This is a genomic window from Variovorax sp. 10N432, assembly GCF_056394465.1.
Map to the genome: position 1 here is coordinate 1 of NZ_JBFTHX010000048.1, position 42299 is coordinate 42299.

44 protein-coding genes and 1 pseudogene are annotated in these 42299 nt (G+C 62.2%); 30 read left to right on the forward strand and 15 right to left on the reverse strand.

Going from position 1 to position 42299, the window contains the following annotated elements:
• Window positions 1–298: 298 nt before the first annotated feature.
• From AC1DF3_RS32230 to AC1DF3_RS32240, 3 genes are all read right to left on the reverse strand, one after another.
• Window positions 299–955 (reverse strand): RES family NAD+ phosphorylase, encoded by a 657-nt coding sequence (locus tag AC1DF3_RS32230; protein ID WP_478142128.1) that lies wholly within the window; start codon window positions 953–955, stop codon window positions 299–301.
• Window positions 948–1643: a hypothetical protein gene (locus tag AC1DF3_RS32235; protein ID WP_478142129.1), complete on the reverse strand. Its 696-nt coding sequence runs from the start codon at window positions 1641–1643 to the stop codon at window positions 948–950. The genes AC1DF3_RS32230 and AC1DF3_RS32235 overlap by 8 nt, the downstream gene beginning before the upstream one ends.
• A 290-nt stretch (window positions 1644–1933) precedes the next feature.
• The gene (locus tag AC1DF3_RS32240; protein ID WP_478142130.1) at window positions 1934–3259 is read right to left on the reverse strand and encodes a RepB family plasmid replication initiator protein; all 1326 of its coding nucleotides are present in this window, start codon (window positions 3257–3259) and stop codon (window positions 1934–1936) included.
• 522 nt (window positions 3260–3781) lie between these two features.
• Here AC1DF3_RS32240 and AC1DF3_RS32245 point away from each other — a divergent pair.
• The 6 genes from AC1DF3_RS32245 to AC1DF3_RS32270 all read left to right on the forward strand — a co-directional run bounded on the left by AC1DF3_RS32245 (window position 3782) and on the right by AC1DF3_RS32270 (window position 9626).
• Window positions 3782–4972 (forward strand): ParA family protein, encoded by a 1191-nt coding sequence (locus tag AC1DF3_RS32245; RefSeq protein ID WP_478142131.1) that lies wholly within the window; start codon window positions 3782–3784, stop codon window positions 4970–4972.
• A 137-nt stretch (window positions 4973–5109) separates the two neighbouring features.
• Window positions 5110–6123 (forward strand): ParB/RepB/Spo0J family partition protein, encoded by a 1014-nt coding sequence (locus tag AC1DF3_RS32250; protein ID WP_478142132.1) that lies wholly within the window; start codon window positions 5110–5112, stop codon window positions 6121–6123.
• A 645-nt stretch (window positions 6124–6768) separates the two neighbouring features.
• Entirely contained in the window at window positions 6769–7005 is a 237-nt protein-coding gene (locus AC1DF3_RS32255; RefSeq protein WP_478142133.1) for a hypothetical protein, read from the forward strand.
• An 11-nt stretch (window positions 7006–7016) separates the two neighbouring features.
• Window positions 7017–8981 carry a phage integrase family protein gene (locus AC1DF3_RS32260; protein WP_478142134.1) on the forward strand — a complete coding sequence of 655 codons (1965 nt, stop codon included), beginning with the start codon at window positions 7017–7019 and terminating at the stop codon, window positions 8979–8981.
• A gap of 91 nt (window positions 8982–9072) precedes the next feature.
• Window positions 9073–9354, forward strand: coding sequence for a CopG family ribbon-helix-helix protein (locus AC1DF3_RS32265; RefSeq protein WP_478142135.1), 282 nt, complete (start codon window positions 9073–9075; stop codon window positions 9352–9354).
• Window positions 9351–9626, forward strand: a complete 276-nt coding sequence (locus AC1DF3_RS32270; protein WP_478142136.1) for a type II toxin-antitoxin system RelE/ParE family toxin — start codon at window positions 9351–9353, stop codon at window positions 9624–9626. The genes AC1DF3_RS32265 and AC1DF3_RS32270 overlap by 4 nt, the downstream gene beginning before the upstream one ends.
• Here the strand turns inward: AC1DF3_RS32270 and AC1DF3_RS32275 are convergent.
• Window positions 9579–10121 (reverse strand): hypothetical protein, encoded by a 543-nt coding sequence (locus AC1DF3_RS32275; protein ID WP_478142171.1) that lies wholly within the window; start codon window positions 10119–10121, stop codon window positions 9579–9581. The genes AC1DF3_RS32270 and AC1DF3_RS32275 overlap by 48 nt on opposite strands.
• Here AC1DF3_RS32275 and AC1DF3_RS32280 point away from each other — a divergent pair.
• From AC1DF3_RS32280 to AC1DF3_RS32310, 7 genes are all read left to right on the forward strand, one after another.
• Complete coding sequence (locus AC1DF3_RS32280) at window positions 10041–10229, forward strand: LysR family transcriptional regulator (protein ID WP_478142170.1); 189 nt, start codon at window positions 10041–10043, stop codon at window positions 10227–10229. The two genes, AC1DF3_RS32275 and AC1DF3_RS32280, sit on opposite strands and share 81 nt — an antisense overlap.
• Window positions 10230–10504: 275 nt before the next feature.
• Entirely contained in the window at window positions 10505–10999 is a 495-nt protein-coding gene (locus tag AC1DF3_RS32285; RefSeq protein ID WP_478142137.1) for a hypothetical protein, read from the forward strand.
• Window positions 11000–11155: 156 nt separating this feature from the next.
• Window positions 11156–11599 (forward strand): Hsp20/alpha crystallin family protein, encoded by a 444-nt coding sequence (locus AC1DF3_RS32290; protein WP_478142138.1) that lies wholly within the window; start codon window positions 11156–11158, stop codon window positions 11597–11599.
• Window positions 11600–11613: 14 nt separating this feature from the next.
• Window positions 11614–12012 carry an Hsp20/alpha crystallin family protein gene (locus AC1DF3_RS32295; protein WP_478142139.1) on the forward strand — a complete coding sequence of 133 codons (399 nt, stop codon included), beginning with the start codon at window positions 11614–11616 and terminating at the stop codon, window positions 12010–12012.
• Between the two features lie 97 nt (window positions 12013–12109).
• A complete protein-coding gene (locus tag AC1DF3_RS32300) occupies window positions 12110–12403 on the forward strand; it encodes a hypothetical protein (RefSeq protein ID WP_478142140.1) in 294 nt (97 codons plus the stop codon).
• A gap of 115 nt (window positions 12404–12518) precedes the next feature.
• Window positions 12519–12716 carry a hypothetical protein gene (locus AC1DF3_RS32305; RefSeq protein ID WP_478142141.1) on the forward strand — a complete coding sequence of 66 codons (198 nt, stop codon included), beginning with the start codon at window positions 12519–12521 and terminating at the stop codon, window positions 12714–12716.
• Between the two features lie 44 nt (window positions 12717–12760).
• Entirely contained in the window at window positions 12761–12958 is a 198-nt protein-coding gene (locus AC1DF3_RS32310) for a hypothetical protein (RefSeq protein WP_478142142.1), read from the forward strand.
• A gap of 989 nt (window positions 12959–13947) precedes the next feature.
• Here AC1DF3_RS32310 and AC1DF3_RS32315 read toward each other — a convergent pair.
• Complete coding sequence (locus AC1DF3_RS32315) at window positions 13948–14580, reverse strand: TetR/AcrR family transcriptional regulator (protein ID WP_478142143.1); 633 nt, start codon at window positions 14578–14580, stop codon at window positions 13948–13950.
• Between the two features lie 222 nt (window positions 14581–14802).
• On the opposite strand from AC1DF3_RS32315, the gene AC1DF3_RS32320 reads away from it, so the two are divergent.
• Window positions 14803–16464, forward strand: a complete 1662-nt coding sequence (locus AC1DF3_RS32320; protein WP_478142144.1) for a tannase/feruloyl esterase family alpha/beta hydrolase — start codon at window positions 14803–14805, stop codon at window positions 16462–16464.
• A 29-nt stretch (window positions 16465–16493) separates the two neighbouring features.
• On the opposite strand, the gene AC1DF3_RS32325 is transcribed toward AC1DF3_RS32320, so the two are convergent.
• Window positions 16494–17441, reverse strand: a complete 948-nt coding sequence (locus tag AC1DF3_RS32325; protein ID WP_478142145.1) for a LysR family transcriptional regulator — start codon at window positions 17439–17441, stop codon at window positions 16494–16496.
• A 160-nt stretch (window positions 17442–17601) separates the two neighbouring features.
• Here AC1DF3_RS32325 and AC1DF3_RS32330 point away from each other — a divergent pair, with 160 nt between their 5' ends.
• From AC1DF3_RS32330 to AC1DF3_RS32340, 3 genes are all read left to right on the forward strand, one after another.
• A complete protein-coding gene (locus tag AC1DF3_RS32330; protein WP_478142146.1) occupies window positions 17602–19065 on the forward strand; it encodes an NAD-dependent succinate-semialdehyde dehydrogenase in 1464 nt (487 codons plus the stop codon).
• 107 nt (window positions 19066–19172) lie between these two features.
• The gene (locus AC1DF3_RS32335) at window positions 19173–20690 is read left to right on the forward strand and encodes a CoA-acylating methylmalonate-semialdehyde dehydrogenase (protein WP_478142147.1); all 1518 of its coding nucleotides are present in this window, start codon (window positions 19173–19175) and stop codon (window positions 20688–20690) included.
• Window positions 20691–20697: 7 nt separating this feature from the next.
• Window positions 20698–21669: a PDR/VanB family oxidoreductase gene (locus AC1DF3_RS32340; RefSeq protein WP_478142148.1), complete on the forward strand. Its 972-nt coding sequence runs from the start codon at window positions 20698–20700 to the stop codon at window positions 21667–21669.
• A 15-nt stretch (window positions 21670–21684) separates the two neighbouring features.
• On the opposite strand, the gene AC1DF3_RS32345 is transcribed toward AC1DF3_RS32340, so the two are convergent.
• The 3 genes from AC1DF3_RS32345 to AC1DF3_RS32355 form a co-directional block, all read right to left on the reverse strand.
• Window positions 21685–22278 (reverse strand): flavin reductase family protein, encoded by a 594-nt coding sequence (locus AC1DF3_RS32345; protein ID WP_478142149.1) that lies wholly within the window; start codon window positions 22276–22278, stop codon window positions 21685–21687.
• A 123-nt stretch (window positions 22279–22401) separates the two neighbouring features.
• Window positions 22402–23409: a Bug family tripartite tricarboxylate transporter substrate binding protein gene (locus tag AC1DF3_RS32350; RefSeq protein WP_478142150.1), complete on the reverse strand. Its 1008-nt coding sequence runs from the start codon at window positions 23407–23409 to the stop codon at window positions 22402–22404.
• A gap of 71 nt (window positions 23410–23480) precedes the next feature.
• A complete protein-coding gene (locus AC1DF3_RS32355) occupies window positions 23481–24077 on the reverse strand; it encodes a 3-hydroxyanthranilate 3,4-dioxygenase (RefSeq protein ID WP_478142151.1) in 597 nt (198 codons plus the stop codon).
• A 12-nt stretch (window positions 24078–24089) separates the two neighbouring features.
• On the opposite strand from AC1DF3_RS32355, the gene AC1DF3_RS32360 reads away from it, so the two are divergent.
• The gene (locus AC1DF3_RS32360) at window positions 24090–25007 is read left to right on the forward strand and encodes a LysR family transcriptional regulator (protein ID WP_478142152.1); all 918 of its coding nucleotides are present in this window, start codon (window positions 24090–24092) and stop codon (window positions 25005–25007) included.
• Between the two features lie 8 nt (window positions 25008–25015).
• On the opposite strand, the gene AC1DF3_RS32365 is transcribed toward AC1DF3_RS32360, so the two are convergent.
• The 3 genes from AC1DF3_RS32365 to AC1DF3_RS32375 form a co-directional block, all read right to left on the reverse strand.
• Complete coding sequence (locus AC1DF3_RS32365) at window positions 25016–25819, reverse strand: aspartate dehydrogenase (RefSeq protein WP_478142153.1); 804 nt, start codon at window positions 25817–25819, stop codon at window positions 25016–25018.
• Between the two features lie 135 nt (window positions 25820–25954).
• Complete coding sequence (locus AC1DF3_RS32370; protein ID WP_478142154.1) at window positions 25955–26908, reverse strand: dihydrodipicolinate synthase family protein; 954 nt, start codon at window positions 26906–26908, stop codon at window positions 25955–25957.
• A gap of 493 nt (window positions 26909–27401) precedes the next feature.
• Window positions 27402–28079, reverse strand: coding sequence for a GntR family transcriptional regulator (locus AC1DF3_RS32375; RefSeq protein ID WP_478142155.1), 678 nt, complete (start codon window positions 28077–28079; stop codon window positions 27402–27404).
• Window positions 28080–28317: 238 nt separating this feature from the next.
• On the opposite strand from AC1DF3_RS32375, the gene AC1DF3_RS32380 reads away from it, so the two are divergent.
• From AC1DF3_RS32380 to AC1DF3_RS32435, 12 genes and pseudogenes are all read left to right on the forward strand, one after another.
• Window positions 28318–29640, forward strand: a complete 1323-nt coding sequence (locus tag AC1DF3_RS32380) for an aromatic ring-hydroxylating dioxygenase subunit alpha (RefSeq protein WP_478142156.1) — start codon at window positions 28318–28320, stop codon at window positions 29638–29640.
• A gap of 1 nt (window position 29641) precedes the next feature.
• Entirely contained in the window at window positions 29642–30115 is a 474-nt protein-coding gene (locus tag AC1DF3_RS32385; protein ID WP_478142157.1) for an aromatic-ring-hydroxylating dioxygenase subunit beta, read from the forward strand.
• A 7-nt stretch (window positions 30116–30122) separates the two neighbouring features.
• Window positions 30123–30650 carry a V4R domain-containing protein gene (locus AC1DF3_RS32390; RefSeq protein WP_478142158.1) on the forward strand — a complete coding sequence of 176 codons (528 nt, stop codon included), beginning with the start codon at window positions 30123–30125 and terminating at the stop codon, window positions 30648–30650.
• A gap of 7 nt (window positions 30651–30657) precedes the next feature.
• Window positions 30658–32277: an AMP-binding protein gene (locus AC1DF3_RS32395; RefSeq protein WP_478142159.1), complete on the forward strand. Its 1620-nt coding sequence runs from the start codon at window positions 30658–30660 to the stop codon at window positions 32275–32277.
• Entirely contained in the window at window positions 32274–33446 is a 1173-nt protein-coding gene (locus AC1DF3_RS32400; RefSeq protein WP_478142160.1) for a thiolase family protein, read from the forward strand. The genes AC1DF3_RS32395 and AC1DF3_RS32400 overlap by 4 nt, the downstream gene beginning before the upstream one ends.
• Window positions 33443–34714 (forward strand): SDR family NAD(P)-dependent oxidoreductase, encoded by a 1272-nt coding sequence (locus AC1DF3_RS32405; RefSeq protein ID WP_478142161.1) that lies wholly within the window; start codon window positions 33443–33445, stop codon window positions 34712–34714. The genes AC1DF3_RS32400 and AC1DF3_RS32405 overlap by 4 nt, the downstream gene beginning before the upstream one ends.
• On the forward strand, window positions 34714–35505 hold the full coding sequence (locus tag AC1DF3_RS32410) for a cyclase family protein (protein ID WP_478142162.1): 792 nt from the start codon (window positions 34714–34716) through the stop codon (window positions 35503–35505). The genes AC1DF3_RS32405 and AC1DF3_RS32410 overlap by 1 nt, the downstream gene beginning before the upstream one ends.
• Before the next feature lie 38 nt (window positions 35506–35543).
• Entirely contained in the window at window positions 35544–36326 is a 783-nt protein-coding gene (locus AC1DF3_RS32415; protein ID WP_478142163.1) for a cyclase family protein, read from the forward strand.
• A 39-nt stretch (window positions 36327–36365) separates the two neighbouring features.
• Complete coding sequence (locus AC1DF3_RS32420) at window positions 36366–38552, forward strand: thiamine pyrophosphate-dependent enzyme (RefSeq protein ID WP_478142164.1); 2187 nt, start codon at window positions 36366–36368, stop codon at window positions 38550–38552.
• Window positions 38542–40086, forward strand: a complete 1545-nt coding sequence (locus AC1DF3_RS32425) for an indolepyruvate oxidoreductase subunit beta family protein (protein WP_478142165.1) — start codon at window positions 38542–38544, stop codon at window positions 40084–40086. Before AC1DF3_RS32420 ends, AC1DF3_RS32425 begins: the two co-directional genes overlap by 11 nt.
• A gap of 12 nt (window positions 40087–40098) precedes the next feature.
• Window positions 40099–40533, forward strand: a complete 435-nt coding sequence (locus AC1DF3_RS32430; RefSeq protein WP_478142166.1) for an acyl-CoA thioesterase — start codon at window positions 40099–40101, stop codon at window positions 40531–40533.
• Window positions 40534–40627: 94 nt separating this feature from the next.
• A pseudogene (locus AC1DF3_RS32435) lies at window positions 40628–41014 on the forward strand (transposase); the annotation flags it as partial.
• A 170-nt stretch (window positions 41015–41184) separates the two neighbouring features.
• Here the strand turns inward: AC1DF3_RS32435 and AC1DF3_RS32440 are convergent.
• The 3 genes from AC1DF3_RS32440 to AC1DF3_RS32450 all read right to left on the reverse strand — a co-directional run.
• Window positions 41185–41433: a hypothetical protein gene (locus AC1DF3_RS32440; protein WP_478142167.1), complete on the reverse strand. Its 249-nt coding sequence runs from the start codon at window positions 41431–41433 to the stop codon at window positions 41185–41187.
• A 7-nt stretch (window positions 41434–41440) separates the two neighbouring features.
• Entirely contained in the window at window positions 41441–42022 is a 582-nt protein-coding gene (locus AC1DF3_RS32445) for a plasmid pRiA4b ORF-3 family protein (RefSeq protein ID WP_478142168.1), read from the reverse strand.
• Between the two features lie 2 nt (window positions 42023–42024).
• Window positions 42025–42299: transposase domain-containing protein (locus AC1DF3_RS32450; RefSeq protein WP_478142169.1), on the reverse strand; the 275-nt coding region annotated here is incomplete at its 5' end.

The following is a 42299-nucleotide window of genomic DNA, read 5'->3' on the forward strand; positions in this document are numbered from 1 at the left end:
GCCGCCCACTGCGACGGGTACTGGTCCTTGTACTGGTCCTTGGCGTCAAAGACCATGCGCACCGCGCGCTCCATGACCTCAGGGGAAAACTTCGGTGACTTTCTCATCTTGGCTCCATTCTCAATCGAAGGAGCCTCCTCAAAATCCGGGGCGGTTCAACTGCGTGCGCGAACCGACTGTTGCATGAAACGGGACACGCTCACGCTCCCGCTGCTCTGGTCGAAAGTCTTCATTTTTGACCTACCGGACGCAACGTGGTGCCTGCTGGTTTGGCAAGAGCACATGAACGTGACAGGCCCTATTTGAGCGCCACTCCCGCACCCATTTCGTCAAGTAGGTCGATGATCTCCTGCTCGTAGGCTTGGAGCGGCTTTGAATCGCCATCATCAACGATGCCGCCGGTGATCCGATCACCGAAAAGCACGACGACCTCGGCGCGGTTGTCGCGCTTGGACATCCAGTGCAGCCCTTGCACATCGGGCATGTTCTCCCAGATCCACTGGGCCCACCCTTGCGTGCGCGCGTAGTCGCTCTCATCGCCATCAAAAAGGTCGCTGACGGTAAGGCCCACCGCCTTGAGTCCGGTGGCCGTCAGATTGACCAAGCTCAACGGCGGTGTGCGCACGCGACTCAGGAACAGGTGGTTCGCGTAGTCTCGCTCGAGGTCGTGCAGGTAACCGGTGGAGGGAGTGGGCACGTTGTGCAGCACAACCTCCGCGATCGCGGCATTCACGTTGCTCGCGGCGTAGAGGGTCGCGATGGGAGCGCCGGTCGCGGGATCGATCAAGGGGCTGAAGCGCGCCCAGCCCTTGCCCGAATCGTTGAAGGCGGCCGGCGCGTACTTGCCGGTCGCCGCGTCGAAAGGGTGGACGCGGTACCAGACCCGTGCCTTGTGCGGCAGGGGGCGAAAGGGATGCGCGGGTGGAGGTACGGGTAGCGCGGCGCGACTAGCCATGCACCGCACCCATGCGATGCTGCTCGGCCGCCTTGACCACGGCCATCGGGTCGCGCGCAAGCACCTCGCGCGGTCGTCGGCCCTTGAGGGCGGGATTGGTCGACTCGAACCAGGAGGCCAGTCGGAGCGGCGAATAGCCCTCCAGCACTGCGAGCACCTTCTTGACCTCGGGGACGGGCTTCCAGGATTCGGTGAAGACGTAGGCAGGAAACATCTTCTTGCCGCGATGGTCGATGGCGAACACCTGTCGGCCTTGCAACCAGCGGCTCGCAGCCGCATGGGGATTGGCGGCCTCGGGATCGAGCTCGCGACCGATCTCGGCCGCCGAGAGCCAGTCCGTCCCTTTCATGATGGCCTCGAGGGCGCGCATCTCGAGGTCGGTCCGACTGACCGAACGCCGGCGCGGCTCGTAGGTATCGGCCAACTCCTGAAGCGACTCCTGCTCCACCTTGTTGATCGCAAGCCGCACCTGCGCCAGAACGACGGAGCTCGCCCTACGGTCCTTCGGGCCCTGGGCGCCTCGCACTGCTTCGTCCATGATCAAGCTCGTCGCCACGCGGACGCTGTCCAGCATGCTGGCGATGGTTTCGACATCCATCGCCACCCCACCCGAGCCGCCCTTCCCGGCCTCGTCCAGCAGCCGTCTGCGGGGCGGAAATCGTTGAAAGAACTGTGACGCGAGACCCATGAGCCGATTCTAACCATCATGTTTCTCATGTACAACCGGCTCCATCAGCTCATGTTCGGATTCTGGCGACTGGTATGCGGCTTCCGGGCAGCAAGCGTACGGTCCGTGCGACGGGTCGCGCTGCAGCTTCGCTTAGGCCGCTCGGACGAATCCGAAGAACCGCACCGTCGACAGGGGGCTCGACGCGAAACGCTGTGGTAACGCCCTGCCCCTCCTATCAACCCCGTCGACGCAGGAGCCAGGCTCACGTCTCGCGGTGTGGAAGCAAAGCGTGCCCTTGCGGCGTCAACCTAGTCCGCCACGAGCAACTGATCAGCAGTAGGCTGATCCCAGTCCGCCCCGAGTGTCTGAGCCGCATAGAAGTCGACCATCAGGTGGCGGACGATTTGATGACGCCAGCCACTTTGCTTCAGCCTCTTCAGGATGCTTGGGTGCGTGTCTGTGCGGATCAGCTCCTGCGCGAATGCGTCCTGGAGATCCGCCTGGGCCTGCTCGCTGAGGTGCTCCAATTGAGCCGCAACGGTGCGACGACGAACTTCGATCCAGTTGCGACGCTCACGTTCGTCCTGCGCCTCGACCGCGCGCAGCGGCGGCGGAGGGGGGGCGGACTCGGATGCGATGGCTTTCTCCTGGCGAGTGGCTGGCTTGAGTTCGCCCTGGCTAACACCTGTATTGGCGAGGACCGTCTTCAAAAAGCGATGCGGGTCTCGCAACGGCTCCGGAAAGGCCGACTGCATTCGGCGCTCCACTGCTTCCAAGGCGTGGGTGACCAAATCCTCTCCGTATTCATCCAAAAGGCGCTCGAACTTGGCTTGATCGATGTCGATTGCAGCTGCGCGCCCAACCAAGGCAAGATTGACCGGCCTGGTAGAAGCCAGATCGCGCGCTGTGTGGCGTCGCTTCTCTTTGACGGTGAACTGCAGCTCATTCACGAAACGCCCTTGCTTGTGTTCAAGCAGGTCAACTTCGATGTCCGAGACCGCGTTGATCTCAGCGATGGCAGGACGGAGCGTGTCGCGCTTGAAGAACCGATAGTCCAGCTTTTGCAGATCGTCGTCCGGCCGCCCCAGCAGAACGGGCGCCCACCAGCGCCATGGCTTGCGCCCGGTCTGCCCCACCGCCTTGTACCTGGCGCACGACTCGTAGAGGGCGACTGCCGCGATCGTCCGAAGTTCTGAGATCACGCTCAAGTTGAGCCGCGCAAAGATATTCGGGTTGAGCAACTCACCACGGACGTTGGGCGCATAGCTCCACTCCACCCAAGTCTGGCCCCGCACAGTCTCGAGTGACGCGTGCGCAAGCATGCTGCAGCCGTCCCACCGTTCACCCTCTCCTGCTGTCGGGGATTGCCACTCCACCGTCGTAGCCATGAGGGCGCGCAGGTGTCCCTTGATGATCGACAAGTTGCGGGAATTGAAGTCAATGCCCGCAACCACGTCTGCCAGCGTCGCTCTGTAGGTATCCTGGCCCTCGACGGCTTGATCCTGAGCCAGGTGAAGCAGTACGTTCCACGTCTTGCGTCCCAGAACGGTGACCTTGCCAGACGTGGGCACGAGCGACAGCGTCTCGACCGGCTTGCGCACGATCGAAGGCTGCTGTGGGCGGGCAAATGTCATGGCAATAACTCTACACGAAGTCGCTTCATGTGAAATGCCAATCACAGTTCGAGGTCGTGCCGGAAATGACCAAAAAGGCTCACGTGAAGGACATGAGCATGACCAAATCAGCTCACATATGGCGCCATGCCATGGCGATGTGACGGTCCGGCCACCGAAGTTTTCATTCTCTGCGAAAGGCTTCTCTGCGGCCTCAAGAGAGGAACGACACCCCCTTGAAACCGGAGTGGATATGGTCACCCAATGAGGCTCCGAACAAGCCCAGATCCACGCCGCAGATGACCAATGGGGCTCCGGGACGGCACATTGCGGCTCCGCCTTTTGCGCTAAGTTGTTGTCGTCATTGAGAAAATCCGCGCCAAAGGAATTAGAGGGATTTAGAGGGTTCAGAAACTCCATCGCTTCGCGGAGTTCGATTGGTCAACTTCAACGAAAACGCAGACGAATTTCGTTTAGTTCGACGGATGTTGTACGATCCGATCGACTTGCGCAAACACGCGCGGAATTTGAAAGTTGAACCATATGGAACTCGCTGCACAGTTCTCACTACCTCCTGTCGTAAGCCTGGACGACATCGTCAAGCAAGCCGAGATGGCCACGGGAATGATGTCCAATATTCGATCAACGATGCTGGCCCCGCGGACGGCGAAGGAGGAGCCCACCTTCAGCGCTGAGGATTTGGCGATTCTGTGCGGACAGACAGGTGGTCGAGGGTGGGTCAACCACCAGATGACGGTCCGTTCTGATCTCCCCTCCGGCACCTTGAGCCAGTCCGGTCGCAAGCGTCATTTCGGATTGGCCGAGGCGCGTGCCTGGGTGCGCGAGTTTCGTCGAGACTATCTGCGACCTGCTGGTGCAGAAGCGGTGACCATCACCGTCGCCAACTTCAAGGGGGGCACCACAAAGACCACAACGGCCATGACCCTGGCCCAGGGCCTGTCAATGCTGGGACACAAGGTCTTGGTGATTGATACCGACCCGCAGGCTTCCCTCACGACGCTGTTCGGGATCTTGCCGGATGTAGAAGTGCAGGACCACGAGACTGTGATGGCGCTGGTCGATGGAACCCAGAGCGGCGTAGGCCCACTCATTCGAAAGACCTATTGGGATGGCCTGGACTTGGTCCCCTCTTCCACTTCGCTCTTCGCAGCAGAGTTCATGCTCCCTTCGAAACAGAGCAAGAACCCGAAGTTCGAGTTCTGGAGTGTGCTCGATCTGGGCATCGACGATGTCCGCGCCGACTATGACGTGATCGTCATTGACAGTCCCCCGGCCCTTTCGTACGTGACCATCAATTCGCTGTTCGCAGCAAACGGCATCATCATTCCGTTGCCGCCTGAAACGCTTGATTTCGCCAGCTCGGCACAATTCTGGGACTTGTTCAGCAGCCTGACTACAGATCTTTTGAAGGAACGCGGCTCGACCAAGACGTTTGATTTCATCGATGTCCTGCTGTCGCGTGTTTCCAAGTCGGTCACCACGGACGTTGTTCGGCAGTGGATCAGCAACACCTATCAGGAGAAGGTTCTGCCGCTCGAAATTCCGCGTACCGCGACAACGTCGATGAAGTCGGCAGAGTTCGGGACCGTCTACGATTCGGATCCTGACGAGAGCAAAGACCGTACGTACAAGCGAGCCCGCGAAGCGTACGACCAGTTCGTGGAGCATATTGAGCGTCAACTGATGCACGCCTGGAGGCGACAGCTAGGGTGAGTGTTGGATGAACCAACACCCCTGAACTGCTGAGTGTTGGATGAACCAACACCTTGAAAGTCTTCCGTGTGTTGGTTTGTCCAACACCTCAAAATTTCTGGTGTTGGATGAACCAACACCAAGCCTAGGAGCAACAAATGTCTAGAAAAGACTTTCTGAGCAGAGCACTGCAAGTGCCAAAGTTCGAGGGCGGTCCGGTGGCTGCGCCGACCCAGGCGCCCGCCGTTGCGCCTCTCACGCAACCAGCCCCCGTTCAAAAGTCCTCCACCACGGCACCGAGCGCGATGCTCAATTTCATGCGCGAACAGTCCGATGCGCACAAGGATCTGGAAGAAGCTCGCGGGCGTCTGGCGGAATTCGATGACGCAGTAGTCGCACGCCACATCGACGCGAAGCAGATCGAACCGAGCCCGTTCGCCAATCGCAATGACGCCTCGTATCTCTCACCCGCGTTCGCCACCTTGAAGGAAGAAATCTCGAGCGCCGGCGGGAACGTGCAACCGATCAAGGTTCGCCGTACGGGTGAGGGCCGGCTGCAGATCGTCTTCGGTCACCGTCGACATCGCGCGTGTCTGGACCTTGGGCTGCCCGTTTTGGCGCTGGTTGTGGACGAGTTGGACGACCAAACGCTTTTCATCGAGATGGAACGCGAGAACCGCGGCAGGGCCGATTTGTCTGCATGGGAGCAGGGCATGCACTATCAGCGCGCGCTGGATTCTGGTCTCTTCCCATCGCTTCGGCAGCTAGCTGCGAGATTGGGGGTAGATCTCTCCCAGGTCTCGAGGGCGATCGTGATGGCCAAGCTGCCAGAGGATGTTGTCCGCGCCTTCGCTTCTCCACTTGACCTGCAATTCCGTTGGGCCAATGTGCTCAGGGACGCCGTGCAGAAGGATCCTGAAAAGGTCCTGCAACGCGCGCGAGAAATTGCGGCGCTGCCTAAGCGGCCGGCCGCTGCGGAGGTTCTACGCCTTCTCACTACCGACGCGCCAAAGCATGGTCCGGTGGGGCGTGAATGGACGGACAGTGCTGGGAAGACCGCTGCCAAGCTCGAATTCGATGGCAAGGGCAGGGTGAGAGTCACGTTTGCAAAGCCAATGTCCGAGTCTGCGCTCAAGAAGCTGGCAGGCGCTATCGATGGAATCCTTGGCTAGGGTAGGGGGCTAAGGAGCCTGCGTTGGGCGGAGCCATGGACTCTATCGAACGAACGCCCTCTCAGCCCCTTGGCAACCTGGGAGCGGGCTTTGGCCCATGCCAAAAAGCCCAAGCTAACCCTTTTGGATGTGAGTGCTGGCTATCAATCAAGCTTTATCATTTCAAGGAAATGAGGTGCTGAGCAACTGAAAAGCGGTGCGCTAGAACACACGAATCCCTTCGTGGTGCCATTGAGTTGGTTCTTGCTTTGGGGAGGGAACCACCTTCGGGTGGTTTTTCATTTGGTGCGCGTACAGGCGATACGACGATCTGCATCGACGAATACAACCTGGATTGCTCCAGGTTGTAGGGCAGCCTTTGAGGGGCTCGATATTGTTCTCCTGCAAGTTGGAGCGGAGTAGAGCAGCCTCAGCGCGGTTCGAACACGCGCCCGTCTTATCCGAAGTCGGGAAAACTCCAACAAAATCAACAAGTTGGAAAGATCTCCTCCCGAAACCCTGTTGGGAACATCGAAAAATCGCATTGATGATAATTAGATTTATCATGATGATCTCCAGGTGCCTGTCGCGCCTCGGTTTCCCGGAGAAGGGCGGCCGCATCGCCCGGCGCTCCATCCAATGTCCAGCTTTTAATCGGCAGTCCTGATGACCGAGAGAACTTTTGCCACCCCGGAACTCGGGCACTTCGAGGACGAAGAACTCAAGCGCCTGGCCGCGTCGTGGCGCGCCCAGGCCCTCAGAGGACATAAGGAAGCCTACGGGGTCGCCCATGCACTCGAGGTCGAACTGCGCCGCCAGCGGGCGCACCGGCCGCCGGAACCCGCGGCGCCACCGCCGCCTTGGTGGAAAGTGTGGGCACCCCGGCGACCGACGCTCACCTGAAGGCGCGCCCGTTGAAAAAGTCTCCCACGCCCCGAAAGCTCCACAGCGGCCACTTCGCCTTCATGCGGGCCCTGGCCCAGGGGCTCGATGAGCGTGCGAGCTGGGACCGGTACCTGCGGTCTGAAAGCGAGCATTCGGACCTGCGGACCGTGCGCCGGACCATCGCCTGGATCCGGGACGAATTTGCGGCCGCCGCCAAGCGGGAAAACAAGCCGGGCACCGCCCGGCTGATCCTGCTGGATCCGCAACGCTTCACGGCGGCGCCCAAGCAGCCGACGTTGGCCGAGTTCGCGCTCGCGCAGGGCATGGAGGACTTCTCCGAAGCCGAGCAGCTCGAGGCCTACGAAGAGGCCTACCCGCCTCGTGCCAGGAAAGGCGGGGGCGCAAGCGAAGCCGGGGGAGGGCAGGGCGCCTTGTCCGCCACCCGCCGGGGCCGTGTCATCGAGCGGCAGCTGGAAGCGCTGCGCTGGCTCCAGGGACTGGTCGCGCAGGATCCTCGGCCGGGCGACCGCGTGGGCGCATGGCTGAATCCGCTGGTCGCTGTGCGCCTCGAGCGGGCCGGCTTGTTGACCTTGTTCGATCTGGTGGAACGCATCAATGGCACCGGGGCGCGCTGGTGGGTTCAAGTCCCAGGCGTCGGCGAGCTCAAGGCCGCCCGCATCGTCGAATGGCTTCACGCCCACGAGGCGGTGCTGGGTCTGCGGGTCGGCGCGCACGCGGCGCAGCGGCGTTCTGCGTTGACCCTGGATTCCCTGACCCAGGTGATGCCGGCGGCGACGGCGCTCCGGCCGTTCGAGAAATTCCTGGTGCCGGCGGAACTCGATGGCTCCGCCGGGCAGTTCCGTGCCCCCGCGAAAAAATGTCTCCTTGTGGCTCGCAACGATTACGCGGCCATCAGTGCCTGGTTGGCGTCCAAGGGAAAGGGGACCGGGGATGGCGAGCTGTCAGCGACGCAGCGCGCCTATCGCAAGGAGGCGGAGCGACTCCTGTTGTGGGCGGTGCTGGAGAGGAATAAAGCGGTGTCATCGTTGGGGGTGGAGGACGTGGCGGCGTTTGAGAAATTTCTTGGCCATCCGCCATCGGCCTGGTGCGGGCCCCGGCACCGCCAGCGGTGGTCGCCGCAATGGCGACCATTTGAAGGACCGCTTTCACCGGCGGCCATTCGGCATTCGCTCGGCATCCTCAAAAGCCTGTTTGCCTTCTGGATGAGCCAGGGCTACGTGACGGGGAACCCGTTCGCGGGGGTTGCTTTGCCGAACCTGCCGCAGCGGCCTCTGGGGTCTGGCCGGACCTTGACCCTGGCCCAATGGGACCACATCGACACGTTGCTGGAACATCATGTCGACACGGAGCCTCGCCGTCGACTTCGCCGCGGCATGCGCTGGCTGTACGCGACCGGGCTGCGCCTGGCCGAAATCACCCGTGTGAAGTGCGAAGACCTCGAGGAGGTCGAGTACCGGAAGGCCGACGGATCGATCACGACTGACTGGATGCTGTCGGTGGTGGGGAAGGGCGGGCGAACCCGGCAAGTGCCGGTCCCACATGAACTCGTCGAAGAACTGGGAGAGGAGTTGGCCCGTCACGGGCTCGAGCGCAGGGTTAGCGCGGCGAGCAATAGAGACGTCCCAATATTGGCCCGCTTTGACGGCGCGCGAGTTCGACCTGCCGCCTGGTCGGCCTCAGGGCTTTACCAGGCGATCAAGGCATTTCTTGCGCAGGCGGCCGACAACCTCGAAGGGGAGGACGGCTCGCGACTGAAAAAGGCCAGCACGCAGTGGTTTCGCCATGCCCATGGCTTGCATGCGCTGCAGGGCAGGGAACGGCGGAACCCGGTGCCTATCCAGCTGGTGCAGAACAATCTGGGGCATGCAGGGGTGGGAACAAAAGCGATGTGTCGCGCGGCGCAACGAGAGGATGAAGGCGGTGCGGGGGGAGGTAAAGCCGAGTTCCAGACAATTCGGAGAGGACCGGCTTGAGGCTTGGCGGCTGACGCTTGACGATTGAAATTGAATCAGTTAGATTGGATTTCAATCGACATTGCCCCGCTGATCCCCAGGACCGTTGACCATGGCACAAACCACCGAAACTCGCGTACTCACTGCGCATGTCCCGCTGCAACTGGCAGAGAAAGTCGACCAATGGGCCCTTCGCCTGGAACGTTCGAAGGGATGGATCGTCAAGCAGGCGCTGACCGCCTGGATCGACCAGGAACAGGAGCGCAGCCGTCTGACGCAAGAAGCCCTGGTGGACGTGGATGCTGGCCGAGTGATTGATCACCAGGCGGTCCAGGCTTGGGCGGACAGCCTGGCCACCGACGCGGTGCTGCCGGTGCCCATCGCTCGCCGATGAAAGTCCAGTGGACGACCAAGGCGCTTTCCGACCTGGTCAGGCTCCATGAGTTCCTGGCCTTCGTGAACAAGCCGGCCGCCGCACGCGCGATTCAGCAGCTCACAGCGGCGCCGAACAAGTTGGTGCTCAACCCGCGCATGGGTGAACGCCTGGAAGAGTTCGAACCGCGCGAGGTGCGGCGGATTCTGGTGGGCCGCTATGAAGTCCGCTACGAGATCCAGGAGTCAACCATCTATGTGCTGCGGTTGTGGCACACGCGCGAGGACCGATAAGGCGGGCGACATTGGTCTTGATACAAGGCCCGCATTGCGGTCAGCCGCGCACTCGTCAAGTATTCGAAGGTAGTTCGCAATGCCACCGGCATAGGCAAGGATGCCCTTTGCTTTGCCTGGCAGGTTGGCACCGACATACCAGCTCTTGGAATCGGCGAGCACCGATGAGCGCACCGCACCCTTGACTGTCTCGGCCCACCCATCCTGGGCTTGCTCGCTGGCATGCACTCGTTTAAGACCCGTCGAGCGCATGTATTGGAACAAGCCGGCGATCCAGTCGGCCTGGGCCTCGTTCGACATGACAACGTTCACGAGGACCGAGGGACTACCGCCCCGGCGGCCACCCAAAATCCCCCCACTGAGGCTTTTGCAGCGGACGCCGAGCTCGGAAGCGCAAGCCGGGCGGCCGCGGCGATCGGACTCGCGCAGCCGGCAGGGACGCAACTCATTGCAGATCTCGAGCGATTGCTCGAATGCACGCTGTTCCATCGGCATGCGGGCGACATGCGGATGACGGATGTCGGGCGGGAGCTCCTGCCTTTCGTCCGGCGCGCACTGGCCTCGCTGCAGGGGGGGCGCAGTTCGTCGCCTTTCGCCGCATGAACGAGCACACCATCGTCCGTGTCGGTGCCATCCCCGGCGCGATCACCGGCCCGCTGGTGCGGGCGCTGCCGGCATTCGGCGAGTCGAATCCCAGATTTTGATCGAGCTCCAGGAGGCGGATGCAGCGCACACTAGCGGATTGATCTCGAACCGCGAAGCCTCGGAGCGGATGGCGTTATCGACAAGTCCACGGAACTTGAGGCCTTTTTCGACCTCTGCATTTCCTACGGTGCATAGCCGAGCGCCGGCTTTAACCCTTGTTCGGAGATTTTTGTATGAACACCGATCTCGAGCTCAAGACTGAACCCGTCATGAAAGCGTTCGCCGAACTAGACGCGGTGACGAACAGGTTTCTCAGACACCTTGGCGGTGTCAACGTTGCACCGCTGTGTCGCGGCCATGTCCAATCAATCTCCCCCGCTGCGGACAAGTTTACCGGCCAGTGCCTGGATACACCCTACGTCGTTCGGTGGGGGGCCGTGACTGTGGAGGGCCGGCCTACGCTTGAGGAGTTCGAGTTTACGGCTCGGCACGAGGCTGAGCCCGTGGTCCTGGCGCGCGTCTATGTCGGACTCACGGGAAAGCTGTCGCTGGACTCGGGCCAGCTGGTGCCCCTGTGCGACTACGACGACCCGGAAGTCGCCCGCATGTTGGCCGGCCTGGTACTGACCGGCCTGCTGAGCTCGGTGATCTATGCCCCCCGGGACCGAGTCTATGACCTGGGCGACCGGGAAGACCAGGGGCCCGAACTCGATCAAGCCTCGAGCTGACGGCGCCCCGGCGAGGCGCCATTCCGCGAGGGCACGCGAATGCCGTAAGAATCCGCATGCCGGGCTCTTGAAAGACCGTAGGCAGCTCCTGTTTCGCTGATCGGAAGCGCTGTGGACGCCTCCGGCGCTCTGTTCAACCGAATGGAGGTACTCGCCATGTATCGATCGCTTTTCCCGCGCGACCTGTTCGCCGAGATGGATCGCCTGCAGCGCGACATGCAGCAGGCCCTGGATCCGTCGCCCAGCATTCGCGGGCTCGGCCGCGGCTTCCCCGCCCTGAACGTCGGGGGAACGCCCCAGACTTTGGAGATCTACGCTTTCGCTCCAGGCCTGGACCCGGATGCGCTGGAGGTCACCCTCGACCGAGGCATCCTGACCATTGCCGGCAATCGTGAGCCCTTGCGCCCGAACGACGGAAGCAAAGAGGGAAGCGCTACTGTCCATATCAGCGAGCGCTTCGACGGCCCATTTCGCCGGGTGATTGCCCTCTCGGACGACGCCGACCCGGACGCGCTCAGCGCCACCTACCGAGACGGCGTCCTGCACGTCACCATCCAACGCCGGGCGTCGAGCCAGCCGCGACGCATCGACATTCAGTGAAAGGAGCCACCATCATGAACGACCTTGAAACCCGCACCCCCGGCGCCTTGAGCTCGACGACAAAGGACACCTCTTCGTACAGCCCCGCGGCGCTCACGCCGCCCGTCGACGTGGTGGAAGACAGCTCAGGCATCACGCTCTATGCCGACCTGCCAGGCGTGTCGAAGGAAAAATTGCAGATCCAAACCGAATCCGACACGCTCACCCTTGAAGCCGAGCTCGATATCCCGTTGCCCGAGGGCCTTCAATCCACCCATACCGAGGTGGCGCTGGGGCGCTTTCGCCGAACGTTCAAGCTGAGCAAGGAACTGGACCCTTCCAAGGTGACGGCCAAGCTCGTGCAAGGCGTGCTGACCTTGCGAATCCCCAAGGCCGAGCATGCGCAGCCGAGGCGCATCCAGGTGAACGGATGAGTCCAGCAACCGACAAGAACCTGTCGGTTTGCGCCGACTTGAAACGCAGCAGATCAAGCGATATTCTCTCGCGCGCTGACGTTTGAAAGGAGATGTCATGTCAGTTGAATTCTTGAGGCAGATCGCAGCCACGCCACTCCCCAAGTCGTTCAACGCTGCGAAGGATATTGATGCCATCCGGATCCTTCGTCAGGCCGGCTTGGTGCTGGCATTGGTGGACGAGCCCGCTGAGGGCGCTGCGAGGGTCCTTGCGGTGACGGAAAAAGGTCGCGACGAGCTTTTGCGATTTCACTACCCAGAAAACCACCGGGCCCGAGGCGTTGACTTCTGGTTGCCGCGGGCCGCACAACGCGCACGTGATGCCATCAAGCGTGGTCTCGGCGCCGGGTAGACGCGACCGATCTTTGCGTCGCGAGCGAAGCAAGGCCACAGCCCAGTCCTCCGGGCTTGTGGCCCACGCTGAATGAACCAGCAATCTCTCGCGCTTGCGTGAGAAGGAGGTAACCATGGCTCTGTCGACCGAAGCAGCTGAAGCGTTGGTCGCAGGCTATCTAGCCGGACGCACGTTGCCACCGGCTGTGCACAAGGCTGTAGTCCTGGCTGCCAGAGCGCGGCTGATCGACGGCAATGTCCCGGTACTTGATGAAATGTTGTGCAACGTCATTGAGCGTGGTGTCGAAGCCGAACGCGCGATCGAAGATTGATTTTTCGCCTCACACCCATGGCACACCAGAGAAAGGAGTTGATCATGTCTTCAAGATTTGAATCTTCCTTTGGAAACGCAGGTCGCAGCCCCAAGACGATGAGCGTATCCGCCAACCGGCGCGTCATGAGCGAAAAGGAGATTCAGGCGTACCTCGTCTCTCGCGACACGGTGCGCCGTATCCAGCGGATTTCTTCGCTCCTCCTTCCGCAGGGACGAGGTGTCGACCATCGATCGCACTGAAGCCGGTATGATGCGGGGGATCGCTGCAGCTCCTGGGGGCTGCGGCGATTCACCCGATGAGACGGTTGGTGGGTCTCGCCTCCATTTTTCACCGCCATGGTTATGCTGTTCGCCATGCCTGACCAATACCGCCCCCTGGCCGTGTGTTCGTGGACCGCCCGAGTCCGGGCAGTCTTCTGTGGATCATCCGGAAAGCACAGAATATTCGGCAGTTTGGCTGGACCTCGAACCGGGCGATGACAAGTTCGACAACTGGACTCACGCGTACAACGCGGGCAATGCGGCTTTGCTGTCCTAAGTAGACGATGAGTTGGTGGGGGCCGAGACACCACGCCGGAGGCCGACGATGAATATGACGATTGAGCCGACCAAGCGGCGCACGTCTTTGCCCACCCCAACGGTCGATGGGGTTGCGTCCTCTGGTCCCAAAGCAGAGGCGCTCCCGACTTGCTTCGAGACCGCCGCCTGCGCACGCTCGGGGAAGGGTAGATGAGCGACGCTGCTGTCGTGGCTCGCGCGCTCGGCAATGGCCGAGGACTGAGATCTGAATCAGGCTGCGGCCGATCGGTCATACCGTCAGCGCGAAGCTCGGGTGAAGCGCTGCGGGTATGCCCGCCTTGCCGAGGGGCTGCAATATTGCCCAGCCGAACGGCAGCTTCCTGGACACACCTCGGAATGGCGATGCTGGCCACGGCGGTCCTTGAAAGCTAAGCTAGCGAAACGTCACCTGACCGCGCCTAAGCGGTCATCAGCCGCGACATGAAAGCGGCGGGTCCTTGCCCTAAGCGGCTGTAGCGGGATGAGCTTGGTCGTCCAATAAGCGGTCGGTCGAGCACGACACTTGTGCGCCGGCGTGCGATGGGACGCCACATGTTCTCAGGTCGGCAGCCAAGCTTTTTGAGCCTTGCGGTCATCGGGCCTTGCTACTCCGCAGCAGTCGTTCACCGCACGCCACTTACACCAAATTTGGTGTCTCGAGCCCGGGAGTCTCAAAGCTTCCGGCCGGGTGCGGACGGCCGGCACTGGACCTCTACCCCCGAAATGCCGTGAAGAAAGAGTTGGGTCGCAATCGGCGCTAAATCGGCGTGTTTGAGGCGTCCATTTGGTTGAAACCAGGTGAACATCCAATTCAGCATCCCAAAGAGGAACATCGTCAGCACTTTTGGGAGCTGCGTGCCGTCTAGCTCTGGGCGGGCCGCAGCGACAGCGTCGGCGAACACCCTGACCACTGTGCGCTCCTTGTCGAGCACGCACGCCTGCGCGTCGGCGTCCAAAAAGCGCACATCTTCGGTGAGGACCCGATGCTCGTTCTGCGCCTCAGCGTATTCAAGCATGAACGCTTCAATGAGCTCGGGCAGTCGCCGCTCAGGAGCCAACCCCAGGGCCTCCACGCCCGTGACGATGTCTACGAGGCGCGACACGTGGCCGTCAACGATGTGGAACAAGACCTCAGCCTTGTCCTTGAAGTGGTAGTAGAGCCCTGGCTTTGAGAGGTGACTGGCCTCGGCTATCTCGTTCATGGACGTGGCCGCATAGCCCTTGCGAGCGAACAACTCAGCCGCCCTGCTTGAAATCAAGGCGCGCTGTTCGTTGGTTCGGGACGAGATGGCGTCAACGGTCATAGATAAAAGTGATGGGCAGGCCCTGAGCGAATTCGGCACTCAGTAAGAAGCCCGAATCATAGGTGTTTGTCCCGACGAGCTGGTTCTTGCGTGCGTTCCAAGGACTAGGGTAGCCTCGCTCTGTTCGCGGACCGACCGGTCGGTTGGTTCCTTGGACCACCCTTGGCCGAGGGAAGCCAGCGACAGCTGGGACTTGGCATCAACTCAAACACTGGAGACACCATGCGCGACGAACCCTTGCCCCGTACCTTGCTGCTGGGCGCACTTGTGATTGCCGCAGGCCTGACGTTGCAAGCCTGCGGCGGCGGCGGCAATACGCTGGGTGCGGTGCCCGCACCAGCCGCTGCGACCGGCCCAGCTCCTGCTCCGGCGGCTGGACCAGCTCCTGCGCCTGCGCCTGGACCAGCTCCGGGACCAAGTGCGGAGCAGCTGAAGGCCACCTGCACTTCCCTGACCGGACAAGTCATCGAAGGGGTGACCGTCACGAAGACCAAGCGCTTCGAAGCGGCGGCGCCAGTGAACTCGTCCGGCTTCTGCCAGGTTCTTGGCACGCGTGCACCTTTTCTCGACATTGAAGTTGACGTGCCGGACAATTGGACGGGGCGCTATTGGCAACAGGGGGGTGGCGGCTTCGACGGTAGCATCCCCTCTGCGTTAGCGACAGACTCCACCGGCAAGCTCACGTCACTCAGTCCTGCCGTCGCGCTCAAGGGAGCGATTTACGCGGCGTCGAACGGAGGCAATCGCGCATCCGTGCCGGCGCAAGCAGCTCCTGCGGTGTGGGGGAACGGAACCCCAGAGGGGCGCCAGTCGGCAACGGACTATGCGTACCAGGCTTTGGGAACGACGGTTTACTTCGGCAAGGCGGTCGCAAGGGCTTTCTTCGGCTCAGCCCCAAAACACAGCTACTTCAATGGCTGTTCCAACGGTGGACGAAACGCATACATCGCGGCGCAGCGCTGGCCCGAGGAGTTCGATGGCGTCGTATCCGGTTGCGAGACGATGGACATGGCTGGACAGGCAAGTGCATGGCTGCAAGCCGCCTCCTATTCTGGAACGCCTGCTGCCCTCAGCGGTGCACAAAACAACGCGGTTTGGTCTGCAGCCCTGTCCGCGTGCGACTCGCTCGATGGCGTAACAGACGGACTCATTGGCAATCCGAAGGCATGCACATTCGACCCCTCGGTGCTTCAATGCGGTGCTGCAGGAGCGAGTAGCGACCCCTCCATATGCCTCACTGCCGCCCAGGTCGCGACGATGAAGTCGTTCATCACGGACCTGACGCTTCAGAACGGAACCACCGTGCTTTCGGGCTACTCGTGGGCCAGAGGTCTAGGTCAGGGCTGGGGCGGACTCGGTGGCGGTTTTGCGCTGCTGGCAAGTGGCGACCCGGCATGGCTGACGCCCGCTCGACAATCTGGGTTCCAGTTGGCATCGGACTACTACATGCTCGGCAGCGGCCTGACACGAGTCGGCGCCGACCATGACAAGGCGGCCATCGCAGCCTTCATCATGGCGGGTAAAAAGCTCATCTCCTGGCACGATGGCAGCGATGGACTTCTGTCTCCCAACGACCATTACCGCAATTGGACGACGATGACTGGCATTGCCAAATTCAACGGCCTGGCCGACCCGAGCACCGCAACGCGCTTCTTTATCGTCCCTGGCGCAGGTCACTCCGCCGGCTCAAGTCTGCAGGAAGTGGATTGGGCTAGTTCCATCATGGGCTGGGTTGAAGACGGCGTGGCGCCAACTCAGATGACCTACACATTCAAGAGCGGAACAACAACTCGTAGCATGCCTGTTTGTCAGTATCCCCAGTACCCGAAGTACAGCGGCACAGGAGACATAAACGCAGCTGCCAGCTATTCCTGCACATCATGAGGTAGGCCGCGTAGTGAGCCGCCGGTCGGCTATATGCTTGTGCCTGACTGATGGTTATCCGCACCGGCCTCGCCCACCGCTCTCAATGCGTCGACGATCAGTTGCGCGGAGGGCGACAGGCCGGGCGCAGTGCGCCACCAAACGCCCAGCGGTCGTTCGGTTTGGGCCAGCTCAAGCGGAAGAACCTTGATCAACCCCGTACGTGCCTCCACGTCGGCCAGGTGTTGAGGCCACACGGTGATCAGGTCCGACGCGAGTATCAGCGCACGGTTTGTGAGGAATGACATCGACTCCACCGTGGCCAGTGGCGCATCCATTCCGGCCTCCCGAAATGTCGCTTCGAGCTGTCGCCGTATGGACGTCTCGTGCGGCGGAAGAACCCACCGGAAACAACTGAGCATGTCCAATCGAACATGCCTCCTTTTGCTCAAAGGATGACGGGCGCGCACGATCAAGCGTGCGCGATCGACTCCCAATACTTCCTGAGTGACGTCTGCCGGTAGCCGCCGGCGCGGCAACCGGCTTGTCATCAGGTCCAGATCGCCCCGGCGCAACAGCGTGGTCAACCAGTCATGTTGGCCTTCGACCACCGTCACCTGCAAACGCGGCTGCCGTTGCAACACGATGGCCAGTGCGGTCGGAAGAATGCCGCCGGCGGTGGATGGCAGGGTTCCAACCGTTACGCTGCCATGACCCTCGCGCAGTTCCGTCACCTCGCGATCCGCAAGTCGAAGCTGCGCGATGATGGCCCGTGCATGGCGCACCAGTACCTGGCCGAAAGGCGTTGGTACCGACCCGCGACTGGTGCGCGTGAAAAGCGCGGCTCCAGTCAGCGCCTCCATTTCCTGAAGCGCCTTGGTCACCGCCGACTGCGTCATGTTGAGGCGCTCGGCCGCTCGCACGAGGCTTCCCTCGCGTTCGATCGCGTCGGCCAAGCGCAAGTGGCGTAGCGAGATTCGCTGTTCCCAGTTCGGCATAAGGACCACCTTTGTAGAGAGGGCATGGCACCGCAAGGTGAGGCGAGCGTTGAGGCATCACTTTTCTTCAAGTGAATGGTAGCGGAATTCACTTTTAGGAATTCCAGTGGAGTGCCATAGTGCCTTCCCGGATGAACCTCCATTTGTCAAGGACCACTAAGTGACCGAATACCCCGACCTCCAGCTTTACATTGGCGGCGCCTGGCGCAAGACGCACAGCGACATGCCGGTGGTTAACCCGGCGACCGAGCAGGAGATCGGTCGCCTGCCGCGCGCCGGCACCGCGGATCTGGACGACGCGCTTGGCGCCGCCGAAGATGGCTTTCGTGTGTGGCGTCGCACCGCACCGAGTGAACGCGCGGACGTGCTGCGCGGCGCCGCGAGGCTGATGCGCGAGCGTATCGACACGATTGCGCACGCCATCACGCTCGAGCACGGCAAGCCGCTCGCGCAGGCACGCCTGGAAGTGATCCGGGGCTGTGAGTTCCTCGAGTGGGACGCTGGCGAGGCAGTGCGCACCTATGGCCGCGTGATTCCGAGTGCTCAAGGCACGCGCTACATCGTGCATCATCAGCCCATCGGCACGGTTGCAGCGTTCTCACCGTGGAACTTCCCGATGAGCCAGCCGGCTCGCAAGATCGGCGGCGCCATTGCGTCGGGTTGCTCCATCATTCTCAAGGCAGCCGAAGAAACGCCCGCCGGCGCCTTGCACATTGCCCGCGCGCTGCACGACGCGGGGTTGCCGCCCGGCGTGCTCAACCTTGTCTTTGGCGATCCGGCCGAAATTTCAGGCTATCTGATCCCGCAGGACCAGGTGCGCCTCGTCGCCTTCACCGGCTCAACCAACGTGGGGCGCCATCTCACAACGCTGGCATCTCAGCATATGACGCCAGTGCTCATGGAGCTCGGCGGCCATGCGCCCGTCATCGTCTGTGATGACGTGAATGTGCGAGATGCGGCGGTCATGTCTGCCAACCGCAAGATGCGCAATGCGGGCCAGGTATGCACGTCCCCCACCCGATTCTTCGTTGACGAGAAGGTCTTTGACGAATTCGTGGAGATCTTCGCTGAGCGCGCCCGCGCCCTGCTCGTGGGCGACGGCATGACGCCTGGCGTGGAGATGGGCCCGCTGGCCAACGGCCGCCGAGTCCGAGCACTGACCGAGCTCGTGGAGGACGCCACAGCGAGCGGTGCTCGTCTGGTCGCCGGCGGCAAGCGCATGGATCGCCCGGGCTACTTCTTCGAGCCCACTGTATTGGCCAATGTGCCCGCGGGCGCCCGGGCCATGGGTGAAGAGCCTTTCGGTCCGCTGGCCATCATCAACCCGGTGAGCTCGCTGGACGAAGCAATTGCGCAGGCCAATGCGGTGCCCTTCGGCCTGGCGGCCTATGGCTTCACCCACAGTGCAGCCAAGGCGGATCGGATGGTGGAGGAGGTCGAGTGCGGCAACTTCTCGATCAACACCCTGGAAGCCTCGCTGCCGGAGACGCCGTTTGGCGGTGTCAAATCCAGCGGCTACGGGCGCGAAGGTGGCAGCGAGGGATTGCATCACTACATGACCGTCAAGAACGTCTCGCACTTCATGCAGATCGAGGCCGCGTCCGCGAAGAGCTCCGGCGATTAGGCCAGGGTTGCGGATGGCGCCGCAAGCTCCTGGCGGGCCATACATGCTGCTTCCACTTCGTCGACTGCCTATGGTGGTCCACAGGATTGAAAACATTTAGAGTCATCATGCTGAATCCCGAAGCCAATCACTTGCACTACATCGGCGGCCGACTGGCAGCCAACACGTCCGGCCGCTCCCAGGACGTGACCAACCCCGCGTCGGGCCGCGTCACCGGCAAGGTGGCGCTGGGCTCGGCCGAGGATGTCGCCGCTGCTGTGGCCGCCGCACAGGCCGCCTTCCCGGCCTGGGCTGACACGCCGCCGATCCGGCGCGCGCGCGTGATGTTCAGGTTCCTCGAGCTGCTGGGCAGGCATCGCGACGAGCTCGCGCACCTGATCACCGCCGAGCACGGCAAGGTCTTCACCGATGCGCAGGGCGAGGTCGCGCGCGGCATCGACATCGTGGAGTTCGCCTGCGGGATTCCGCAACTGCTCAAGGGCGACTACACCGACCAGGTCTCCACTGGCATCGACAACTGGACGATGCGCCAGCCGCTCGGCGTGGTCGCGGGCATCACGCCCTTCAACTTCCCGGTGATGGTGCCGATGTGGATGTTCCCGGTGGCGATCGCGGCGGGCAACACCTTCGTGCTCAAGCCGAGCCCGACCGACCCGAGCCCGTCGCTCTTGATCGCCGATCTGTTCAAGAAGGCCGGCCTGCCCGATGGCGTGTTCAACGTGATCCAGGGCGACAAGGAAGCGGTCGATGCGCTGCTCGTGCATCCGGACGTGCAGGCCATCAGCTTCGTCGGCTCCACGCCGATCGCCAACCACATCTACGAGACCGGCGCGCGCAATGGCAAGCGGGTGCAGGCGCTCGGCGGTGCGAAGAACCACATGGTGGTCATGCCCGACGCGGACATCGACCAAGCGGTGGACGCGCTCATCGGTGCGGGCTACGGCTCGGCCGGCGAGCGCTGCATGGCGATCAGCGTCGCGGTGCTGGTGGGCGAGGCGGCCGACAAGGTGATCCCGAAGCTGGTGGAGCGCGCGAAGTCGCTCAAGGTGCTCGACGGCGAGAACCTCGCCGCCGAGATGGGCCCGATCGTCACCCGCGCGGCGCACCAACGCATCACCCGCTACATCGAGCAGGGCGTGAAGGAAGGCGCGACGCTGTTGGTGGATGGCCGAACTTTCGACGCGAACACGGCAGGCGAAGGCTGCGGCGACGGCTTCTGGATGGGCGGCACGCTGTTCGACCACGTCACGCCCGAGATGCGCATCTACAAGGAAGAGATCTTCGGCCCGGTGCTCGGCTGCGTGCGGGTGAAGGACCTGAAGGAAGCGGTGGGCCTGATCAATGCCCACGAATTCGGCAACGGCGTGGCTTGCTTCACGCGCGACGGCAACGTGGCGCGCGAGTTCTCGCGCCGCATCCAGGTTGGCATGGTGGGCATTAACGTGCCGATCCCGGTGCCGATGGCCTGGCACGGATTCGGCGGTTGGAAGAGATCGCTTTTCGGCGACATGCACGCCTACGGCGAAGAGGGCGTGCGCTTCTACACCAAGCAGAAGTCGATCATGCAGCGCTGGCCGGAGAGCATCGGCAAGGGTGCCGAGTTTGCGATGCCCACGTCCAAGTGAATCCAGTATGTCCTCCCCTACGCTGAAAGCCCTGGTCCACACCCTGCGGTACGAGGCCGACGGCATCGTCAGCGTCGAGTTCCGCCCGGCCTCGCCGGAGGTGGACTTCCCCGCCTTCGAAGCCGGCTCGCACATCGACCTGCACCTGCCCAACGGCCTGGTGCGCAGCTACTCGCTGTGCAATCCGTCGAGCGACCGGCAGCGCTACGTGGTGGGCGTGCTCAACGACAGGAAGAGCCGCGGTGGGTCGCGCTACGTGCACCAGCAAATGCGCGTGGGCAGCATCATCGAGATCTCGCACCCACGCAACAACTTCAGGCTGCAGGAAGGCGCCGGGCGCTCGGTGCTGGTATCCGGCGGCATCGGCGTGACGCCCATCTGGTGCATGCTTCAGCGCCTGGCCGTGCTGGGCCGGCCGGCGGAGATGATCTACTGCGCGCGCAGCCGCAAGGAAGCGGCCTTCGTCGACGCCATCACGGCCCTCGCGGCCGAAAAGGGCATCGCGCTGACCTGGCACTTCGACGAGGAGAAGGGCGCGCCGCCCAAGCTGATGGCGATGCTGGAAGGCAAGGGCGCCGGCAGCCACTACTACTGCTGCGGGCCTACGCCGATGCTCGACAGCTTCGAGAAGAGCTGCGAGCAGCTGGGCTACCCGTACGCCCATATCGAGCGCTTCACCCCTGTGGAAGTGGCGGCGCCCACCGCCACCGAAACCTATGTGGTCGAATGCGCCAGGAGCGGCAAGAGCGTGGAGGTGCCGCCCGGCAAGTCCATCCTCGACAGCCTGATCGAGGCGGGCCTGGACCCCGACCACAGCTGCAAGGAAGGCGTGTGCGGCGCCTGCGAGACCGTCGTGCTGGAAGCCGGCGAGATCGAGCACCACGACGGCATCCTCACCAAGCTGGAACGCCAGTCGAACAAGACCATGATGATCTGCGTGTCGCGCTGCAAGCGCGGCCCCCTGGTGCTGGATATCTGACTCGGACCGGCAACGCTACCGATGCAGGATCTGCCCGACCGTGGCGTAGTTGGGACCTGCGAGCCGACTGATTGGGTTGAGTAGCGCCGTATCGATCTTGCCGGCGCTCAGCAGCGAGTCGCGGACGTGAAAGCACAACACGTCCCCGATCATCAATCTCGTGGGCCCTTGCCCGAGCTCGATGCAACGATGAAGTCGGCATTCGACGGCGATAGGCGCATCCAGGAGGCGAGGCGTCTCGACTTGCGACGACGGTACGGTTTGCAGGCCGAGCGCATCGATCTCGCTGATGTCGGTCGGATAGTCCTCCGCGCTCGCGTGAAGCGGTGACAGCAAGGAGTAGTCGGCGATGTGAACAACAAACTCCCGCGTGTCGAGGATATTTCGCGCGGTGTCTTTCAGCCCTGCGCCATCAGGCTTCGCATCGACACCGATGGCCAACATCGGCGGTGAGTGGCTGACGAACGTGAAGGAAGAAAATGGCGCCAGATTCGCGCAGCCCTGGCGCGACCTCGTGGTCACCCACGCGATGGGTCTTGGAACCACAATGCCTGTCATGACCTTGTAGACCTCTGCGGAGGTCATCGTTCGTGGATCAAGGTACTTCATTCTCGAGGTTCCGCCTTGTCAATGCCCCGGCGGTGGGAAAGTGAACCTGCTGCGAAGAGCAGCCAGTCGCCTGGATCGTCTTCATCCTGGCGACGCGTCATTGGAAAGAAACCGGCTGTCGGGTCATTCAATGGATACACCGGTCTCGACGATCAACGGTTTCATCTTGCTGGCTTCATCGCGAACAAAGGCATCGAACTGCTCGGGCGACATGGAGACTCGGCTGTAGCCTTGATCAGAGAGCTTCTTCCAATTCTCCGGATTCGACACCGCTTGTTCGAAGGCTTCATGGATCTTGTTGATGATGGGCCGTGGAGTGCCCTTTTTCACCGCCACACCAAGCCAGAAGTCCATGACGAGCGACGGCAATCCGATCTCCGCGGTTGTCGGAACGTTCGGCAGAAAGCTATTGCGGCTGGAGTCAGCAACGGCCAGGGGAACCACCTTGCCGGTTCTCATCATGTTCAGGGTTCCGGGGACCGCATCGAACAGCAGGTCGATCTCTTTCGTCATGATGGCCTGCATGGTCGGTGGGAATCCCTTGTACGGGACGTGGGTGAACTTCGCGCCTGACGCGCTCCTGGACAACATATGCCCCAGAAGATGTGGTGCCGTGCCTGGGCCGAAGGAGCCATAGAGGACGCTTTCATTTGGCGAAGACATGACCTGTTTCAACGACTGGACGCTGTTGATCTTGCCGGACACGTTCGCAAGCATCACTTGGGGAGCGCGGGCGAGCATGGTGACGCCGTCGAAATCCCGCGCCGGAAGATAGATGCTGTTCTTGTACAGAAACGGATTCACGCTGAAGTCTCCGGTCTGTCCGACAAACACGGCGTAGCCATCGGCAGGCGAGGACATCATGTCCGCCACAGCGATCTGCGACCCGCCGCCCGGCTTGTTCAATATGACGATGGGTTGCCCCAGCTTTGTCGTCAGCTCCGGCCCGATCGTCCTGACGAACGTATCCACTGCGCCTCCCGCCGGGAAGGGAATCAGGATTTTGATCGGCTTGTTTGGATACGAGCCTTCCGCCGCGTGCGATGGCAGGGCCGCTCCTCCGAAGATCCCTACCGCAGCTGCGAAAAGGACGGTTCTGAGAATGGGGTGCTTGGAGCCGTGAGCAGTCATGACGTTTTCCGTTGGTTGATTGAGAGTGGGTCGAACTTGTTTTGGGCTAAAGGATTCATTGCGCTGGGCGCTCACGACGCCTTCGATGTCGGCACGGCTGCAGCGGCATGATGAGCCGCCAGGTCGGCATGCCACTTGCTCCAATCCTTGGCAGGATGAACGGCTCCGCAAGTCTTGCAGGTGCGCTCGGCATCGCTGGTTTCGTAGAAGTCTGCGAAAACCTTGGGCAGATCGCTCACAATGCTTTGCAGCTGCAGTTCCTTTCGAACGACGAGCGAGCCGCACACGGCGCAAGCCCATTCGAATGCGTCCTTCACGCCCATCGGGCGCGATCGCTCGATCACCGTGCAGAGGCTGCCGGGCTCGGGGCGCTGGGGCGAGTGGCGCACGTGAGCCGGCAACAGGAACGTGTCGCCCTCTTTGAGAGTCAAGCGCTCGAACTTTCCGCGATCCAGCAGGAGAAGATGTGCGGTGCCGCGGAACTGGTGAAAGTACTCCTCGAACGGGTCGTCGTGAAAGTCCGAGCGCTGGTTGGGACCACCCACGACCGTGCAGATCAGGTCCGAATCCGCCCAGATCTGCTTGTTCCCCACGGGCGGCACGAGGCTCTCGGCGTTCTCGGCCAGCCAGTTGTCAAAATTGATGGGTTCACCGTACTTAAGGTTCATGCTCACCTCGTCATGAAAAAAGAAAATAGAAACATCTCATTGAAGCAAATGAGGGCCTTCGTCGCCGTGGCTCGGGCCGGCAGCTTCACGCGCGCTGCCGATCAACTGTTCATCACGCAGTCGGCGCTCTCGTCCCTGATACGCAACCTCGAATCGGAACTCGATCTGCGATTGCTGGACCGGACCACGCGGCGCCTGGAGCTCACCGACGCGGGAACGGAGCTGCTGAACTCCCTCGAGCAACTGCTCAGTGACCTGGATCGGATGACGTCCGACCTGCGCGACGTCAGCGTCATCCGGCGTGGGCGTGTTCGCATCGGCGCGACGCCGCTTCTGGCGTCCACCTTCCTTCCCGTCGCCGTGCACGCCTTTGCCGAGCGGTACCCGGGAATCACCGTTCGGGTCTTGGATGACGCTTCGGCCAAGCTGATGCAGGCCCTGGAGCAGGGAGATATCGATCTGCTGATTGCGACGCTGGATGGAGAGCACCCGGAGCTCGCCTCGACGGTGGCTCTGACGGATGTGATGGTCCTGGTCTGCCGGCGTGAACATCGATTGGGCGACGCGCTGGAGGCAACGTGGAGCGACCTTCTCTCGGAACCCGTCATTGCCATGTGCAAAGGAAGCGGGTTGCGGGCCATCATGGATCAGACGATGGAGTCGATTGGCGCAACGGTCAATCCTTCCCAGGAAGTCAACCATGTGTCCACCGCGGTGGCCATGGTTGCAGCGGGTATGGGTATCGCGGTGCTGCCGGCCTACTCCGTGCGGTTCGGCGAGGCGGCGGGGGTACGGGCGGTCCCGCTGACGTCGCCGACGGTGCAAAGGCACGTCAGCCTCGCGACACTCAAGCGCAGAACGCCTTCGGCCGCGACACAGGCCATGGCCGAGCACCTGCTGGAGTTTGCACGCAGGCAGGGCGGGCTCTGAGGCGAAAGTCACGGCTCGCCCCAATGCGAGCCGACTGTTTCCAGGATGCTGAAAGCGGTGACTCGAGAAGATTTCGGATTGGCTGGCAGGGGGTTGTTCTCGACAGAAAGGCGGATCGTTCCTGCAGCGCCGTGCGCCGTGAGCTCGTGACGATTGGTGTGGGCACCTGGATCTGCCACCAGTTCGACGGTGACGGCCAGCGGGTCTCCGACGGCGAGGGCAAGCGCCGCGACGACGTTGGCGTTCTGCGGGAAACGCGCTGCCGCTTCTTCGGCGCCACCGCGAAAGAACACGGTGCTCCGGTCGATGGTTGGGAGATCGGCCATGCTCTCCGCCGCAGTACCGCGCCAGGCGGCCACGGGTTTGCTCCCGCGGTAGTTGACGTGGACAGGACCGACACGACGTGCGGCGCGCAAATAGTCGAGCCCCCCGAGCGCCCCGGCGGGAATGAGCAAGCGACTTTGCCCTTGACGAGCGCATTCCCACAGGCGGGTGCGAAGCGAAGCATCCATCAGCGCGCCCACCGAGGCCGCAACCACGTCGCAGCCCGCGTGAAGGCAACCGGGCGCGTGGCTTTCGAGGGCCGCCTGGCCTGCCACCTCCACCACCAGGTCGGGGTCGGCGGCAAGCAGATCCTCAATGTGATTCCACGATGTGTGCAGGCCGGCATGGGGCACGGTGCCCGTCACCAGGGCACCGAGGAATTCGACGCCCGGCAGGTGGCCGGCTTGCAACTCGCCTGCAATGACCTGACCCAAGGCACCAAAGCCAATGAGCGCGATGCGACGGGGAGTTCGACGTCCTTGCATCATCGTCCTTCTTCAGCTCGCTGGACCACGCCGTGGGTCGGCCGGGCGCGGCAGGAAGCCCCCGAGCGGGGTCGAAAATGCGTGCTCCCTTTGAGAGCAATTGCGCCGGATGTGGATGCAAGTCCGAACATGCTCGCCTCAGCAAGACAGGCCGCTTTCGGCGAACATCTGACGGGTCAACGCCCGTTGTTGTTCGGTGAGTTCAAGCAAGGGACGGCGAACCGGACCTCCGACCTGACCAAGCAGCTGCTGCCAGTACTTCGTGTGGGCCTGTGGCGTGCCGGCGGGACGACCCTTGCGGAAGGCCTGGCGCGCTGGTTCGAGGCTATCGCGGACTGCACGCGCCTCGGCATAGCGACCTTCGAACGCGAGCTTCGTGTACTCGTGTATGCGTTGGTCCTTGGCCGTCTGAAGAAGAAGCGGGGGGGTGGAACACAGATAGAGGCGCCATCCGAGATCGATGATGTTGTCCAGCCATTCCTCTTCGGAGGCGGTGCTGACTTGAATCCGATCGCCCACCAGCTGGGTCAGTTCTGTATATAGCTCGCGCGAGACGCTGTATTTGATGGCGACGATGTTCGGGAGCTCGGCGATCCTGGCGCACAGCTTGGGCGACATGATGTACCCGCAATCCGGGTGGTTCCACATGGCGATGCCGATGTCCAGCGTCTCGCTCAAGTGCCGGTAGTACTCATAGACAGTCGCTTCGACGTCATTCGCGAAATGCAGCACCGGACTGTGCACGACGATCCAGTCTGCGCCGACTCGTTCCGCGTGGCGCGCCAGATCAATCACCACGTCCAGATTGGTGTCGGAGCAGGACATCACGGTGCGTGCGCGTCCCTGGCAAGTTTGTGCAGCGATCTCAAAAGTTCGCTTTCTCTCGGGCACCGACATCGAGAAGAACTCGCCCTGCTTCCCGGTCACGAACAGCCCCGCCACCTTCAATGCTCCGATCCAGTGGTCGATGTTTCGTGCGAACCCCTGCTCGTCGAAGGAGAGATCGGCGCGGTACGGTGTCGTGCTCGCAGCCCAGACGCCGGTGAAGTGCTCTTTCGCGTATTGCTGGGCGTTGTCCTTCGTGTACTTCATTTGCTCTTTCTGCTGGTTCAGCGTGCCGACGGCGCAAAGGGCGCACTAGCTTGGCCGCATCGGGTGGGAAGATCCTGCAAGGGGCAGGGGAGTGGCCGGCTCTTCATGGACGAATGGCGGCGGCGCCCGGCGGAGCCGCCAAGGGGCATCACCGCAGTCGGATTCCGCCCGTGCAGCATGGCGGCACGACCACCAGACATCACCGAGCCGCAGCTTGTGAGATGGTGGGTGCAACGAGATTCGGCCATGTCCTGAATTACAGACCGCCTGGCGATCGGCAACAAACGGGAAATTTCGAACGACTCAGAAAGCGGCTCTCTGAATCACCCGATCTTTGCCGGCTTTGCACACGTCCTCAACCGTCCGAGCGGCCGAAGACCCCCGTTGAGCCTTGATCGGAGAGCACCAGATCGCACAGCTTGGGCATCGGTCCCTTTGGCCAGCAGGTGACTCCAGACGCCCTGGCGCGTTTTGCGCCGAGAGTTCCGACTGCCTAGGATTGGCCGGCGTTTCGGACCGCCTCCGCGAAGTCCCGTTGGGCGGCGACGACCAGTCGAAGCATGGCATCGTGGGCGGCCACACTGTCTTTGCGCGCAAAAGCGCTGCGCAGTTCCTGGTAGCCGGCGATGACTGCCAGTCGCCGCGGGGAATCCCCAAGCGTCATGCGTCGCACCAGCGCCACCTGATCCGCATAGCGCGCGATGCCTGAAGCCAGGCGGGTATTGCGAACCGCGGCAAGCCAGGCGTCCCGGAACTGGCGACCGGCGCCAAATGCTCCGGTCGCGTCATTCATCGCGTGCGCCCGCTGGGCCTCAGTGATGGCGGCGTCAACCTGCTGGAGCTGACTGGCGGTGATGTCTCGAGCGGCGAGGGCGGCGGCCCGGGGCTCAAGAAGAAGCCGCAGCTCGAAAACATCCTCGACGTCTTGCGACGTCAGGGTAGGCACTTTGTAGCCGCGGGGGGTGCTCACCAGATAGCCCTCGGCCACAAGTTGGAGAAGCGCCTGGCGCACGGGCACGCGGGACACGCCCAAATGATTGGCGATGTCGGCTTCAACGAGTCGCTCACTCGTGCCCAGAAGGCCACCCCGCAAGCGCGCGAGAAGGTAGTCATAGGCTGCTGCGCTCAAGCTGGGCTGAGTGATGACGGAGTTTTCTTCTTTGACTTGCATGTGAGCGATCGGGTGCGAAGCCGCGAGCTTAAGGCGCCCCACCGGAGATTTCGAGGTGTCGAGGGGTTGGCGCAGCGCACGTCTCCTAGGGACCCGTCGCGCCATAAGTATACTGAAATAGCGAGATTTGAACGACAAGATGCTCGTAGATACTAGGGATTACCCGCAACTACGTGAAGAACCATTTGAAATCTTTCGCCATCTCGGTATACTTTAAATGCCACAACATGACATTGCCATGATCTTGGAACAAGTTGATCCCGCCCGGATAGCGGCGCTCGTACAGGGCGACAAAGTGCACAAAGACCTCTATCTCAGCGATGAGCTCTTTGCGATCGAGCAGCGAGAGCTGTTTGGCAACACCTGGTCCTTTCTTGGGCACGCCAGCCAGATCGCCGAGTCCGGGGACTTCTTCACTGTCGAGGTCGCAGGTCAGTCCTTGATCGTGCTTCGCGATGACAAGGGAGAGATTCGTGCGCTGCACAATCGTTGTGCCCACAAGGGAGCGCAACTGCTCACCACCGAGTCTGGTCGGCTGACCGGGCGCTTCTTGCGCTGTCCCTACCATGCATGGTCGTATCGGCTGGACGGCGCCCTGGCGGCCTACCCGCTTCGCTCGGGCTACGAAAACACCGGGCTCATGGCCTGCGAGTCGGGGCGGGGTTTATCGCCGGTCGCTGACTTGCATATCTACCGCGACTTCATATTCGCGCGGCTGAACGCCGGCGGCCCGAGCTTTCACGACTACTTTGGCGACGTATTGCCCACCATCGACCTGATGGTCGACCGCTCTCCCGTCGGCCGCCTGGAGATTGCCGGCGGGGTGTTGCGCAGTGTCGTTCACTGCAACTGGAAGCTCTACCTCGAAAACGTCAACGACTCGGTGCACCCGGTTTCAACGCACGAGTCTGCGGTGCGGGCAGCGCAAACGGTCGCACGCGACCGCGGGTCGGAGCCGATGCCGCTGGCTTTCGAGCAGATTCTTCCGTTCGGAGAGCGGTACGAGTTCTTCGAAGGAATGGGCGGCAAGGTCTTTCCGAATGGCCACAGCATCTCCGGCACCCGCTTCAGTGTTCACTCGGGGTACGGGAACCTTGGGCAGTACGTTCAGGACTTGCAGGCAGCGCATGGTGAAGAGAGAGCGAAACAGGTGCTGGAACAGGCCCCTCAGAACACCGTCCTCTATCCCAGCCTTGCCATCAAGGGCTCTCCCCAGACCATACGGGTCATTCGGCCTGTCGCCGTCGACAAGACCGTCATCGAAGCCTGGAACTTCCGCACGGTCGGGGGTCCTGACCTCCTGCTGGATCGCGCACTGACCTACAGCCGACTGGTCTTCTCGCCGATGTCGGTTGTGGCACACGACGATCTCCATCTCTTCGAGTCACAACAGAAGGGCCTGCAATCGGGGCCCAACTCGTGGGTGAGCCTGCATCGTGAGCATGAGCCCGGTGAATCCGGCCAACAGACTGTCGAGACGAGCGGCACGAGTGAGCTGCTGATGCGTAATCAGCATCGCGCATGGGTCAAGTTCATGACGATGAACATGAAGGAGGCATGAGATGTCGGTGCCAGAGTGTGTCGAGCTGATCTATCGAGAGGCGTTCCTGCTCGATGAAAGCCGCTATGAGGAGTGGTTGAAGCTGTTCTCGCCCAGCGGGCGCTACTGGGTTCCCCTGAGCAAATCCCAGGTCGAAGGTGACGCGCAGCTTTCGATCGCAGACGAGGACATGGATCTGCTTCGCTTGCGCATCGAACGACTGGCATCCGGCCGAGCGCATTCGCAGCAACCCCCCAGCTTCATGCAGCACGTGCTACAGCAGCCCCTGCTCGGCGAACAGGGTACCGACGCGGACACGTACGTCTTCCGGACCGCATTCACCTATTCGGAATGCCGACAGGATGACGTTGTCGTGCTGCACGGCCACTACGTTCACCGGCTGGTTCGCCTCGATGGTCAATGGCGCATCGAACTCAAGCGGGTCAACCTGGTCAACGCGGCAAGCCGCCTGCCGATGATTCAGCTCTTTCCCTGAGGCCAGAATGACCACATTGGCGCTTCACGACCGACTGCGATTTGACGTCGAGAACGGGCAGGTACTGGATGCCGACCGGCGATACGTCCTGCTGCGCGCAGACGTGCTCATGGGCATCTTCGAAGGCTTGTCCGAAGGCGCGGCTCAGGATGCACTGACGGCGTTTCGCGACTCGGTGAACCGCTACGGAAGTGCCAGCGTACGTGCCTACGAAAACCGCGCCGACTCCGATCCCGCAGCCCTGCTGGCCAGCGTCGCGGCCGGTGCCGCCTCGCTCGGTTGGGGGCGATGGCAGATCGACCTCGGCAGCACCACGTGCCGACTGCGCGTCTTCAACAGTCCATTCGCTCAAGCCCACCGGGCGAAGGGAAAGGCATGCGCCGCGATCGTTGGCATGTTCTCGGCTGTTTGCAGCCACATCTGGCGAGAGCCCGTCCTCGCGAGCGAGGTCCACTGTTTCGCGTGCGGAGCACCTTCTTCCGGCCTGGAAGAGCACATCTGCACATTCGAAGCCACCCGTCAACAATCAACTTGAGCAATCGATGAGCACTGTCTACGAACGATTCTGCGCTAGCGCTTTGCAACGCGGGGATGCTGACTTCCTCTGTGTTGAAGAAATCACAGCAGCCCACTACGACATCGAAGCGCAAACCATCTCCTGGCGCGCTGCGAGCGAGCGGGTCCAGACGCTGAAGGAGGCCTACGCTGAAGCCGGATACGGCCATGGGCATCGCGTCGGTCTCTTGCTCGAAAACCGACCGGACCATCTGTTTCATTGGCTCGCCCTCAACGCATTGGGCGCTTCGGTGGTACCAATCAGCGCTGAGATGCGCGCGGCCGAACTGGAGTATCTGATCGGGCATGCGCAGCTGGCACTGGCCATTGTCCTGCGGAGCAGGCTCGAAGTGGTGCAAAGAGCGGCGGCGGTGGTCGAAATCCAGACCCAAGTCGCGACGGCAGAGGCGACGGACTTTCCGCGACCCGCAACAGAAGCGCCCTTGTCCGCCCGGCCAGGTCTGCAAAGCGAGTGCGCGTTGCTCTACACCTCGGGTACCACAGGGCGTCCCAAAGGCTGCCGCCTTTCCAACGACTATTTCTTGCATATCGGCGACTGGTACACGACGCTGGGAGGCTGGTGCCCAGTGCGTCCACACGAAGAGCGCATCGTCACGCCGCTGCCGATGAACCACGTCAACGCCATGGCCTTCACCGCCATGGCCGTGATCACCTCCGGTGGCTGCCTCATTCAACTGGACAGGTTCCATCCCAAGACCTGGTGGAAAACCGTGCGCACCACGCGCGCCACCATCTGCCACTACCTGGGCGTCATGCCGGCCATGCTGCTCGGGGCAGAACCCTCCGACATGGATCGGTCCCACTCGCTGCGCTGGGCTTTTGGCGCGGGTGCTGCGCGTCAGGACCATGCCCGCTTCGAGGAACGCTTCGGGTTCCCGCTGGTTGAAGGATGGGCCATGACAGAAACCGGCGCGGGCGGCGCCATTCATGCCAATGTGGGTCCGCGCGAAGTCGGCGTCAATTGCTTTGGCGCCTCGAGCAAGGACGTCGAGGTGCGCCTGGTGAACGACGATGGCCAGGACGTCCCCGATGGCACGCCCGGCGAACTGCTCGTGCGGGCGAGGGGAGAGGATCCTCGTCGCCATTTCTTCTCGGGCTATTTGAAGGATGAATCCGCTACCGAAGAGGCCTGGGCGGGTGGATGGTTCCACACGGGCGACATCGTTCGCCGCGAAGCGACCGGGAACCTGTACTTCGTCGACCGCAAGAAGAATGTGATCCGGCGAAGCGGAGAGAACATCTCTGCCGCCGAGGTGGAAGGGGTCCTGGTTCGCCACCCCGCCGTCAAGACGGTTGCAGTTGCCGCCACCCCGGACGCGGTCCGGGGAGACGAGGTGATCGCATGCATCGTCCCCAAGGTCCCGATGACGCCGGACGCGCAGGCGCAGGTGGCGCGCAGCATTGTCGAGCTCGCGCTCCAGCAGCTGGCCTACTACAAGGCGCCGGGTTATGTGGCCTTCGTGGACGCCGTGCCGGTCACCAGTTCCCAGAAGATTCAGCGAGGGGAACTTCGTCAGATGGCAGAGAAACTGCCCGGGGCTGCCAACTGCGTCGACACGCGATCCATGAAGACGCGCCAGCCATGATTCCAGGTCGCACAGGCTACGAAGGCGTGGCGCTCGTCGCGCCATTCACGGTGCCCTACGAGCGCTACAGCATCCGCAATGCGCAGTGGTTTGCCGCCCAGGCCTTGCGCGGCCTGCTCAAAGAGACCGGCCTGGACAAGTCGCAGGTCGATGGGATCAGTCTGAGCAGCTTCTTGCTGAGGCCGGACACGGTGGTGGGGCTCACGCAGCAACTCGGCTTGTCTCCGCGCTGGATGGATGACGTGCCCACCGGGGGCGCCTCGGGCGTCATGGCGCTTCGCCGTGCGGCGAGGGCAGTTCAGTGTGGAGACGCCGACATCATCGCGTGCATTGGCGCGGACACCAATCACGTCGAGTCCTTCCGTCAGGGGCTTGCCAACTTCAGCTCCTTTGCGCGGGACGCGACCTACCCGTACGGTGCCGGCGGGCCGAACTCGATGTTCGCGCTGATCACTGACAACTACATGCGTCAGTTCGGCGCGACCCGTGCCGACTTCGGTCGAATTGCCGTGAGCCAGCGAGCAAACGCTGCGCTCAACCCCTACGCGATGCTGCGCAAGCCGATGAGTCTGGAGGATTACATGCGGGCGCGCCCCATCGCAGAGCCCATTCATCTTCTGGATTGCGTCATGCCCTGTGCCGGCGCGGAGGGGTTCCTGGTGATGCGAGAAGAGCGCGCCGAGGCTCTTTCGCTGCCCCATGTGAAACTGCGTGGCGCCATCGAGCGCCACAACGCCTACGTGGACGATCCGGTCATGATCCGCGGAGGCTGGCTTCGGGACCGCGATGAGTTGTACGCGCAGGCGGGCATCTCGCCTGGTCAGATCGATGTGGTCCACACGTATGACGACTATCCAGTCATCGTGCTCATGCAGTTCGAAGGCCTGGGACTGTGTGACCTGGGCGGAGGACCGGCATTCGTGAGGGAGAACACCTTCACCCACGACGGTACGGTCCCGCACAACACGAGCGGCGGTCAGTTGTCTGCAGGACAGGCGGGAGCGGCAGGCGGCTTTCTCGGCCTCACCGAGACGGTTCGCCAGCTGCTGGGCGTCGCCGGAGAACGGCAAGTGAAGGACGCCCGCTGGGGGCTCGTGAGCGGCTTCGGCATCGTCAATTTCGATCGGTGCGTGTGCACCGGCGCTGTCATCCTGGAGGGCGCGCAATGACGTCCGCGGTCTTCCCTCGCAAGAATCCGGTGCTGCGTACGCAGCGCATGAATCTGCCCCCCACGGGGCGCGGTCGTGTGGCCCATGGGCTGACCCGGGCCGCGGCCGTCAGTGATCATCTCGAGCTCCAGGTCTGCGAGGAGTGCGAGACGGTCCAGTATCCGCCTCGCGACGCCTGCGGGACGTGTCTGTCTCCGCACTTGAACTGGCGCAAGCAAAGCCCCTGTGGCGAACTGCTCAGCGTTGCAACACTGCATCACAGCAACCACCTGTACTTTCGCGAGCGACTGCCATGGCGAATTGGAGTGGTACGTCTTGACTCTGGCGCGACGGTCATCGCCTTTCTGACCGACAGCGTGGTCCCGCCGGGCGGCGTTGGCGGCTCAGAGCGTACAAGAGTCCAGGTTCTGCTACGACTTGACCGGGCCGGGCAGGCAGTGCTTGTGGCACAGCCGATTGAAGAACTCAACATTGACTTGAAGGACAAGCTCCAGATGGAAACCGGATGCAACCCCCAGGGGCGGAAGATTCTCGTGACAGATGGAAAGACCGCGGTGGGCCAGGCGATCGTGCGTGCGCTGCTCGATGCGGGCGCCGAGACCGTCTGGGTCGGCTACTCAGAGCCGTGGAAGCGCTCAGAAGAGATCGCGAGGCTCAAAGACGTTCCTGGCGTTGAACTCGTTGCGTTGGATCTCACCGATGCGCGGTCGGTGGCCGCCCTGGGCGGCGAACTCGGAGGCAAGGTGGACATCGTGGTGAGCAACGCGGAAGTGCACCGCACCGAGAGCATTTCATCGCGGCCCGGTACCGACATCGCCCGGGCCGAGATGGAAGTGAACTATTTCGGATTGCTTCGCCTGGCACAGGCATTCGCCCCCGCATTGAAAGGCCGCGCAGCAGATGGACCCGGTCACGCTGTGGCATGGGTGAATCTTCTGTCGGTGTTTGCCCTGTCCAACTTGCCTTCGCAAGGAACATTCTCGGCATCCAAGGCAGCCGCCTGGTCGCTGTCGCAATGTCTGCGCGCCGAGATGCTGCCCCATGGAATTCGCGTGCTGAACGTCTTTCCCGGCCCCATCGATGACGAGTGGAACCAGAACGTGCCACCACCCAAGCTGTCGCCCAGCTCACTGGCAGGCGCGATGGTTCGGGCCCTGACCGACGGGGTGGAAGACCTGTACCCGGGCGATGTTGCTCAGGAGTGGTTCGCGCGCTGGAAGGACAACCACAAGGCGCTCGAGAGAGAGCTCGTCGCGGGAGGGCTGTGATGACTTCCGGCACCATCCTCCAGGCGCTTGCACATGCGCTGCAAACTCGGGCGATCCGCGTGCTCGACCTCACGCAAACCTTGTCTCCGGATTTTCCGACGATCTCCCTGCCGCCCGAACTTGGCCAGGCATGGCCCTTCCGGATCGAGGAGATCTCTCACTACGACGAGCGTGGTCCCGGTCAATACTGGAACAACTTCTCGTGCGGCGAGCACACCGGCACTCACCTGGATGCGCCGGCGCATTGGATTTCAGGGCGTCATCTACCGAATAACACCGTCGACACGCTGGAAGTGCAACAGCTCCTTGCCCCGGCGTGCGTGATCGATTGTTCAGACGCTGCAGCCAAAGACCCCGACTATCTCCTCGGTGTCGAAGACATCCTGGCGTTCGAGTCCCAATACGGTCGCATCCCGGCGGGCGCCTGGCTTCTGATGCGAACGGACTGGAGCAAGCGTGGCGACGCCGTCGCTTACCAGAACTTCGACGAGACGGGGCAGCACACGCCAGGCCCCGGAACGGACGCCGTCAGATTCCTGGTCGAGGAAAGAGACGTTTTGGGCTTCGGCTCGGAGGTGATCGGCACGGATGCAGGGCAGGGCTACCACTTGAAGCCGCCATATCCCTGCCACTCCCTGATGCACGGCGCTGGAAAGCTCGGTCTGCAGTGCCTGACAAACCTGGATCTCTTGCCACCGACCGGATCGCTCATCCTGACGCCTCCGCTGAAGATTCTCAAGGGCTCCGGAAGTCCCCTGCGGGTACTCGCGCTCGTGGAAACGCAACGGTGAGCCTTCGCGCGCCATCCATCAACAAGATCCCCCTGGCCATGAACACACTCCATCAGCTTGCCGAGTCCATCCGGTCGCGCAAGATCCGTGTCATCGATCTGACCCAAACCCTGAGCGAGGATTTCCCCGCGCTGCAGTTGCCTCCCGAGTTCGGCCAGGTCCAGGGCTTCAAGCGCGATCGAATCTCCAGGTACGACGAAGCGGGACCCGATTGGTATTGGAACAACTTCAGCTGCGGCGAGCACACGGGGACCCACTTCGACGCGCCTGCGCACTGGATCACCGGTCGCGAGCAAGTCGCCAATACGGTTGACACGATCGCCGTAGAAAACTTCCTGACGCCCGCCGTGGTCGTCGATGGCAGTGCGCAGGTGGCCGAGGACAGCGACTGGCTGCTCACAAGAGAGTTCCTGGAGCATTGGGAGAGCCAGCATGGACGCATCCCGGCCCATGCCTGGGTCCTGTTCAGGAGCGACTGGTCCAAGCGTGTCGATGACGCGGCCCGTTTCTTGAACACGCGCGAGGATGGCGCGCACACACCGGGGCCCACGCAAGAAGCCATCGAATGGCTCATACGCGAGCGAGACGTGCATGGCTTCGGCGTGGAGACGATCAACACCGACGCCGGCCAGTCTTTCAGGTGGCCATTGGCCTACCCATGTCACACGCTCATGCACGGAGCGGGGAAGTATGGTCTCCAGTGCCTGACCAATCTCGACCTTCTTCCAGTCACCGGGGCGTTGATCTTTTCAGCACCTCTGAAGATTCTCGAGGGCTCCGGCAGTCCGTTGAGAGTCCTTGCCCTTACCGAGATCTCTTGAGCGCACCCCTCCATTTCATCCAGAACCACGAGAAATTTTATGGCAGAACGTTCCTTCAAGCACGAAGTCGAGAAGCTCAAGATCGCGCCCGGCGCAGAGTTCGAGGGCGAAGGCATTCTTGCCGTGACCAAGGCCCTGCTGCAGTCCGGCGTGGCGTATGTCGGCGGATATCAAGGGTCGCCCGTGTCGCATCTGATGGACGTCCTGGCTGATGCGAGCGAGACGCTCGACGACCTGGGGGTCCATTTCGACAGCAGCGCCAGTGAGGCCACCGCCGCGGCCATGCTGGGCGCTTCGGTCCACTACCCCCTGCGTGGTGCAATCACGTTCAAGTCAACCGTAGGCACCAATGTGGCATCGGACGCATTGTCGAATCTTGCCTCGGGCGGGGTGACCGGCGGCGTGCTGGTGATCCTTGGAGAGGACTACGGAGAGGGGTCGAGCATCATCCAGGAGCGCTCGCATGCGTTCGCCATGAAGTCGCAGATGTGGTTGCTCGACCCGCGGCCCAACCACGCGTCCCTGGTGCGCGCCGTCGAGAAGGCGTTCGAACTCTCCGAAGCCAGTCGAACACCCGCCATGCTGACAATGCGTGTGCGGGCTTGTCACTCCCACGGTCGCTTCATCGCTTCCGAGAATCGACGTCCGTCATTCACCGTCAAGGATGCCCTGGATGATCCCCGACGTGACATCCATCGCATGGCCCTCGCCCCGGCAACCTTTGTGCACGAACACGAAAAAATTGCAGATCGTTGGCCAGCGGCGCAGGCGTTCATCAAGGAGCATGGACTTAATGAGGTCTTCGGGGATGCGAACCTCCCTGTCGGTCTGGTGGTCCAGGGCGGGCTCTATAACTCGTTGATGCGCGCTCTGGAATTGTTGGGGCTGGCAGATGTCTACGGAAGAACGGCGATGCCGATCTACGTGATGAACGTGGTGTATCCAGTCGTGGATCTTGAAGTGCAGCAGTTCTTCGAGGGCAAGGACGCGGTTCTGATGCTCGAGGAAGGTCAACCCGAGTTCATCGAGCAGACCTTGCACACCATCGTGAACCGCAAGGAAGTGACGACGCGCGTTCACGGCAAGGACATGCTGCCCAAGGCTGGCGAATACACCACCCTGGTCATGCTCAAGGGCTTGCGACGCTTCCTTCAAAAGTACGCACCGTCGATGCTCGAGCAGGACAGGATCCCTGAAGGCGTCAGGCAGATGCTGGCGCCGAAGGTCACGCCGATCATTCCCTCCATGCCTGGTGTCGCTCTCGACGATGGCGGTCCGGTACTTCCGAGACCGCCCTCGTTCTGTACCGGCTGTCCCGAGCGGCCGGTCTTCACTGCGTTGAAGATGGTGGAGAAGGAGACAGGCAAGCACCACATCAGTGCCGACATCGGCTGCCATCAATTCGCTGCGCTTGCACCGTTTGACATCGGCGCGACCTCGATGGGATACGGCCTGGGCGCTGCAGGTGCGGCCGCCTTGAATACCGGGCAGACGGGAAGGCGCAGTGTCAGCATCATGGGCGACGGGGGCTTCTGGCACAACGGCCTGACTTCCGGTGTTGGCAACGCGGTCTTCAACCAAAGCGACAACGTCATTGTGCTGGTCGACAACGGCTACTCGGCAGCCACTGGAGGGCAGGATATCTTGTCGTCCCGAGGAGCCGGTCCGACCCGGACAGCTTCTTTGCCGATTGCCGAGGCGGTCCGGGGTATCGGCGTCAGATGGATTCGCTCCGTTTCGCGCACCTACGACTTGAAGGCAATGAAAAGGGCCCTGTCGGATGCTCTGACGTCTCCGGATTCCGGGCCGAAGGTGGTGCTCGCGCAATCCGAGTGCATGCTCAACAAGCAACGTCGCACGAAGCCTCAAGTCCGAGATCGATTGAAAGCAGGGGCGCGTGTGGTGCAGGAGAAGTTTGGTGTGGACGCGGAGACGTGCACGGGAGACCACTCGTGCATTCGGCTGTCGGGGTGTCCTTCCTTGACCATCAAGGACAACCCCGATCCACTGCGACAGGACCCCGTGGCCACGGTCGAGTCCAGTTGCGTCGCATGCGGACACTGTGGGGAAGTGTCCCATGCAGCCGTACTCTGCCCGTCCTTTTACCGCATTGAAGTGGTGCGCAACGCTGGATGGTTCGAGCGATGGAGAAACAGGCTGGCGAATTCCGTCATTGATTCGATACAACGCAGCCTGGCTGCTCGGGAGATCAGATATGCAGTCTGAAGCCCGGATTCGACCCCTGACAATTGCCATATTGGCGATGGGAGGTGAAGGCGGCGGGGTCCTTGCGGACTGGGTCGTCCAAACTGCCGAGCGCCAGGGTTTCCATGCGCAATCGACCTCCGTTCCCGGTGTGGCCCAGCGTACCGGTGCGACCATCTACTACGTAGAGATTCTTCCAGTGGTCCGCGGAACCGTGGAGGCTCCGATATTCGCGCTGATGCCGACCCCGGGTGATGTGGACGTGGTGATCGCATCCGAACTCATGGAGGCAGCGCGCGCTGTTCAGCGCGGCCTAGTGACGCCCGATCGCACGCTTCTGATCGCCTCGTCTCACCGGGTCTACGCTCTGCAGGAGAAGATGGCCATGGGGGACGGCCGCATGAACTCCAATGCCTTCCGAGCTCAATGCGAGAGGGCGTCGCACAAGCTTGTGCTTCAGGATTTCGCCGCCGTTGCCGAGAAGGCGGGAAGCGTGATCAGTGCAAGCCTCTTCGGGGCGCTGGCGGCAGCGGGTCTTCCGGGTCTGCCGCGTGCAATGTGCGAGGAGGCCATTCGAGAAGGGGGCGTGGGCGTTGCCACGAGCCTGAAGGCATTCGCTGCCGGATTTTCTGCCGGAACCGATGCGCATCCGGCAGATGGCGAAGCGAGATCCGTCGGTTTGACTCGTGCAGATTCTCGACTTGCAGACCTTGCGCAGCGTATCGAACGGGACTACCCCTCCTCGACGCATGTGATGTTGCATGCCGGAATCGCGAAGACTGCAGACTATCAGTCCAAAGACTATGCGCAGCTTTACCTCGACAAGATGGATGGAGTACACCGGCTTGACACGGCTCGAGGTGACGGCTCGTTCATGCTGACGAACGAGGTGGCGCGCCATCTCGCGCTTTGGATGAGCTTCGAAGATCTTCCCCGTGTCGCGGAGCTGAAGATCCGCAAGTCGAGGTTCGAGCGGGTTCGGCAGGAGATTGGTGCGGCGCCGGGCCAGATCGTGCGCATCAACGAGTACTTCCATCCAAGGCTCGAAGAGATTGCAGATACGCTTCCGCTGGTCCTCGGAAGGTTCGTCTCCCGCTCCAGGCTCGTGAGTTGGCTGCTCGGACCCGTGACGAGGAATGGTCGCGTCGTTCGCAGTTCGTCCCTCACCGGGTTCTTGGTTCTGTATGGCGTCTCCCGATTCAAGGCTGTTCGCAAGTACTCGCTGCGCTACCGCCGCGAGATGAGTGAAATGTCCGACTGGCTCGGACGCATCGAGAGCGCGGCCAGCCTCGACTATGGCTTGGCTTGCGAGATCGCCCAATGCCAGCGCCTCATCAAAGGCTATAGCGACACCCATGCCCGTGGCATGCGCAACTTCAAGACCATCATGTCTGCGATTGCGCGGCTGCCTGCCGTGGATGCGGCATCCAAGGTCAGGGAACTTCGGGAGGCCGCGCTGGCGGATGAGGGCGGAGCCGCGTTGGAGGCAGTGATGAAGTCCATGGGCCCTGGTGATTCATCGCCTGGGTTTGGCCATGTGCGCTCTCTTGCTTGACGAGGTGCAGGAATGAAGCGTCACGAGATGAGCGTGGAGATCGGCTTCAAGCACTGTGATCCCGCAGGAATCGTCTTTTATCCGCGTTATGCCGAGATGGTCAACGACACCGTCGAGCATTGGTTCAAGCACGGGCTTGGCGTCGACTTTGATTGCCTGCATCGGGTTCGCCGAATCGCGATTCCCACGGTGAAGCTCAATTTCGAGTTCAAGGCCCCCAGCAGGTTGGGCGAGGCGTTGATCTCCACCTTGATCGTGGTCGCAACGGGTCGAAGTTCCGTCGCGGTTGAGGTGGGTTTCGCGAGCCAAGACAAACGGCCGAGGTTACGAGCCGAGGTGACGTTTGTCTTCGTCGACATGGATTCGATGAAGTCTTTGGAGATCCCTTTTGACCTGAAACGATCGATCGAGGGCTACCGCTCGTTGGCCGAGCCGTCTGTAGGTTAAAGTGTTGAGTTCCATGCAATCCTGACCCCCCCGCGTCAGAATACTTGTCGCCTCCATAGAACCAAGAACCTGGGGGCGGCGATGAAGGACGGTAGTGGCTCGATACGGACAATCATTCAAGGACAGAGCGGTGGCACGGATGCTGCCGCCGGAGAGCGCATCGGTGGAAGTGGTTGCGCGGGAAGTTGGCATTGGCGCGGGAACACTGGATCGCTGGCGCGCGCGGCTTGAGGCGGTGATCACCACGGCGGCGCTGGACGAGGCCGGCAAGAGCGCGTGGTGCCGCGAGCACGGGGTCTACCCCGCGGAGTTGGGCAAGTGGCACGCCAGCGCGACGGCAGCGCTGGCCGAACCCGAGGAAGCGCGGGCCAGCCCGCAGGCCACGCGGCAAGACAAGAAGCGCATCAAGGAGCTCGAACGGGACCTCCTGCGCAAAGACCGGGCGCTGGCCGAGACCGCGGCCCTGTTGGTACTCTCAAAAAATCTCGAGGCGAGGCGCCCAGTCGAGTCAAGAAATAGCCAACTGAAGTAGCGGCTTGGCTTCGATCCGCAGACGAATGCGGTCGAAGTACAGGCTGCTCGTCACAAGCGCAGTGTCTTGCAGGGTAAGCGAGCGCTCAAGACCCTCTTGACGATGGAACCTCGTAGCGACTACAGAAGATCGCTCTCGCCGTCGTTGACTTCATCGATGAAGAGGTCGTCCGCCCAGGCCATCCCGATCGCCTTGTCCAGGCGCTTGAGCAGTGCATTGAAGGTCTCGCCATCGCGGCGCACGAGCATGGCCAAGCAGTTGCTGCCGTCGGCCGCTGTGGCTACGCACTCGTGGGGCGGAAGCGCGCCGATGTTGATGTCACCGCCATCGGCGATCAACGTTTCGATGTTCCTCGTCGATTGCGCCATGGCAGCGTCAGAGCTTGATTGCGGCCAAGCGGTCGTTGGCCTCGATGGAATCGAACGCCTTGGGATCCCAGGTCTCTACGCCGATCCATTCGGCCAAGTTCTCGTGCTCCGGGTCATCGGGATCGCCCATGGCCTGGATGAAGTCGGCATAGCCCGGAATGCCGCCGCAGTCCTCGGGCGGTGTCGCGCATGCGCCGCCGACGCAGAACGGCAGGGGCAGCAGCGGATCGGGTGCGAGCTTCTTCTCAACCTTGATGCGGTGGTCCCAGTAGTCCCCGAAGTCGTAGACATAGCTCAGCGTCGACCGGTTCAGGGCAGTAGCCAGTCGCGTGCTCTCGCTGGTGATCGATCCAGGATCGTCGTACATCGGATCGGGCGTTCCATAGCGCTCGCCGTCGCCGGCGATGAACTCGTGTAGATGCGAGTGGCCCCATCCAAACGCGGCCTGAATGACCAGGTGAAGCTTGAGCAACGTGATCGTCTCAGGCGCCAGCACGCGGCGCCAGACCTTGGGCTTCGTGCCGCGCAACTCGATGTGCAGTTGGAGGATTGCCGGGGACGTCTTGATCCGATGAACCTTGGTCGCCATGCTCAGGCTGCCTCTCGTTGGTCGCCGGCGCGTCGGCCGATGTTCCACGGCAGCAACTCGTCGATGCGGTTGATGGGATGGTCGGCGATGCGCGTTAGCACATCGCGCAGATAGGCCTCGGGATCGATCCCGTTGAGCTTGGCCGACTCCACGAGGCTGTAGATCGCCGCAGCGCGTTCGCCTCCCGCGTCCGACCCCATAAAGAGGTAGTTCTTGCGGCCGAGGCTGACACCGCGCAGCGCACGCTCGGCAGCATTGTTATCGATCTCGATGCGGC

What these genes read in the sequence shown, in the direction of transcription:
- AC1DF3_RS32230 (WP_478142128.1), bottom strand. Translation starts at nt 955, where the DNA reads ATGGCTAGTCGCGCCGCGCTACCCGTACCTCCACCCGCGCATCCCTTT.
- AC1DF3_RS32235 (WP_478142129.1), bottom strand. Translation starts at nt 1,643, where the DNA reads ATGGGTCTCGCGTCACAGTTCTTTCAACGATTTCCGCCCCGCAGACGG.
- AC1DF3_RS32240 (WP_478142130.1), bottom strand. Translation starts at nt 3,259, where the DNA reads ATGACATTTGCCCGCCCACAGCAGCCTTCGATCGTGCGCAAGCCGGTC.
- AC1DF3_RS32245 (WP_478142131.1), top strand. Translation starts at nt 3,782, where the DNA reads ATGGAACTCGCTGCACAGTTCTCACTACCTCCTGTCGTAAGCCTGGAC.
- AC1DF3_RS32250 (WP_478142132.1), top strand. Translation starts at nt 5,110, where the DNA reads ATGTCTAGAAAAGACTTTCTGAGCAGAGCACTGCAAGTGCCAAAGTTC.
- AC1DF3_RS32255 (WP_478142133.1), top strand. Translation starts at nt 6,769, where the DNA reads ATGACCGAGAGAACTTTTGCCACCCCGGAACTCGGGCACTTCGAGGAC.
- AC1DF3_RS32265 (WP_478142135.1), top strand. Translation starts at nt 9,073, where the DNA reads ATGGCACAAACCACCGAAACTCGCGTACTCACTGCGCATGTCCCGCTG.
- AC1DF3_RS32270 (WP_478142136.1), top strand. Translation starts at nt 9,351, where the DNA reads ATGAAAGTCCAGTGGACGACCAAGGCGCTTTCCGACCTGGTCAGGCTC.
- AC1DF3_RS32275 (WP_478142171.1), bottom strand. Translation starts at nt 10,121, where the DNA reads ATGCCGATGGAACAGCGTGCATTCGAGCAATCGCTCGAGATCTGCAAT.
- AC1DF3_RS32285 (WP_478142137.1), top strand. Translation starts at nt 10,505, where the DNA reads ATGAACACCGATCTCGAGCTCAAGACTGAACCCGTCATGAAAGCGTTC.
- AC1DF3_RS32290 (WP_478142138.1), top strand. Translation starts at nt 11,156, where the DNA reads ATGTATCGATCGCTTTTCCCGCGCGACCTGTTCGCCGAGATGGATCGC.
- AC1DF3_RS32295 (WP_478142139.1), top strand. Translation starts at nt 11,614, where the DNA reads ATGAACGACCTTGAAACCCGCACCCCCGGCGCCTTGAGCTCGACGACA.
- AC1DF3_RS32300 (WP_478142140.1), top strand. Translation starts at nt 12,110, where the DNA reads ATGTCAGTTGAATTCTTGAGGCAGATCGCAGCCACGCCACTCCCCAAG.
- AC1DF3_RS32305 (WP_478142141.1), top strand. Translation starts at nt 12,519, where the DNA reads ATGGCTCTGTCGACCGAAGCAGCTGAAGCGTTGGTCGCAGGCTATCTA.
- AC1DF3_RS32310 (WP_478142142.1), top strand. Translation starts at nt 12,761, where the DNA reads ATGTCTTCAAGATTTGAATCTTCCTTTGGAAACGCAGGTCGCAGCCCC.
- AC1DF3_RS32315 (WP_478142143.1), bottom strand. Translation starts at nt 14,580, where the DNA reads ATGACCGTTGACGCCATCTCGTCCCGAACCAACGAACAGCGCGCCTTG.
- AC1DF3_RS32320 (WP_478142144.1), top strand. Translation starts at nt 14,803, where the DNA reads ATGCGCGACGAACCCTTGCCCCGTACCTTGCTGCTGGGCGCACTTGTG.
- AC1DF3_RS32325 (WP_478142145.1), bottom strand. Translation starts at nt 17,441, where the DNA reads ATGCCGAACTGGGAACAGCGAATCTCGCTACGCCACTTGCGCTTGGCC.
- AC1DF3_RS32335 (WP_478142147.1), top strand. Translation starts at nt 19,173, where the DNA reads ATGCTGAATCCCGAAGCCAATCACTTGCACTACATCGGCGGCCGACTG.
- AC1DF3_RS32340 (WP_478142148.1), top strand. Translation starts at nt 20,698, where the DNA reads ATGTCCTCCCCTACGCTGAAAGCCCTGGTCCACACCCTGCGGTACGAG.
- AC1DF3_RS32345 (WP_478142149.1), bottom strand. Translation starts at nt 22,278, where the DNA reads ATGAAGTACCTTGATCCACGAACGATGACCTCCGCAGAGGTCTACAAG.
- AC1DF3_RS32350 (WP_478142150.1), bottom strand. Translation starts at nt 23,409, where the DNA reads ATGACTGCTCACGGCTCCAAGCACCCCATTCTCAGAACCGTCCTTTTC.
- AC1DF3_RS32355 (WP_478142151.1), bottom strand. Translation starts at nt 24,077, where the DNA reads ATGAACCTTAAGTACGGTGAACCCATCAATTTTGACAACTGGCTGGCC.
- AC1DF3_RS32360 (WP_478142152.1), top strand. Translation starts at nt 24,090, where the DNA reads ATGAAAAAAGAAAATAGAAACATCTCATTGAAGCAAATGAGGGCCTTC.
- AC1DF3_RS32365 (WP_478142153.1), bottom strand. Translation starts at nt 25,819, where the DNA reads ATGATGCAAGGACGTCGAACTCCCCGTCGCATCGCGCTCATTGGCTTT.
- AC1DF3_RS32370 (WP_478142154.1), bottom strand. Translation starts at nt 26,908, where the DNA reads ATGAAGTACACGAAGGACAACGCCCAGCAATACGCGAAAGAGCACTTC.
- AC1DF3_RS32375 (WP_478142155.1), bottom strand. Translation starts at nt 28,079, where the DNA reads ATGCAAGTCAAAGAAGAAAACTCCGTCATCACTCAGCCCAGCTTGAGC.
- AC1DF3_RS32380 (WP_478142156.1), top strand. Translation starts at nt 28,318, where the DNA reads ATGATCTTGGAACAAGTTGATCCCGCCCGGATAGCGGCGCTCGTACAG.
- AC1DF3_RS32385 (WP_478142157.1), top strand. Translation starts at nt 29,642, where the DNA reads ATGTCGGTGCCAGAGTGTGTCGAGCTGATCTATCGAGAGGCGTTCCTG.
- AC1DF3_RS32390 (WP_478142158.1), top strand. Translation starts at nt 30,123, where the DNA reads ATGACCACATTGGCGCTTCACGACCGACTGCGATTTGACGTCGAGAAC.
- AC1DF3_RS32395 (WP_478142159.1), top strand. Translation starts at nt 30,658, where the DNA reads ATGAGCACTGTCTACGAACGATTCTGCGCTAGCGCTTTGCAACGCGGG.
- AC1DF3_RS32400 (WP_478142160.1), top strand. Translation starts at nt 32,274, where the DNA reads ATGATTCCAGGTCGCACAGGCTACGAAGGCGTGGCGCTCGTCGCGCCA.
- AC1DF3_RS32405 (WP_478142161.1), top strand. Translation starts at nt 33,443, where the DNA reads ATGACGTCCGCGGTCTTCCCTCGCAAGAATCCGGTGCTGCGTACGCAG.
- AC1DF3_RS32410 (WP_478142162.1), top strand. Translation starts at nt 34,714, where the DNA reads ATGACTTCCGGCACCATCCTCCAGGCGCTTGCACATGCGCTGCAAACT.
- AC1DF3_RS32415 (WP_478142163.1), top strand. Translation starts at nt 35,544, where the DNA reads ATGAACACACTCCATCAGCTTGCCGAGTCCATCCGGTCGCGCAAGATC.
- AC1DF3_RS32420 (WP_478142164.1), top strand. Translation starts at nt 36,366, where the DNA reads ATGGCAGAACGTTCCTTCAAGCACGAAGTCGAGAAGCTCAAGATCGCG.
- AC1DF3_RS32425 (WP_478142165.1), top strand. Translation starts at nt 38,542, where the DNA reads ATGCAGTCTGAAGCCCGGATTCGACCCCTGACAATTGCCATATTGGCG.
- AC1DF3_RS32430 (WP_478142166.1), top strand. Translation starts at nt 40,099, where the DNA reads ATGAAGCGTCACGAGATGAGCGTGGAGATCGGCTTCAAGCACTGTGAT.
- AC1DF3_RS32440 (WP_478142167.1), bottom strand. Translation starts at nt 41,433, where the DNA reads ATGGCGCAATCGACGAGGAACATCGAAACGTTGATCGCCGATGGCGGT.
- AC1DF3_RS32445 (WP_478142168.1), bottom strand. Translation starts at nt 42,022, where the DNA reads ATGGCGACCAAGGTTCATCGGATCAAGACGTCCCCGGCAATCCTCCAA.